At 74.1% G+C, this 57444-nt stretch carries 50 protein-coding genes, 3 tRNA genes and 1 other RNA gene (1 of these 54 only partly in view); 24 read left to right on the top strand and 30 right to left on the bottom strand.

Going from position 1 to position 57444, the window contains the following annotated elements:
* The 4 genes in view from M8316_RS18770 to nth are tightly spaced (each overlapping or abutting the next) and all read right to left on the bottom strand, a layout consistent with a single transcriptional unit that may run on beyond the window.
* Window positions 1–1041 carry the 5' portion of a MarP family serine protease gene (locus M8316_RS18770; RefSeq protein ID WP_250057162.1) on the bottom strand. It extends 132 nt beyond the left edge of the window, so the window shows 1041 of its 1173 coding nt (coding positions 1–1041); its start codon is at window positions 1039–1041; its stop codon lies beyond the left edge, outside the window.
* Entirely contained in the window at window positions 1038–1829 is a 792-nt protein-coding gene (locus M8316_RS18765) for an NUDIX hydrolase (RefSeq protein ID WP_250057160.1), read from the bottom strand. The genes M8316_RS18770 and M8316_RS18765 overlap by 4 nt, the downstream gene beginning before the upstream one ends.
* Window positions 1826–2473 (bottom strand): TlpA family protein disulfide reductase, encoded by a 648-nt coding sequence (locus tag M8316_RS21250; protein ID WP_250057158.1) that lies wholly within the window; start codon window positions 2471–2473, stop codon window positions 1826–1828. Before M8316_RS21250 ends, M8316_RS18765 begins: the two co-directional genes overlap by 4 nt.
* On the bottom strand, window positions 2470–3147 hold the full coding sequence (gene nth / locus M8316_RS18755) for an endonuclease III (RefSeq protein WP_250057204.1): 678 nt from the start codon (window positions 3145–3147) through the stop codon (window positions 2470–2472). Before nth ends, M8316_RS21250 begins: the two co-directional genes overlap by 4 nt.
* Before the next feature lie 353 nt (window positions 3148–3500).
* Between nth and M8316_RS18750 the strand changes: the two genes are divergently transcribed.
* The 4 genes from M8316_RS18750 (at window position 3501) to M8316_RS18735 (ending at window position 8678) form a co-directional block, all read left to right on the top strand.
* Window positions 3501–4178: a Crp/Fnr family transcriptional regulator gene (locus tag M8316_RS18750; RefSeq protein ID WP_136569113.1), complete on the top strand. Its 678-nt coding sequence runs from the start codon at window positions 3501–3503 to the stop codon at window positions 4176–4178.
* A gap of 132 nt (window positions 4179–4310) precedes the next feature.
* Window positions 4311–4829 carry a SigE family RNA polymerase sigma factor gene (locus M8316_RS18745; protein WP_250057156.1) on the top strand — a complete coding sequence of 173 codons (519 nt, stop codon included), beginning with the start codon at window positions 4311–4313 and terminating at the stop codon, window positions 4827–4829.
* Window positions 4826–7207, top strand: coding sequence for a TolB-like translocation protein (locus M8316_RS18740; RefSeq protein WP_250057154.1), 2382 nt, complete (start codon window positions 4826–4828; stop codon window positions 7205–7207). Before M8316_RS18745 ends, M8316_RS18740 begins: the two co-directional genes overlap by 4 nt.
* A gap of 148 nt (window positions 7208–7355) precedes the next feature.
* Window positions 7356–8678, top strand: coding sequence for a calcium:cation antiporter family protein (locus M8316_RS18735; RefSeq protein WP_250057152.1), 1323 nt, complete (start codon window positions 7356–7358; stop codon window positions 8676–8678).
* A gap of 34 nt (window positions 8679–8712) precedes the next feature.
* Here M8316_RS18735 and M8316_RS18730 read toward each other — a convergent pair whose 3' ends face one another.
* From M8316_RS18730 to M8316_RS18710, 5 genes are all read right to left on the bottom strand, one after another.
* Window positions 8713–9528, bottom strand: a complete 816-nt coding sequence (locus tag M8316_RS18730) for an MBL fold metallo-hydrolase (RefSeq protein ID WP_250057151.1) — start codon at window positions 9526–9528, stop codon at window positions 8713–8715.
* Complete coding sequence (locus M8316_RS18725; protein WP_250057149.1) at window positions 9525–10397, bottom strand: NUDIX hydrolase; 873 nt, start codon at window positions 10395–10397, stop codon at window positions 9525–9527. Before M8316_RS18725 ends, M8316_RS18730 begins: the two co-directional genes overlap by 4 nt.
* Before the next feature lie 29 nt (window positions 10398–10426).
* Window positions 10427–10888 carry a RidA family protein gene (locus M8316_RS18720; protein ID WP_250057147.1) on the bottom strand — a complete coding sequence of 154 codons (462 nt, stop codon included), beginning with the start codon at window positions 10886–10888 and terminating at the stop codon, window positions 10427–10429.
* A 5-nt stretch (window positions 10889–10893) separates the two neighbouring features.
* Complete coding sequence (gene sp36, locus M8316_RS18715; protein WP_250057145.1) at window positions 10894–11046, bottom strand: Sp36 family protein; 153 nt, start codon at window positions 11044–11046, stop codon at window positions 10894–10896.
* A gap of 98 nt (window positions 11047–11144) precedes the next feature.
* A complete protein-coding gene (locus tag M8316_RS18710) occupies window positions 11145–12851 on the bottom strand; it encodes a BCCT family transporter (protein WP_250057143.1) in 1707 nt (568 codons plus the stop codon).
* A gap of 370 nt (window positions 12852–13221) precedes the next feature.
* On the opposite strand from M8316_RS18710, the gene bagA reads away from it, so the two are divergent.
* Window positions 13222–14220, top strand: coding sequence for an ATPase BagA (gene bagA / locus M8316_RS18705; RefSeq protein WP_250057141.1), 999 nt, complete (start codon window positions 13222–13224; stop codon window positions 14218–14220).
* Window positions 14217–15389: an ArsA family ATPase gene (gene bagB / locus M8316_RS18700; protein WP_250057139.1), complete on the top strand. Its 1173-nt coding sequence runs from the start codon at window positions 14217–14219 to the stop codon at window positions 15387–15389. The genes bagA and bagB overlap by 4 nt, the downstream gene beginning before the upstream one ends.
* A gap of 223 nt (window positions 15390–15612) precedes the next feature.
* Here the strand turns inward: bagB and M8316_RS18695 are convergent, their stop codons facing one another.
* Window positions 15613–15915: a WhiB family transcriptional regulator gene (locus M8316_RS18695; RefSeq protein WP_250053892.1), complete on the bottom strand. Its 303-nt coding sequence runs from the start codon at window positions 15913–15915 to the stop codon at window positions 15613–15615.
* 559 nt (window positions 15916–16474) lie between these two features.
* Here M8316_RS18695 and M8316_RS18690 point away from each other — a divergent pair.
* Window positions 16475–18904, top strand: coding sequence for a transglycosylase domain-containing protein (locus M8316_RS18690; protein WP_250053891.1), 2430 nt, complete (start codon window positions 16475–16477; stop codon window positions 18902–18904).
* A 95-nt stretch (window positions 18905–18999) separates the two neighbouring features.
* On the opposite strand, the gene M8316_RS18685 is transcribed toward M8316_RS18690, so the two are convergent.
* Window positions 19000–19464 carry a GatB/YqeY domain-containing protein gene (locus tag M8316_RS18685; RefSeq protein WP_250053890.1) on the bottom strand — a complete coding sequence of 155 codons (465 nt, stop codon included), beginning with the start codon at window positions 19462–19464 and terminating at the stop codon, window positions 19000–19002.
* A gap of 26 nt (window positions 19465–19490) precedes the next feature.
* Between M8316_RS18685 and M8316_RS18680 the strand changes: the two genes are divergently transcribed.
* From M8316_RS18680 to M8316_RS18665, 4 genes are all read left to right on the top strand, one after another.
* A complete protein-coding gene (locus M8316_RS18680) occupies window positions 19491–20474 on the top strand; it encodes a metallophosphoesterase (protein WP_308195982.1) in 984 nt (327 codons plus the stop codon).
* A gap of 102 nt (window positions 20475–20576) precedes the next feature.
* A tRNA-Pro gene (locus tag M8316_RS18675) sits at window positions 20577–20650 on the top strand.
* 150 nt (window positions 20651–20800) lie between these two features.
* Window positions 20801–21484 carry a hypothetical protein gene (locus M8316_RS18670; RefSeq protein ID WP_250053889.1) on the top strand — a complete coding sequence of 228 codons (684 nt, stop codon included), beginning with the start codon at window positions 20801–20803 and terminating at the stop codon, window positions 21482–21484.
* A gap of 171 nt (window positions 21485–21655) precedes the next feature.
* Window positions 21656–23593 carry a cadherin-like domain-containing protein gene (locus M8316_RS18665; RefSeq protein ID WP_250053893.1) on the top strand — a complete coding sequence of 646 codons (1938 nt, stop codon included), beginning with the start codon at window positions 21656–21658 and terminating at the stop codon, window positions 23591–23593.
* 67 nt (window positions 23594–23660) lie between these two features.
* On the opposite strand, the gene M8316_RS18660 is transcribed toward M8316_RS18665, so the two are convergent.
* The 7 genes from M8316_RS18660 to ffs form a co-directional block, all read right to left on the bottom strand.
* A complete protein-coding gene (locus tag M8316_RS18660) occupies window positions 23661–24710 on the bottom strand; it encodes an aspartate-semialdehyde dehydrogenase (RefSeq protein ID WP_250053888.1) in 1050 nt (349 codons plus the stop codon).
* The gene (locus M8316_RS18655) at window positions 24707–25984 is read right to left on the bottom strand and encodes an aspartate kinase (protein WP_250053887.1); all 1278 of its coding nucleotides are present in this window, start codon (window positions 25982–25984) and stop codon (window positions 24707–24709) included. Before M8316_RS18655 ends, M8316_RS18660 begins: the two co-directional genes overlap by 4 nt.
* A 121-nt stretch (window positions 25985–26105) precedes the next feature.
* Window positions 26106–26720, bottom strand: coding sequence for a DUF5063 domain-containing protein (locus M8316_RS18650; protein WP_250053876.1), 615 nt, complete (start codon window positions 26718–26720; stop codon window positions 26106–26108).
* Window positions 26717–27313, bottom strand: coding sequence for a recombination mediator RecR (gene recR / locus M8316_RS18645; protein WP_250053874.1), 597 nt, complete (start codon window positions 27311–27313; stop codon window positions 26717–26719). The genes M8316_RS18650 and recR overlap by 4 nt, the downstream gene beginning before the upstream one ends.
* 45 nt (window positions 27314–27358) lie before the next feature.
* Window positions 27359–27766 (bottom strand): YbaB/EbfC family nucleoid-associated protein, encoded by a 408-nt coding sequence (locus M8316_RS18640; protein WP_250053872.1) that lies wholly within the window; start codon window positions 27764–27766, stop codon window positions 27359–27361.
* A 136-nt stretch (window positions 27767–27902) separates the two neighbouring features.
* Window positions 27903–30413, bottom strand: coding sequence for a DNA polymerase III subunit gamma and tau (locus M8316_RS18635; protein WP_250053870.1), 2511 nt, complete (start codon window positions 30411–30413; stop codon window positions 27903–27905).
* 159 nt (window positions 30414–30572) lie between these two features.
* Window positions 30573–30663, bottom strand: an RNA gene (gene ffs, locus M8316_RS18630) — signal recognition particle sRNA small type.
* 118 nt (window positions 30664–30781) lie between these two features.
* On the opposite strand from ffs, the gene M8316_RS18625 reads away from it, so the two are divergent.
* Window positions 30782–30867: transfer RNA gene (locus tag M8316_RS18625), tRNA-Ser, on the top strand.
* A 76-nt stretch (window positions 30868–30943) separates the two neighbouring features.
* On the opposite strand, the gene M8316_RS21245 is transcribed toward M8316_RS18625, so the two are convergent.
* From M8316_RS21245 to M8316_RS18605, 4 genes are all read right to left on the bottom strand, one after another.
* Window positions 30944–32320, bottom strand: coding sequence for a type VII secretion protein EccB (locus M8316_RS21245; RefSeq protein ID WP_250053868.1), 1377 nt, complete (start codon window positions 32318–32320; stop codon window positions 30944–30946).
* The gene (locus M8316_RS18615; RefSeq protein WP_250053866.1) at window positions 32317–33798 is read right to left on the bottom strand and encodes a hypothetical protein; all 1482 of its coding nucleotides are present in this window, start codon (window positions 33796–33798) and stop codon (window positions 32317–32319) included. Before M8316_RS18615 ends, M8316_RS21245 begins: the two co-directional genes overlap by 4 nt.
* Before the next feature lie 92 nt (window positions 33799–33890).
* On the bottom strand, window positions 33891–34190 hold the full coding sequence (locus tag M8316_RS18610; protein ID WP_250053864.1) for a WXG100 family type VII secretion target: 300 nt from the start codon (window positions 34188–34190) through the stop codon (window positions 33891–33893).
* A 70-nt stretch (window positions 34191–34260) separates the two neighbouring features.
* Window positions 34261–34581 (bottom strand): WXG100 family type VII secretion target, encoded by a 321-nt coding sequence (locus M8316_RS18605; protein ID WP_250053862.1) that lies wholly within the window; start codon window positions 34579–34581, stop codon window positions 34261–34263.
* Window positions 34582–34791: 210 nt separating this feature from the next.
* Between M8316_RS18605 and eccCb the strand changes: the two genes are divergently transcribed.
* The 4 genes from eccCb (at window position 34792) to M8316_RS18585 (ending at window position 39744) form a co-directional block, all read left to right on the top strand.
* On the top strand, window positions 34792–38457 hold the full coding sequence (gene eccCb, locus M8316_RS18600; protein ID WP_250053860.1) for a type VII secretion protein EccCb: 3666 nt from the start codon (window positions 34792–34794) through the stop codon (window positions 38455–38457).
* 167 nt (window positions 38458–38624) lie between these two features.
* Window positions 38625–38819 (top strand): hypothetical protein, encoded by a 195-nt coding sequence (locus M8316_RS18595; RefSeq protein ID WP_250053858.1) that lies wholly within the window; start codon window positions 38625–38627, stop codon window positions 38817–38819.
* A gap of 104 nt (window positions 38820–38923) precedes the next feature.
* Window positions 38924–39238: a type II toxin-antitoxin system VapB family antitoxin gene (locus M8316_RS18590; RefSeq protein WP_250053856.1), complete on the top strand. Its 315-nt coding sequence runs from the start codon at window positions 38924–38926 to the stop codon at window positions 39236–39238.
* Window positions 39235–39744, top strand: a complete 510-nt coding sequence (locus M8316_RS18585) for a LytR C-terminal domain-containing protein (protein ID WP_250053854.1) — start codon at window positions 39235–39237, stop codon at window positions 39742–39744. Before M8316_RS18590 ends, M8316_RS18585 begins: the two co-directional genes overlap by 4 nt.
* Before the next feature lie 41 nt (window positions 39745–39785).
* Here the strand turns inward: M8316_RS18585 and M8316_RS18580 are convergent, their stop codons facing one another.
* Complete coding sequence (locus M8316_RS18580; RefSeq protein ID WP_250053852.1) at window positions 39786–41306, bottom strand: potassium/proton antiporter; 1521 nt, start codon at window positions 41304–41306, stop codon at window positions 39786–39788.
* A 93-nt stretch (window positions 41307–41399) separates the two neighbouring features.
* Here M8316_RS18580 and M8316_RS18575 point away from each other — a divergent pair, with 93 nt between their 5' ends.
* The 5 genes from M8316_RS18575 (at window position 41400) to M8316_RS18555 (ending at window position 46438) form a co-directional block, all read left to right on the top strand.
* The gene (locus tag M8316_RS18575) at window positions 41400–42581 is read left to right on the top strand and encodes a pyridoxal phosphate-dependent aminotransferase (protein WP_250053850.1); all 1182 of its coding nucleotides are present in this window, start codon (window positions 41400–41402) and stop codon (window positions 42579–42581) included.
* Between the two features lie 152 nt (window positions 42582–42733).
* The gene (locus tag M8316_RS18570) at window positions 42734–43060 is read left to right on the top strand and encodes a hypothetical protein (RefSeq protein WP_250053848.1); all 327 of its coding nucleotides are present in this window, start codon (window positions 42734–42736) and stop codon (window positions 43058–43060) included.
* A complete protein-coding gene (locus M8316_RS18565; RefSeq protein WP_250053846.1) occupies window positions 43057–44331 on the top strand; it encodes an alpha/beta fold hydrolase in 1275 nt (424 codons plus the stop codon). Before M8316_RS18570 ends, M8316_RS18565 begins: the two co-directional genes overlap by 4 nt.
* Before the next feature lie 107 nt (window positions 44332–44438).
* Complete coding sequence (locus tag M8316_RS18560) at window positions 44439–45488, top strand: NAD(P)-dependent alcohol dehydrogenase (protein WP_250053844.1); 1050 nt, start codon at window positions 44439–44441, stop codon at window positions 45486–45488.
* A 158-nt stretch (window positions 45489–45646) separates the two neighbouring features.
* Window positions 45647–46438: a hypothetical protein gene (locus tag M8316_RS18555; RefSeq protein ID WP_250053840.1), complete on the top strand. Its 792-nt coding sequence runs from the start codon at window positions 45647–45649 to the stop codon at window positions 46436–46438.
* A 24-nt stretch (window positions 46439–46462) separates the two neighbouring features.
* Here the strand turns inward: M8316_RS18555 and M8316_RS18550 are convergent, their stop codons facing one another.
* Both M8316_RS18550 and M8316_RS18545 read right to left on the bottom strand, forming a co-directional pair.
* Complete coding sequence (locus M8316_RS18550; protein WP_250053838.1) at window positions 46463–46657, bottom strand: hypothetical protein; 195 nt, start codon at window positions 46655–46657, stop codon at window positions 46463–46465.
* 148 nt (window positions 46658–46805) lie between these two features.
* Window positions 46806–46890: transfer RNA gene (locus tag M8316_RS18545), tRNA-Ser, on the bottom strand.
* Between the two features lie 195 nt (window positions 46891–47085).
* Here M8316_RS18545 and M8316_RS18540 point away from each other — a divergent pair.
* The 3 genes from M8316_RS18540 to M8316_RS18530 all read left to right on the top strand — a co-directional run bounded on the left by M8316_RS18540 (window position 47086) and on the right by M8316_RS18530 (window position 50560).
* The gene (locus M8316_RS18540) at window positions 47086–48291 is read left to right on the top strand and encodes a GAF domain-containing protein (protein ID WP_250053836.1); all 1206 of its coding nucleotides are present in this window, start codon (window positions 47086–47088) and stop codon (window positions 48289–48291) included.
* Between the two features lie 128 nt (window positions 48292–48419).
* Complete coding sequence (exaC, locus tag M8316_RS18535) at window positions 48420–49943, top strand: acetaldehyde dehydrogenase ExaC (protein WP_250053834.1); 1524 nt, start codon at window positions 48420–48422, stop codon at window positions 49941–49943.
* A gap of 230 nt (window positions 49944–50173) precedes the next feature.
* Window positions 50174–50560 carry a DUF779 domain-containing protein gene (locus M8316_RS18530; protein ID WP_250053832.1) on the top strand — a complete coding sequence of 129 codons (387 nt, stop codon included), beginning with the start codon at window positions 50174–50176 and terminating at the stop codon, window positions 50558–50560.
* Window positions 50561–50700: 140 nt separating this feature from the next.
* Here the strand turns inward: M8316_RS18530 and M8316_RS18525 are convergent, their stop codons facing one another.
* The 5 genes from M8316_RS18525 to M8316_RS18505 all read right to left on the bottom strand — a co-directional run.
* Window positions 50701–52206 carry a malate:quinone oxidoreductase gene (locus M8316_RS18525; RefSeq protein WP_250053830.1) on the bottom strand — a complete coding sequence of 502 codons (1506 nt, stop codon included), beginning with the start codon at window positions 52204–52206 and terminating at the stop codon, window positions 50701–50703.
* A gap of 353 nt (window positions 52207–52559) precedes the next feature.
* Complete coding sequence (locus tag M8316_RS18520; protein ID WP_250053828.1) at window positions 52560–54062, bottom strand: mannitol dehydrogenase family protein; 1503 nt, start codon at window positions 54060–54062, stop codon at window positions 52560–52562.
* Window positions 54059–54958, bottom strand: coding sequence for a carbohydrate ABC transporter permease (locus tag M8316_RS18515; RefSeq protein ID WP_250053826.1), 900 nt, complete (start codon window positions 54956–54958; stop codon window positions 54059–54061). The genes M8316_RS18520 and M8316_RS18515 overlap by 4 nt, the downstream gene beginning before the upstream one ends.
* Window positions 54955–55953, bottom strand: coding sequence for a carbohydrate ABC transporter permease (locus M8316_RS18510; RefSeq protein ID WP_250053824.1), 999 nt, complete (start codon window positions 55951–55953; stop codon window positions 54955–54957). The genes M8316_RS18515 and M8316_RS18510 overlap by 4 nt, the downstream gene beginning before the upstream one ends.
* Before the next feature lie 153 nt (window positions 55954–56106).
* The coding region (locus M8316_RS18505; protein ID WP_308196054.1) for an ABC transporter substrate-binding protein at window positions 56107–57444 on the bottom strand (1338 nt) is incomplete at its 5' end.

The following is a 57444-nucleotide window of genomic DNA, read 5'->3' as shown; positions in this document are numbered from 1 at the left end:
GACCACGTCGCCGGTGTTGTCGAGCACCGGGCCGCCGGAGTTGCCGGGGCGCACGAGCCCGCGCAGCGAGTACACCTCGCGCAGCACCGCGCCGTCCCCGTAGATGTCGGGCGAGCGCAGCCGCTGCTCGGCCCGCACGCGGGCGGCGCGGACGTCGTAGGGGCCGTCCAGCGGGTACCCGGCGATCGCGACGGTGTCGCCGACCGAGGTGTCGGCGAAGGACAGCGGCGTGGTGCCGGTGGTGTCCAGGGCGATGACCGCGACGTCGAGGTCGGGGTCGTAGAGCACCACCGTGCCGGGGCTGGCCTCGCCGTCGATGGCGACGTCGGGGTCGGTGATCCCGGAGACGACGTGGGCGTTGGTCATCACGCGGCCGTCGGCGTAGACGAAGCCCGTGCCCTCCACGCCCTCGCCGCAGCGGTTGACGCCGGTGACGCGGACCACCGACCCGGCCGCCGCGACCACGCCGCGGCGGTTGAGCACGCGGTCGTCGCCGGGGCCGACGGCCACGATGTCCTCGGTCGCGAACGGCTCCAGGTACCGGGGGAAGACGCTGGCGCCGACGAGGGTGTTGAACCCGTCGAGCGCGTTGTCGGCCGAGGTCGGCAGCACGCGGTCGACCTCGGCGAGCACCGCCGAGGAGCGCACCTGGGCGGTGATCCCCGGGATGCGGGTGCCGGAGACCGCGACACCGAGCGCCCACGCCACCAGCAGCACCGCCACGGCCGAGAGCGCCGCTCCACCCACCGCGTCGAGGGCCCGGGCGGGTCGCCAGGTGACGCGACTGCGCACGCGAGCCCCGGTCCACTGGAGCACCGCCTGGCCCACCGAGGCGCAGGCGATGACGATGAACACCGCGGCGATCGAGACCAGCAGCGAGGGGCCGACGTCGCCGAGGGCGACGGGTGCCAGCCACACCCCGGCCAGCCCGCCGAGCAGCAGCCCGGAGGTCGCGAACGCGCCGGTGATGAAGCCCTGCCAGTAGCCCGAGAGCGCGTAGGTGGCCGCGAGCACCACCAGCACCCAGTCGAGCGCGTTCACAGGTCGTCCTCGATGTCGAGCAGCCGGGAGCGCCGGCGCGTGGCCTCGTCCGCGGCCAGCATGTAGTCGGGCAGCCCCGCCTCGCGGGAGGTGTCCCACGGCTCGGCCCAGCCCAGGAAGTCCAGCAGGCGGGCGACGATGCCGCCCGTGAAGCCCCACAGCACCACGTCGTGGTCGTCGCCGATGAGGAACCCGGGCCCGCGGTAGCCGCTGGGGTGGACGACGGTCCGCCGGTGCTCGGGGTCGACCAGCTCGGCCAGGGGCGCCCGGTGGATGGCGTGCACCTCGCCCTCGCTGGCGATCCGCACCCGGCTGGGCACCGCCCACCAGCCCAGCACGGGCGTGACGGCGAAGTTGGACGGCGGCAGCCACAGCTCGGGCAGCCGGCCGAAGACCTGCACGCAGCCGGGGTCGAGCCCGACCTCCTCCTGCGCCTCGCGCAGCGCGGCCTCCTCGACGCCCTCGCCGGGGTCCAGGGAACCGCCGGGGAAGGACACCTGCCCGGGGTGGGAGCGCATGTCGTGGGCCCGCTCCGTCAGCAGCAGCTCGCCGGCCTCGCGCCAGGCGAGCGGGTCGGCGGGGTCGACGTCGGCGCCGGCGCGCTCGCCGAAGAGCATCAGCACCGCGCCGGGCCGGGCGCTGCCGTCCGCGGGCGGGACGTAGCGGGTCAGGTCGGCGGCGGCCATCCGCTCGGTGGCGGTGCGCACCGGCTCCAGCCACGCGGGGAAGGGCTGCGCCGCCTCGTCCGCGCCCCCGGGGCCGACGACGGGGGACTCCACGCCGCTCACAGGTCCACCCCGAGGTGGTCGGCGACGAGCTGCTCGAGCTCGTCGACGGACTCGATCTCGCCGGCCTGCACGTAGCTCACGGTGCCGTCGGCGGCGACGAACGCCGTAGTCGGGAAGCCGACGATCCGCAGGGTGTCGTCGGCGAGCACCGCGCCGTCGGTGTCGGCCACCGAGGGGTAGGTGACGTCGGAGTCGGCGAGCAGCTCCAGCGCGGCCTCGGGCAGCGGGTCGTTGAAGTCCACGCCGAGCAGCGGCACGTCGTCGCCGTGCCGGTCGTGGAACTCGGCCAGCACGGGCAGCTCGGCGCGGCAGGGGCCGCAGGTGGAGTACCAGAAGTTCACGACCAGCGGGCCGCGCAGGTCGGCCAGGTCGACGGCGTCTCCGCCACCGAGGCAGGGCAACGTCAGCGCGGGCAGGCCGCCCTCGACCGCGCCGTCTCCGGTGCCGGGCACGCAGTCCTCCAGGCCGACCTCGGCCCGCTGCGCCCGCAGCGCGCGGGTGTCGACGTCGATGGAGGAGCCGTCGACGACCTGCCCGTCCGCGGCCGTGCCGTCGTCCTCCCCCGTGGAGGAGGGTGCGCAGGCGGCGAGCAGGGGCACCAGCAGGACGACGGCCGCCGCCGCGCCCGCGAGCGAGCGCCTCACGCCCTGCCCTCGGTGCGCACGAGCCTCGCCGCGGCCTCGGGCTCGACCGGGCCCTCGCCGAACGCCGGGCACCAGCGCGAGACCGGGCAGGCGCCGCAGGCCGGCTTCTGGGCGTGGCACCGGCGCCGGCCGTGCCAGATGAGGCGGTGGGAGAGCATCGTCCAGTCACGCTTCTCGAACAGCGCACCGACGGCGTGCTCGACCTTCACGGGGTCGGTCTCCTCGGTCCAGCCGAAGCGCCGGGCCAGGCGGCCGAAGTGCGTGTCGACGGTGATCCCGGGGACGTCGAAGGCGTTGCCCAGCACGACGTTGGCGGTCTTGCGGCCCACGCCGGGCAGCTTGACCAGGTCCTCCAGGCGCGCCGGCACCTGGCCGTCGTGGTCGGCCACGAGCGCGGCGGAGAGCTTGAGCAGCGACTCGGTCTTGGCGCGGAAGAACCCCAGCGGCCCGACGATCCCCTCCAGCGTCTCCCGGTCCGCGGCGGCCATCGCGCGCGGGTCCGGGTAGGCGGCGAACAGGGTCGGGCGGACGGCGTTCACGCGCTTGTCGGTGGTCTGCGCGGAGAGCACGGTGACCACCAGCAGCTGGAACGGGTCCTCGAAGCCGAGCTCGCAGTGCGCGTCGGGGTAGGTCTCGGCCAGCACGCGGTGGATGCGCCGGGCCCGGCGCACCAGGCCGAGCTCGGTCTCGCCGGCGGTGGAGTAGGCCTTGGGGGCGCGCCGGCGGGCCGTCGTCCCCTGCGTGTTCTCCTGCTGCTGCGCCACGCCCCCGAGCGTACGAGACACCGGTGACAGCCCGGCCTTCCCCGCTCCCCGGCGAGGAGCGGCCGACGACACCACGCACCTGACAGACATCTGACATCATGGTGATTGGCACGTTCCAGTCGGCACCGACCGGTTCGCAGTCCGAACGGCTGCGAGGTGGTCTGATCGGCGAGGCGGACGCCTGCGTCCGTGCCGGCACCGATAGGATGCCTGTGGCCCGTCCTGGGACGGGTCCCGGAGAAGAAGCGAGTGGGAGGTCCCTGGTGGACAACGACGTACTGCGTCAAGCGCCCCTGTTCAGTGCGCTGGACGACGAGGCAGCCTCGGCGCTGCGCGCCTCGATGACCGAGAGCCGGCTGCGCCGCGGCGAGGTCCTCTTCCACGAGGGCGACGTCGGCGACAAGCTGTACATCGTGCTCGACGGCAAGGTGAAGCTCGGCCGCACCTCGACCGACGGGCGCGAGAACCTGCTCGCGATCCTCGGCCCCGGCCAGATGTTCGGTGAGCTCTCGCTCTTCGACCCGGGCCCGCGCTCGGCCGCCGTCACCGCGGTGACCGACTGCTCCTTCGCCTCGCTCTCGCACGAGGACCTGCTGCGCTGGCTGGAGGGTCGCCCCGTCGTGGCGCGCGGCCTCCTCGCCCAGCTGGCCGGCCGCCTGCGCAAGGCCAACGACGTCGTGGCGGACCTCGTGTTCTCCGACGTCCCCGGCCGTGTCGCCAAGGCGCTGCTCGACCTCGCCGACCGCTTCGGCCGCACCGCCGACGACGGCGTCCACGTCAACCACGACCTCACCCAGGAGGAGCTCGCCCAGCTGGTCGGCGCCTCCCGCGAGACCGTGAACAAGGCCCTGGCCGACTTCGTCAGCCGCGGCTGGCTGCGCCTCGAGCCGCGCTCCGTGGTCATCCTCGACCTCGAGCGCCTCGCCAAGCGCGCCCGCTGACCCACCGGTCGGCACCCCTGAGCGTGCGGACGTCCCCGACGTCCGCCCCGCTCAGGACATTCGAAGAATTCTCCGCGCGACGACCCCCGTCCGCACCCTCGCCTGCGTAGTGAGGGGTGGAAGGGGGTCGTCGTGACTTCGAAAGCAGACTTCGAGCAGTTCGTGCGGGCACGCACCGCCTCGCTGTCGCGCACCGCGTACCTGCTCACCCAGGACGCCCACGCGGCCGAGGACCTCGTGCAGCACGCCGTGCTCCAGGCCGCCCGCGCCTGGCACCGGATCGAGGGCGATCCCGAGCCCTACGTCCGCCGGATCATGTACACCACCAACATCTCCTGGTGGCGGCGCCGCAAGGGCGTGGTCGAGCACGGCCTGGACGCGGCGGGCGACCGCCCGGCGAGGCCGGAGGCCGACCCCGAGGTGCGGCTGACCCTGGCCGAGGCCCTCGGCCGGCTGACCTCACGCCAGCGCACCGTGCTGGTGCTGCGCTTCTACGAGGACCTCACCGAGGTCGAGACCGCGCGCGTCCTGGGCATCCGGCCCGGCACCGCGAAGTCCCTCACCCGCCAGGCGCTGACCCGCATCCGCGTGGTCGCGCCGGAGCTGGCCGACCTGGTCGGCTCCACCCCCTCCCCCGGAGGTGCCCAGTGAGCCCCACCGACCTGCGCTCCGAGCTGGAGCGCCTCTCCCACGACGCCCCCGACCTGCACCCGGACGTCGAGGCCACCTGGGCGGGCGGTCGCCGGGCGCACCGTCGCGACGTCGCGGTGCGCATCGGCGGGGTCGTGGCCGCCGTCCTGGTGCTGGCCGCCGCCGTCACCGGCCTGCCCCTGCTCTCCCAGCCCGACGAAGTGGACCCCGCGGGGCCCGGTGGCGGGTTCCCCTCCACCGTCCTCGAGGTGCCGGTCGAGAGCCTGGACGCCCTCACCACCGCCGACCTCGCCGTGGGGGTCACCGCCGCGATCGAGCGGGTCGACCACGGCGTCGTCGCGGTCTCCGCCCAGGACGGCTCCTACGCGGTGCTCCAGCCGCCGGGCATGACGTGGCGCAGCGGGCAGGACGTCACGCTCTCGCCCGACGGCACGACGCTGGCGTGGTCCGGGAGGGCCGTCGAGGGCGGCCGCGGCGACGTCCGCCTCGCCTCCCTGGTCACCGGTGACGTGACCGTCGTCAGCACCGACGTCACCGACGGGCTCACCGTCGAGCAGTGGGCGTGGTCCCCGTCCGGGCGCTACCTGGCCCTCGCCGGCTTCACCAGCACCGCCGACGCCACCCGCGCGGCCGAGGTCTCCGGCGTCGTCGACACCGCCACCGGCGAGACCTGGCGGGTGCCGCAGCGCGGCTCCGACCTGACCGACCTCGAGGTCGCGGTGGACGACGACGGCACCGCCGTCACGGCGACGCGCCGCGCGGTCCTGAGCACCACCCGCGACGGGGAGACCACCGCGCTGTCGCTCGCCCCGAACGGCCGGTTCCCCCTGGCCGTCGACCCGACGGCCGGGGTCGTGATGGACACCGTCGCCCGCGGCCGGACCGGAGGCACAGTGCGACACCGGCTGCTGACCACGGCAGCGGCCGTCCCCGTCCCTGGCCTGGACGACCTCGCCCTCACCGTGGTGGGCGGGAGCCTGTCCGACGGCGCCGGCCACGTGCTGGTCCGCGCGCTCGACGCGGCCGACCACGCCGGCCCCGCCACGCTCCTCGACCTGACCCTGGACCCCGGTGACGGCACCGTCCAGGTCACCGAGGTTGCCACGGTGCCCGAGGGGCTCACCGCCGTGGCGGCCGACCTGGCCAGCACCAGCGTGCAGGTCACCGAGCCCACCTGGCCCACGACCGACACCGGCCTGCCCTGGTACTGGGCGGCGCTGGGCCTGGTGGGCGTCTACCTCCTGGCGGGCGTCCTCACGCTCGGGATGCGCCGGGGGCGGCTGCCGCTGCTCGCAGGCGTCCTCGTCGTGGGCATGGCGCTCTGGCTGGCCTCCCTCGGCGTCGACGACCGGCCCGAGCAGGCACGCGCGGGGGTCCCGAGGACGCTCGTCGCGGTGCCCGACTCGCTCCTGTCCGAGCCCGCGAGAACCCTGGCCGTCGGTGTCCAGGGCGCCGCCTGGGCGCAGGAGACCGACGACGCCACCTCGGTGGTCGTGACCGTCGACCCGTGGGGGCGGTACCGCGCCCTCGACCTGCCCGGCTGGGTCGGTGGCGAGCCCACCGCCACCGCGGCCGTGCAGCCGGCACTGGCACTCTCGCCCGACGGGTCGCGGCTCGCCTACGCCTGGTCAGAGCCGCCGGCCCCGTTCGACGCGCAGGCGGACGCCCCGACGACCGTGGCCAGCGGCGTCGCGGTGCTCGACCTGCGCACCGGCGAGGTCACCACCACCGACCTGACCCCCGACCTGCCGACGGGCGTCGCCGCCCTGGCCACCCAGCTCGCGTGGTCGCCCTCGGGGGCCTGGGTCTCCTTCTCCGGTGACGCAGCGCAGGAGTGGACCACCAGCAGCGTGGGCGGCCGCGTCTCGATCGTGGGGCGCGTCCCCGTCGTGGCCGACGGCGCCCCCGACGTCGCGGAGGCGTCCGAGACCCCGCTGCTGGGACTCTCCGTCACCGACGACGGAGCCATCACGTGGGTGAACGCGGAGAAGGGCAGCAGCAGCACGGCGTCGACGCGCGCACTGCGCTCGGCCCAGGCCGGGGGCGGACGGGTCATGACGACCGTGGGCTCCCGGGTCCTCGTGTCCTCCACCTCGGCCGGCGGCGGCACCGTCGCGGCCGTGGGAGGCGGTCAGTACACCCCGCTGATCCGCACCGACCCCGAGCTGAGCGCCACGCTCTCCGTGGCCGGCGGACTCCTCCAGCAGCCGGACCGCCCCCTCAAGGCCTCCACCGTCGCGCCCGGGGCGCTGCCGTGGAGCTGGGTGGGCCACTGGACCCTGCAGCGCTGGCTGGTCGCCGGCACCGGCGGCGTCCTGGTCCTGCTGCTCGGCCTCGGCACCGTCGCCGGCTTCCGCGGGCGCCGTCACCCCGCCTGATCCCCCAAGCCCCCCCAAGCCTCGCCTTCCGCCGAGTCGGCAGTGACGTGCTGCCGACTCGGCGGTGAGTCGGCAGCAGCTTTCTGGCGCGGGCCGCGCGCCGGGCGGGGTGATGCCTCGCGCCGAGCGGACACGACAAGGTGGGCCCATGTCCACGAGCACCGACGCGCCGGTCGCGACCCGACCACCGCTCCCGCTGGCGATCGCGGCGCTGCTGGCGCTGCCCGGCACGTACCTGGGGGCCGCGGCCTACCTGGGCGGGCCGGCACCCGAGATCGCGGCCCCCGTGCAGGTGCTGGTCTACGGCCTGGCGATCGTCGGGGCGGCCTTCCTGCTCTCGTGGGCGGCCGAGGCGGTGCAGGTCGACATCAACGCCGGCCTCGCGCTGGCACTGCTGGCACTGGTGGCCGTGCTGCCGGAGTACGCGGTCGACTTCGTCTTCACCACCCAGTGCGGCGGCGAGTTCGCGGCCGACGGCGGCAGCGCCGAGGTCTGCGGCCTGGCCCTGGCGAACATGACCGGCGCCAACCGGGTGCTCGTCGGCGTCGGGTGGCCCCTGGTCGTGCTCGTGGCGACGCTGGCGCTGTGGCGCAGCCGCAAGGAGGCCAAGCAGGTCGACCACCACGCGGCCGAGGTGCGCCTGGCTCCCGCGATGTCGGTGGAGGTGGTCTTCCTCGGGATCGCCACCCTGTACTCGCTGACCCTGCCCCTGCGCAGCAGCCTCACGCTGATCGACTCGGCCGTCTTCCTGCTCATCTTCGCGGGCTACGCCTGGCGGCTCTCGCGGATGGAGTCCTCCGAGCCCGATCTGCTGGGCACGTCCGCGTGGATGGGCGGCCTCGACACCCGCCCCCGGCGAGCCTGGGTGATCGGCACCTTCGTCGTCGCCGGCCTGATGATCCTCGCGTGCGCCGAGCACTTCGCCGAGTCGCTCACCACCACCGGCGAGGAGCTGGGCGTCTCCCAGTTCCTGCTGGTGCAGTGGATCGCGCCGCTGGCCAGCGAGTCCCCCGAGCTGATCGTCGCCTGCCTCTACGCGTGGCGGCTCAAGGCCGACGACTCCCTCGGCGCGCTGCTCTCCTCCAAGGTCAACCAGTGGACGCTGCTGGTCGGCGGTCTCCCCCTCGTCTTCGCCCTCTCCGCCGGCACCGTCGCGGGGCTGCCGATCGACACCGAGCAGCGCTTCGAGCTGCTCATCACCGCCGCCCAGTCGCTGTTCGCGGTGGCGCTGCTGCTCGACCTCCGCCTCTCGGCGCGGGACGCCGGCGTGCTGCTGGGCCTGTTCACCACCCAGTTCCTGGTCAGCGTCCTGGGCACCGACGCGATGAACACGTACGTGATCGTCGCCCTCTCGATCGTCTACGTCGGCTGGTCGGCCCTGCGGGTCGCCCGGCGCCTCGGCGTCACCCGGCGCCTGGTGCGCGACGGCGTCGTCACCCCCATGTCCGAGCTCTCCACCGAGGCCGCCTGAGCCGCGTCCGGCGACGCGGACGTGGTCGGCGAGCTCAGCCGGCCAGGTAGGCCAGCTGGGCGCGGACGCTGAGCTCCGCAGCGGGCCACAGCACGGGGTCCACGTCCGCGTAGACGACCTCCACCACGTCGCGGGCGTGGTCGAGCAGCGCGGGGTCGTGCAGGGCCAGGCCGAGGGCGTCGGCCGCCTGCTCCACCTGCTCGAGCCGGTCCACGCGGTGGGCGCGGTAGGCATCCAGCACGTCCACGGCGGAGGCCAGCACCGGGCCGTGGCCCGGCCACACCGAGGCCGCCCCCACCTCGGAGGCCAGCGCGTGCAGCCGCTCCAGCGAGCCCAGGTAGGCCCCCAGCTCGCCGTCGGGGTGGGCGACCATCGTGGTGCCGCGGCCCAGCACGGTGTCGCCGGTGAGCAGGGCCCGCTCGGCGGGCAGCCAGAACGACAGCGAGTCGGCGGTGTGCCCCGGGGTGGCCACCACGTGCAGCTCGAGCCCGTCGACGTCGACCACGTCGCCGTCCGCGAGGCCCTCGTCGCCGAGGGTGAGGGCCGGGTCGAGGGCGCGGACGCCGCAGCCGACCCGCTCGGCGAAGGTGCGGGCCGCCTCGGCGTGGTCGGCGTGGTGGTGGGTGAGCAGGACGGCGGCCACCGACCCGGCCATCTCCTCGGCCGCGCCCGCCACGGCGTCCAGGTGCGCCACGAGCTCGGGGCCGGGGTCGACCACGAGCGCACGCCGGGCACCGGGCTCGGCCAGCACCCACGTGTTGGTGCCGTCCAGCGTCATGGGGCTCGCGTTGTCGGCGAGCACGCAGCGGCCTCGCTCGCCGAAGGCCCCGCCCACCCAGGCGCTGCTCACGCGCGACCCCGCGCGACCAGCAGCCGCCGGAGCCGGTCGGGGTAGCGGAACCGCCACTCGCCGTCGGTCTCGACGGGCTGCGGGCAGAACATCTCCAGCCGCCGCCCGGCCCCGTCGGCCAGGACCGCCGCGACGGAGTCGAACACGCCGACCTCGAGGGAGGTCAGGTACGTCGGCGGCATCATGGCCACCTCGCCGGTCTCGGCGCGAGCGGCCTGCGCACCGGCCGGCGCCCACTCCACCGAGGAGGACTCCCCCGAGACGTCCCGGGTCGCGCAGCCCTCCGGCAGGGCCGCGACCAGGAACCAGGTGCGGTAGCGCCGTGGCTCGATCTCGGGCGTGAGCCACGCGTCCCACGGCGCCAGCAGGTCGCTGCGGAGCACGAGGCCGCGGCGGGTCAGCAGCTCCGAGAGCGAGCACGCCCGGGTCTCGCAGGCGGCGCGGTCGGCCTCCCACACGTCACCGAGCGTCGGGACGACGGCCTGCGAGCCCGGCTCGGAGGCCAGCAGGACGCCGGACTCCTCGAACGTCTCGCGCACCGCAGCGGCCACGACGGCGCGGGCCTCGTCCTGCGTGCAGCCCAGCCGCTCGGCCCACCACGAGACGGGCGGGCCGGCCCAGGGCAGGTCCGCCGAGGCGTCCCGCGCGTCGACCCCGCCGCCGGGGTAGACGGCCATGCCCGCGGCGAACGCCATCGAGCGCTGCCGCAGCAGGTAGTAGGTCTCCACGCCGCCGGGCCCGTCGCGCAGCAGCAGCACGGTGGCCGCGTCGCGGGGCTCGGCGGCCTGCCGTCGTCCCGCGGCGTGCTCCCGGACGGCCTCGACGAGACTGTCCGGGAGCGGCGCGGGCGGGATCGGGACGTGCGGCACGGGGTCTCCGGGCGGGTCGGGGGGGGAGGTCAGGCGACCTCGACGACCATCTCCACCTCGACGGGCGAGTCGAGCGGCAGCACCGGCACGCCGACGGCGGAGCGGGCGTGCACGCCGGCCTCGCCGAAGGCCTGGCCGAGCAGCTCGGAGGCGCCGTTGGCCACGCCGGGCTGGCCGGTGAAGTCGGGGGTCGAGGCGATGAACGCGACGACCTTGACGATGCGGACGACCTGGTCGAGGTCACCGATCTCGGCCTTCACCGCGGCGATGGCGTTGAGCACGCACTGCTGCGCGCAGGCGAACGCCTCCTCGGCCGTGACCTCGCCACCGACCTTGCCGGTGGTCATCAGCTCGCCTGCCCGCATCGGCAGCTGGCCGGAGGTGTAGACGTAGGAGCCGGTGCGCACGGCCGGGGTGTAGGCCGCGACGGGCTTCACCACGTCGGGGACGGACAGGCCCAGCTCGGCCAGGCGGCTCTCGACGACGCCCACGGCACTCACTCCGCGGGGCGCTTGAGGAAGGCGATGAGCCCGCCCTGCGCGTTCGTGTGGATGGCGACGAGCTCCCAGCCGTCCTCGCCGAAGTTGTTGAGCATGAGGGCCTCGTTGTGGAGCGGGATCGGCGCCACCTGGTACTGCCACTTGGTCATGCCCGCACCCTACTGGCCCGCCCCGGACGCGACACCGCCCCCGACGCAGGTGCGTCGGGGGCGGTCCGGCCGTGGTGCGGCGAGCGGGGCGAGGAGCGTCAGCGCTTCTCGGTCGTCGTCGCGGAGAGGTTGATCGAGTCGTCCTCGTGGATCTCGTTGGCGACCTCGCGGGCCAGCCAGCGGCGCTTGCGGCGCTCGATGGCCTTGTGCTCGCCCAGGAGGGCCTTGGCCAGCGCGATCATCATCAGGATCATCACGATGCTGAACGGCACCGCCACCAGGATCGACATCGTCTGCAGCGCCCCGAGTCCACCGGCGAGCAGCAGCACGGCGGCGACCAGGCCCTCCATCGTGGCCCAGAAGGCACGGCTCCAGCGCGGCGGGTTGGTGTTGCCGCCCTCGGAGAGCATGTCGACCACGAACGAGCCGGAGTCGGAGCTGGTCACGAAGAAGACCACGATCAGGACGATCGCGACCACGCTGAGCACGGTGCCCGCGGGCAGCTTGTCGAGCATCTCGAACAGCGCGGTGTTGGAGTTGACCGTGCCGTCGGCGCTGATCAGACCGCCCTGGCCGTAGACCTCGCGGTAGAGGGCGGAGCCGCCCAGGACCGAGAACCACAGGAACGTGACCAGGGTCGGCACCAGCAGGACGCCGGCGACGAACTCACGGACGGTGCGACCGCGGGAGATGCGGGCGATGAAGACGCCGACGAAGGGCGCCCAGCTGATCCACCAGCCCCAGTAGTAGGTCGTCCAGGACGACAGGAAGCTCGCGCCCGCGTCACCCGTGAACGGGCGGACGTTGAACGCCATCTGGAAGAAGTTCTGCAGGTACGACCCGATCTGGGTGACGAAGTCGCTGAGCAGGAAGACGGTCGGGCCGAGCACCAGGACGGCCGCGAGCAGCAGGGCCGCGACGACCAGGTTGATGTTCGAGAGCAGCTTGATGCCCTTGTCGACGCCCGAGAGCACCGAGGCGAGGGCGAACGCGGTGATGACCGCGATCAGCACCACGAGGATCGGCGTGGTGGCCTCGTCGAGGACACCGAGGAAGGCCAGGCCGCTGCCGACCTGGCTCACGCCGAGGCCGAGCGAGGTGGCGACGCCGAACAGGGTGCCGACGATGGCGATGACGTCGACGACGTCACCCCAGACGCCCAGGATGCGCTTGCCGAACAGCGGCTCGAGCGCGTAGCGGATCGAGATCGGGCGGCCCTTGCGGTGCACCGCGTAGGCGATGGCGAGGCCGACGACCACGTAGATGGCCCAGGCGTGCAGGCCCCAGTGCAGGAACGTGATGTCCATGGCGGTGCGCGCGGTGGCACCGATGGTGCTGGAGTCGGTGCCGGGCACCGGGCTCGCGAGGTAGTTCAGCGGCTCGGCGACGCCCCAGTAGACGAGGCCGATGCCCATGCCGGCCGCGAACAGCATCGCGAACCAGCTCATGAGGCCGAACTCGGGCTCCTCGTCGTCGGTGCGGCCGAGCACGACCTGACCGACGGGTGCGGCCATCAGCCACAGCGAGAAGAAGACGAAGGAGGAGACCAGGGCGATGTAGTACCACCCGATGTCCTGCACGACGGTGTTGTTCACCTTGGTGATGAAGTCGCCGAAGGGGCCGGGCACGACCAGGGCGACGACGACGAGCGCCAGGATGATGCCGGCGGAGGGCAGGAACACCCGGGGCGCGGCGAGGAGGCCGCGGTGCTCGGGCTCCTGCGGCGGGCGGAGGTCGCCCGAGCCGTCACGCTCGGGCTGGTCGCCCATCTCGGCGACTCGGTCTGTCGGAGGACTGCTGGTCATGGAACCTCTCCATCGGGGGGACAACGGCCGTTGACACTGATTGCCCGAACCGGCTAGGGCCAATCACCCGCGGCGCGACTTTTACTCAGGTCACTCTCAGGACCCGGCGCACACGGCAGGGCGCGGACGGGGCGGACGCCTCACCCGTCAGGGGGCACGAAACCGCCTCCGACCTGGCACGACACCGACTCCGAGAACGTCGGGCAGCGCGGTCGAACAGCCATCCACCCTGCCGGTCCAGACCGCTGGAGTCACATCGGCGACACCTGTCATGCCCGTCCCGACAGGTCCGGTGGCCCGCCTCACGCGGGCCCGGAGCACCCACCCCGAAGGCCACCCGCGCCCGCGGCGGCCGCCCTAGGCTGGGCTCGTGACCTCCCCCTGGCCCCGCGCCCGACTGCACGTGGTGACGGGCAAGGGCGGCACCGGCAAGTCCACCGTGGCCGCGGCGCTGGCGCTGGCGCTGGCCTCCCACGGCAAGCAGGTCCTCCTGTGCGAGGTCGAGGGCCGCCAGGGCATCGCCCGGATGTTCGACGTCGACCCCCTGCCCTACGCCGAGACCCGGATCGCCACCGGGCTGCGCGACGAGCGGGGTCCCGGCAGCGTGCACGCGCTCAACATCGACCCCGAGGCCGCCCTGCTGGAGTACCTGGCCATGTACTACCGCCTCGGCCGGGCGGGCAAGGCGCTGGAGAAGTTCGGCGTGGTCGAGTTCGCCACCACCATCGCCCCCGGCGTGCGCGACGTGCTGCTCACCGGCAAGGTCTACGAGGCCGTGCACCGCAACGCGCGCAACCGTGGGGCGACCGAGTACGACGCCGTCGTCCTCGACGCCCCGCCCACGGGACGGATCTCCCAGTTCCTCGGGGTCTCGGACGAGGTCGCGGGGCTGGCCAAGGTCGGGCCGGTGAAGAAGCAGGCCGACCAGATGATGTCGCTGTTCCGCTCCCCGCGCACCGCCGTCCACCTCGTCACCGTGCTGGAGGAGATGCCCGTGCAGGAGACCGCCGACGGCATCGCCGAGCTGCGCCGCCACGGGCTGCCCGTGGGCGGGGTGGTGGTCAACCAGGTGCGCCCGCACGACGTCTCGGACGACGACCTCGCGCTCGCCCTGGCCGGCCGGCTCGACAAGGAGGCGCTGGGCCGCGAGCTCGAGCACGCCGGCGTGCGGCCCACCAAGGTGCTCCTGGACGGCCTCGCCTCCGAGGCCCGTGACCACGCCGAGCGCCGCGCGCTCGAGGACGCGCAGCGCGAGGTGGTCGCCGACCTCGACGTGCCGGTCGCCGAGCTGGGCCGGCTCCCCGGCGGCGTCGACCTCGGTGCCCTCTACGAGCTGGCCGCCGACCTGCGCGGGCAGGGGTTCGCGTGAGCCGGCAGGAGCGGGTCGGTCCCCAGGGTCGGCGCACCGACCCCGCCGGCGTCCTCGACGTGGACGCGCTGCTGGACGACCGCGCCACCGGGATCATCGTGTGCTGCGGGTCGGGCGGCGTCGGCAAGACGACCACGTCGGCCGCCCTGGCCCTGCGCGCGGCCGAGCGGGGCCGCCGCGTCGTGGTGCTGACCATCGACCCCGCGCGTCGGCTCGCGCAGTCGTTGGGAATCGAGAAGCTCGACAACACCCCGCGCCCCGTCGTCGGGATCGACGAGAGCGCCGGCGGCGGCCTCGACGCGATGATGCTGGACATGAAGCGCACGTTCGACGACGTCGTGCTCGGCCAGGCCGGCCCGGAGCGCGCCCGCGCGATCCTGGAGAACCCGTTCTACGTGGCCCTCTCGAGCTCGTTCGCGGGCACGCAGGAGTACATGGCCATGGAGAAGCTGGGGCAGGTCCGGGCGCAGGCCCGCGCGGAGGGCACCTACGACCTGATCGTCGTGGACACCCCGCCCTCGCGCTCGGCGCTGGACTTCCTCGACGCCCCCGAGCGGCTCTCCAGCTTCCTGGACGGCCGCTTCCTGCGGCTCATGCTCGCGCCGGCCAAGGGCCCGGCGCGGCTGATGACGGCCGGCCTCGGGCTGGTGACGGGCGCGCTGACCAAGATCCTCGGCGCCCAGATCCTCACCGACCTGCAGACCTTCGTGGCCGCGCTCGACACCGTCTTCGGCGGGTTCCGGGCCCGCGCGCAGCAGACCTACTCCCTGCTCCAGGCCGAGGAGACGGCCTTCGTGGTCGTCGCCGCGCCCGAGCCGGACGCGCTGCGCGAGGCCGCCTACTTCGTCGAGCGCCTCGACGGCGACGCGATGCCGCTCGCGGGCATGGTCGTGAACCGCACGACCCCGGAGCCGCGCAGCAAGCTGTCGGCCGAGGAGGCGCGGGCCGCCGTCGAGCGTCTGCGTGGACGACGGCAGGGCGGCCTGGCCGCGGGGCTGCTGCGCCTGCACGCCGACCGGTGGTCGGCCGTGCGCCGCGAGCAGCAGCTGTGCAGCCGCTTCACCGCTGCGCACCCCGACGTGGCCACCACGCAGGTGGCCGCGCTGCCCGGCGACGTGCACGACCTCAAGGGCCTGCGCCGGGTGGGCGCGCTGCTGGCTCGCGCCTGAGCCCGGTGCCGGCGACGTTGCCGGGCACCGGGACGCACGCGTGCCACCCGCCACCGGGAGGCGGCGGGTGGTCCGGGGCGGACCGGCCTGGAGGTGTGTCGGTCGGCCGCGGATCAGCGTGTCAGCGAGCCGGGCCGGTCGCGGGTCGCGACCGGGTGGTGCGGTGCTGCGGTGGTGCTGGTGTTGCGGTGGTGCGCTGGGCCGGCCTGGGGGGCCGGCCGGTTCAGCGACCGACCGGAGCGGCCGTGCGCGTCGGAGCGCTCGGGTTGGTGCGTGCCGTCTCGAGCACCTGGCGCCACGAGGACGCCGGCTTGCGACGGAGCAGGGCACGGCGCTCACGCTCCGTCATGCCGCCCCACACGCCCCACTCGATCTGGTTGTCGAGGGCCTCTGCGAGGCACTCGGTGCGGACGGGGCAACCGCCGCACATCATCTTCGCCTTGTTCTGCTCGGCGCCGCGCACGAACAGTTCGTCCGGCTGCGCCTCTCGGCAGGCCGCCTCAGGCGCCCAGTCTTCAACCCACATGATGTCGTCCCCACATCATTCCAGGGGCCCGCGACCTCCACCCCCATGGCGGTCGTCGGACCCGTTACTTGTCCCTGGTTAAAGTTAAACCGCCGTCGTGCCGACCTTTGCAGGCACGAATTGCCCAAACCTTCTAGTCCGATATGACTAGTCCGAGTGCACCCCCGGAACCCTGGGGGATCACCGCCGGGCGACCGTCGCGTTACGGCAACGTTTCAGAACGCTGCAACACCCGTTGCAACCGTTCCCGACCTGGATTCTGACCAGGTCAGACACCCACCGGGGTTCCGGGCCATGCCGCTCACCCCTGCGGGCTGACCCACAGGGCCACCCAGGCCGGGCGCAGGTTTCACCGGACGCCGGTGCACGGCCGTGGCCACGACGGCCTCGGCCCGCCCGGTCCGGGTGGTACCCCCACCTCCCCGACCGGGCCAGCCCGACCGGGCCGGGGCCCCGCGGAGGCCCCGTGGACGAACCTGTGAGACGCCTGCGCGGGTCCTCCGCCGGGGCGGCCGCGACGACGCGGCCAGGCTGGGGGTGCTCCCGTACCCTTGCGCCCATGTCCGCTTCCCGCACCGCGGCCCGGATCACCTCCCACCTCGGGGTGATGGTCGCCGTCTCCGTCGTGCTCGGCGTCGTCGTCGCCGGTCTCGCCATCCCGTTCGCCGGCCTCGTGGGCCTGAGCGCGCAGGGTGTCGCCGAGACCATGGACGACCTCCCCGAGGAGCTGGAGACCGGCGACCTGGCCCAGCGCACCACCATCCTCGACGTCGACGGCAACACGATCGCGACGCTGTACGACCAGAACCGTGTCGAGGTGCCGCTGCGGCAGGTCTCGCGCACGATGGTCAAGGCGATCCTCTCGATCGAGGACTACCGGTTCTACGAGCACGGCGCGCTGGACGTGAAGGGCACGCTGCGTGCCTTCGTGACCAACCAGGCCTCGGGCGGCACCGTCCAGGGCGGTTCGTCGATCACGCAGCAGCTGGTGAAGCAGACCCTGATCAACCAGGCGGCGACCGAGGAGGAGCAGGCGGCGGCCACGGCGGACACCTACGCGCGCAAGCTCACCGAGCTGCGGTACGCGGTCGCGCTGGAGGAGCAGCACTCCAAGGACTGGATCCTCGAGCGCTACCTCAACATCGTCTACTTCGGCGACGGCGCCTACGGCATCCAGGCGGCGGCCAAGCACTTCTTCAACGTCAACGCCAAGGACCTCAACGTCAAGCAGTCGGCGATGCTCGCCGGCATGGTCAAGAACCCCTACGGGTACGACCCGACCAACGACAAGGCCCGCGCCAAGGACCGTCGTGACGTCGTCATCCAGCGGATGGCGGACCTGTCGGTGATCAGCCAGAAGCGGGCCGCCAAGCTGCGCAAGCAGGGCCTGGGCCTGGACGTGCAGAAGAACCAGAACGGCTGCGTCTCCGCGACCGCCCCGTTCTTCTGCGACTACGTCGTCAACTACCTGGTCGCCGACTCCGACCTGGGGCGCTCCGAGAAGGCGCGTCGTCGCCTGCTCTACACCGGCGGCCTCACCATCCAGACGACGCTGGACATGGACTTCCAGAACGCCGCGGACACCTCCGTCTCCAACGCCGTGCAGCCGACCGACGGGGCCATCGGCGGCCTGGCCATGGTCGAGCCGCTGACCGGTGACGTGAAGGCGCTGGCGCAGTCCCGTCCGATGGGCCGGAAGAAGAAGCAGGGCGAGACCTACCTGAACTTCGTGGTGCCCAAGGAGTACGGCGACTCCAACGGCTTCCAGCCGGGCTCGACGTTCAAGCCGTTCGTCCTGGCCACCGCCATCGAGCAGGGCATCCCGCTGAACACGCAGATCGCCTCGCCGCAGACGATCACCCTGCCGATCAGCTCCTTCCGCGACTGCAGCGGCCCGATCCAGAGCACCCAGGACTACGAGGTCAACAACTCCACGGGCTACGGCACCTACACGCTCTACACGGGCACCCAGCAGTCGGTGAACACGTTCTTCGTGCAGCTCGAGCAGCGCGTCGGCATCTGCAAGCCCTACAACCTCGCGGTGAAGATGGGCATCCAGAACCTCAAGGGCAAGACCGCCCGCAGCCTGTACGAGGTGCCGGCCTTCACCCTGGGCGTCGCCGACACCAGCGTGCTGGAGATGGCCGAGGCCTACGCGACCTTCGCCGGTCGCGGCGTCCACTGCGACTCGCGCCCGGTCACCTCGATCACCGGCCCGAACGGCAACACGGTCAAGGAGTACGACTCCAGCTGCGAGCGGGTCATGCAGGCCACGACCGCCGACGGCGTCGCGGACGTGCTCCGCGGCGTCATCGAGGGCGGCTTCGCCTCCGCCCAGGCGCTCGACCAGCCCGCGGGCGGCAAGACCGGTACCACCCAGAGCGGCCGCGCCGTCTGGTTCGCCGGCTTCACCCGCAACATGGCGGCCGTCTCGATGGTGGCCGGCGTGAACAACCTCGGCCAGCCCGAGTCGCTGGTGGGCAAGTACCTCAACGGCCGCTACGTGGCCTCGGCCTCGGGCTCCACCTACGCCGCGCCGATCTGGGGCGACGCGATGAAGGCGATCGACGACCAGCTGGCGAACGAGAACTTCGTGGCTCCCACCGACGCGGTCGTCAACGGTGTGCAGACGACCGTCCCCTCGGTCTCCGGCATGACCATCGAGACCGCCCGCCAGACGCTGAAGGACGCCGGCTTCGGCGTCTCCGTCGGCAGCTCGGTGAACTCCTCGCTCTCGGCCGGCCTGGTGGCCTACAGCTCCCCGGGCGGCGGCAGCACCGCCGCGGAGAACTCCTTCGTCATCCTCTACCCCTCCAACGGCGTCCCGCCGGTCGTGAACACCCCCAGCACCGGTGGCAACAACGACGGCGGCAACAACAACGGTGGGAACGACGGCGGCGGCAACAGCGGCGGCAGCAACAACGGGAACGGCGGCAACAACGGGAACGGCAACGGCGGGGGCAACAACGGCGGCGGCAACAACGGCTAGCCGCCACCCCGCCTGACGCGACAGGGCCCCGGACCGATCATCGGTCCGGGGCCCTGCTCGTCCTGCGGTCGACGCCCTCGGTCGCCGCCTCGGTCTCAGGAGGCGCCGAGCTGCTTCTTCACCTCGGCGGCCACCGCGCCGCCGTCCGCGCGACCCTTGGTCTGCTTCTGCACCACGCCCATCACCTTGCCCATGGCGCGCATCCCCTCGCCGGCGGCGCCGGTGGACTCCACCGCGGCCGCGACGATCGCGGCGACCTCCTCGTCGGTCAGCTGCTCGGGCAGGTACTCGGCGATGACGCCGGCCTCGGCCTCCTCGCGCTGCGCGGACTCGGCCCGTCCGCCCTCGGCGAAGGCGGACGCGGCCTCGCGGCGCTTCTTCGCCTCGCTGGTCAGCACGGTGACGACCTCGTCGTCGGTGAGCACCTTGGCGCTCTTGCCCGCGACCTCGGCGTTGGTGACGGCGGACAGGACCATCCGCAGGGTGGAGGACCGCAGCTCGTCGCGTGCCTTCATGGCGGCGGTGAGGTCGGTGCGGAGACGGTCCTTGAGAGTGGTCATGGGCGCCATTGTGGCAGCCTGGCCTCGTGCGACACACGTCGATTCCCGCCCCGCCGCGCCTGCTGCGCGACGCGCTGGCCCGACCGCTGCCCACCCCCGGCCCCGCCGTGCTCGCGGGCCTCGGCCTGGCGGCGGCCGGCGGCGCCGCGCTGGCCGCCGGCGCCGCCGAGGCCCGCCGGTACACCCTGCGCCGCCACCGACTGCCGGTGCTGCCCGCCGGGGCGGACCCGATCCGCGTGCTGCACCTCTCCGACATCCACCTCACCCCGGGCCAGGAGCGCAAGCGGGACTGGCTGACGCGGCTCTCCGCGCTGCCCGTGGACCTCGTGGTCAACACCGGCGACAACCTCTCCCACCAGCGTGCGGTCGGCCCGCTGGTCGAGGCCCTCGGCCCGCTCCTGGATGCGCCGGGCGTCTTCGTCCTGGGCTCCAACGACTACTTCGAGCCGCGCGTGCGCAACCCGTTCCAGTACCTGCTGCCCGACACCGGCAAGCGGCGCACCGACGTGCCGGAGCTGCCGTGGCGGCACATGGCCGCCACGTTCACCGGTCGCGGGTGGCTGGACCTCACCAACACCACGGGGCGGTTGAGCGTGAAGGGTGTCGACCTGGCCTTCGCGGGGGTCGACGACCCGCACCTGGCCTACGACGACCTCGCCGCGGTCGACGACGCCGCACCCGTGGACGCCGGCGTGCGGCTCGCCGTCGCGCACGCGCCGTACCTGCGCGTGCTGGACCACTTCGCGCAGCGCGGGTGGGACGCGATCCTGGCCGGCCACACCCACGGCGGCCAGGTCTGCCTGCCGAACGGCCGGGCGCTCACCACCAACTGCGACCTCGACAACGCGCGCGCCCGCGGACTGCACCGGCACCCGGCCGACTCCCGGCCCGGCGACCCCGCCTCGTCCTGGCTGCACGTGTGCGCGGGGCTCGGCACCAGCCCCTTCGCCCGGGTGCGCGTCGCCTGCCGCCCGGAGGCCGTCCTGCTGACCCTGGAGCCGGTGGCCTGAGCGGGCGCGGGCCGACCCGTCCAGGGATGCTCCCCGATTGGGGGCCGACCACGCCGCTGGGCTATGCTCCCGTGCTTGTGAGCCACCGTTGGTGGAGCACATCGGGCTGTGGCGCAGCTTGGTAGCGCGCCTCGTTCGGGACGAGGAGGCCGCAGGTTCAAATCCTGTCAGCCCGACCCTCAGGTGCCCCGGCACCGACAGCAGGGCCCGGACCCACGAGAGTGGGTCCGGGCCCTGCGTGCGTCTGTCCTCCCCCCTCCCCCCGGGCCCACCGCGGGACCCCTGGGCGTATGTCCTCGCACCGTGGCGCGTGCCACACTGCGGGCATGCCTGACTCCGAGCGCGACAAGCTCGCCGCGCCCAGCCTCGGGCGCCTGCTCGGCCGCCGCCGCGGCGCCGACGCCGCGGCCGACGAGGACGCGGCGGACGAGGGCGCCCCGGGCCCCGGGGGGACGTCGGGCCCGGACGCGGCCACGACCGAGCAGCCGACCCTCGTCCAGCCGGCGCCGGAGCGCGAGCCCGTCGCCGAGGCCCGGCCCCAGCCCGTCCCCCAGCCCGACCCCCAGCCCGAGCCTGCGGGCCCCGGGCGCCGCGAGCGTGCGGGAGCGGCGCTGGCGGCGGGCCTGGAGGGCGCCCGAGGCCTGTCCCCGGCCGCCGTGGCTCCGCTCGCAGGGCTCGGCTCCGGGGCGGTCATGGTCGCGCTGGTGGCACTCTCCTCCCAGGGCTGTCGCGCGGCGCTGGGCTCGAGCAGCTGCGGCACGGGCTTGGGAGCCACGCTGCTGGTGCTCGCGCTGGTCGCGGGGGTCGTGGCCGGCGGGCTGCTGCTGCGGCTCGTCTCCGCACCCCAGGCGGTCGCGACGGCCCTGCTGGGCACCGGCGCCACCGCGGTCGTCGCCGTGCTGCTCGCGGACCGGCTGCCCAGCCCCTGGCTGCCCCTGCTGCTGCTCGTCGTCTCGGCCGTGGCCTACGCGGGCGCCCAGCGACTCACCGAGGCCGCGGAGTCCGCCTGAGCCGTCCCGCCTGCCGGGCGGGAGCCCACTCACGCGCGAGACTGGTTCGCATACCTGCACCACGATTTATATTCTGACTATTTCGCCCCCACTGTTCACGTGAGTGAATCCGACCCCTATGCTCCGGTGAGCCCGCCGATGTGACGGGCGTCTCCTGGAGAAGGAACCGTGATGCAGCCTCGTGCCGTCCGCCCACCCCGCTCCGCCGCCCTCGTGGCTCTGGCGGGGCTCCTCGCCGGCCTGCTCGGCGTGGTCCTGCCGCCGCCTGCGGCCGTCGCTGCCGACAGCGACGTGATCGCCTGGGTGGAGGTCGAGGACGGCGCCATCAGCGGCGGTCCGACGTTCAACTCCGGCGACCACGGCAACTTCTCCGGCACGGGCTCCTACACGTTCCGGGAGACCGGGATGACCTCGACCATGAACGTCACCGCGCCGGAGGCGGGCACGTACCCGGTCTACGTCCGCTACGCCGCGGGGCCGCTGGGCCCCGACGAGAACGTCACGCGGTCCATGGGGCTGCTCACCAACGGCGGCGACCGCCAGCAGCTGAGCCTGCCCATGACGAGCTACGAGAACTGGGAGGCCTGGGACTTCGTGGCCGCCGAGGTCAGCCTCCAGGCCGGGGCCAACACGCTCGCCCTCACGTGTGACCGCAGCATCGACTTCTGCCGCCTCAACTTCGACGCGATCCAGGTCGGGGGCACGGCGCCCGACCCGTGTGTGGCCACGGAGGCCTCCCCGGGCTGGACGAGCCTGTTCGACGGCACGTTCACGTCCTTCGACGGCTGGCGCAAGGCCGGGCTCGGAGGCTTCGGCCGGCAGACCGACTGCACGATCCTCAGCGTGCGCGGACGCGGCGCGACCTGGGCCACGCAGCAGCTGACGGCGCCCTACACGCTGCGCCTCGACTGGCTGCGCGAGGGCCTCAACGACGACTCCGCCGTGCACCTCGGCTCCACCAGCCGGGCCGGCGCCGACCCCGTGGGCGGGGTCTCCGTCCTCATCGGCGCCGACGGCGCGGGCATCCGCACCGCGGACGGGACGCTCCACTCCGCCGACGCGGAGGCCGCGACGGCCGAGCACCCCACGGGGCAGTGGAACACCTACACCCTCCGGGTGACCACGACGGGCGTCGAGGTGCTCCTCGACGACGTCGTGGTGAACGCGTGGTCCGGCACCCTGCCCACCACCGGCTTCATCGGCCTGCAGAACCGCGGCTCCACCGACCAGGTGCGCTTCCGCGACGTGCAGGTCCGTCCGGGCGTGGCACCGGTCGGCGTGACCGACTCCTACGCCACCGACGAGGACGTCACCCTCGAGGTCGACGCGCCGGGCGTGCTGTCCAACGACACCGACGCCGACGGCAGCCCGCTCACGGCCGCGGTCGTCGACCAGCCGGCGCACGGCGTCCTGACCCTGGCCGAGGACGGCTCGTTCACCTACGCCCCCGAGACGGGCTTCGTGGGGTCCGACGCGTTCACCTACGCCGCCTCCGACGGTGTGGAGAGCGCGGCCCCGACCACGGTGACGCTCACCGTCGCCGAGGTCGCCGACGCCACCGAGCTGAGCGCCACGGCGGAGGCGTTCGCCTACGGGCGCCGCGGCGCGGTCCGCGTGACCCTCGCCCCGTCGGCGAACGGTGGCGACGTCGAGGTGCTCGAGGGTGGGACGCTGCTGGGCAGCGTGCCCGTGGCGGACGGGGCCGCGGCGGTGCCGCTCCCCCGGAAGGCCCTGCGTCCGGGCCTGCACGCGCTCACCGTCCGGTACACCGGCACGCCCGCCTGGGCGGCGTCGTCCACCGTCGTCGACGTCCGGGTGCGGAAGGCGCGCCCACGAATGACGGTGCGGGCGCCGCAGCGGATCAGCCTCGGCCGGCGCGCCCGCGTGCGGGTCGACCTGGCCGCGGGCCGCGGCGTGCCGGTGGCGGGCCGGGTCCGCCTGGCGGCGCCGGGGCTGGCCGTTCGGACGCAGCGTCTGCGCGGCGGCGAGACCACGTTCCGGCTGCCCCGCGCCCGGCACGTCGGCAGGCTGCGCCTCACCGTCACCTACCTCGGCAGTCGGCTCGTCGCGCGGACGACGCAGCGGGACGTCATCCGGGTCAGGCGCTAGCCGTCCCCCACCCGCGACGACAGCGGCCCCCGTCCTGGTGGACGGGGGCCGCTGTCGTCGGAGGGCGTCAGCGCGAGGCTGCGACCAGCTCGGCGATCTGCACGGTGTTGAGGGCGGCGCCCTTGCGCAGGTTGTCGTTGCTGATGAACAGCGCGAGGCCACGGTCGCCGTCGACGCCCGGGTCGGTGCGCAGGCGACCGACGTAGGACGGGTCCTTGCCGGCGGCGGCGAGCGGGTTGGGGATGTCGGCCAGCTCGACGCCCGGGGCGGCGGCGAGCAGCTCGGCGGCCCGCGCCGGGGTCATCGGACGCTCGAACTCGGCGTTGATCGCGAGCGAGTGACCGGTGAAGACCGGCACGCGCACGCAGATGCCCGAGACCTTGAGGTCCGGGATCCCGAGGATCTTGCGGGACTCGTTGCGGAGCTTCTGCTCCTCGTCGGTCTCGTTGAGGCCGTCGTCCACGAGGTTCCCCGCGAAGGGCAGGACGTTGTAGGCGATGGTCTTCTTGTAGACGCCCGGCTCGCCGAACGCCACGGCCTCGCCGTCGTAGGCGAGCTCCTTGGCCTTCTCGCCGGCGGTCGCGACGCCACCGGCCAGCTCCTCGACGCCGGCGATGCCGGAGCCGGAGACGGCCTGGTAGGTCGAGGCGATCAGGCGGACGAGGCCCGCCTCGGCGTGCAGCGGCTTGAGCACCGGCATCGCGGCCATGGTCGTGCAGTTCGGGTTGGCGATGATGCCCTGGCCCGCCTCGATGACGCCGGCGGCGGCCTCCGGGTTCACCTCGGAGACGACCAGCGGGATCGACGGGTCCTTGCGGAACGCGCTGGAGTTGTCGACCACGATGACGCCGGCCTCGGCGAACTTCGGGGCCAGGGCGCGCGAGGCGGTGGCGCCGGCGGAGAACAGCGCCACGTCCAGGCCCGCGGGGTCGGCCGTGGCGGCGTCCTCGACGACGACCTCCGTGCCCCGGTAGTCCAGGACCTTGCCCGCGGAGCGCGCGGAGGAGAAGAAGCGGATGCTCGCGACCGGGAAGTCCCGCTCGGCGAGGATCTGGCGCATCGCGACACCGACCTGGCCGGTGGCGCCGACGACGCCGATGTGCAGACCGTCGCTCATCGCCCGGTACCTCCGTAGACCACGGCCTCGACCTCGGTGGCGTCCAGGTCGAACGCGGTGTGCGTCGCGCGGACGGCGGTGTCGACCTGCTGCTCGGCGACGATCACCGAGATGCGGATCTCCGAGGTGGAGATCATCTCGATGTTCACCCCGGCGGAGGCCAGCGCGGTGAAGAACTTGGCGGTGATGCCGGGGTGGCTGCGCATGCCGGCGCCGATGAGGGAGACCTTGCCGACGCGGTCGTCGTAGAGCAGCTTGTCGTAGCCGACCTCGTCCTGGATGCGGGCCAGCGTCGACATGGCGCCCTGGCCGTCGTCGCGGGGCAGCGTGAAGGAGATGTCGGTGAGCCCCGTGGAGGCGGCCGACACGTTCTGCACGACCATGTCGATGTTCACCTCGCTGTTGGCGAGGGTCTCGAAGATGCGCGCGGCCTCGCCCACCTTGTCGGGCACGCCGACCACGGTGATCTTGGCCTGGGACCGGTCGTGCGCCACGCCGGAGATGATCGCCTGCTCCACGTCAGAGGCTCCGTCCTGCTCGGATTCGGGGGTGATCCAGGTGCCCTCGACGTAGTCGAAGGAGGTGCGCACGTGGATCGGGACGTTGTACCGGCGCGCGTACTCCACGCAGCGCAGGTGGAGGACCTTCGCGCCGCTGGCCGCCATCTCGAGCATCTCCTCGGTGGAGACGCGGTCGAGCTTGCGGGCCGCGGGGACGATCCGGGGGTCGGCCGAGAAGACGCCGGCCACGTCGGTGTAGATCTCGCAGACCTCGGCACCCAGCGCGGCGGCGAGCGCCACGGCGGTGGTGTCGGAGGCGCCACGGCCCAAGGTCGTGACGTCCTTGGTGTCCTGCGAGACACCCTGGAAGCCGGCCACGATGGCCACGGCCCCCGTCTTCAGCGCGCCCTCGATGCGGCCCGGCGTGATGTCGATGATCTTCGCCCTGCCGTGCACCGAGTCCGTGATGACGCCGGCCTGCGAGCCCGTGAACGACTGTGCCTCGTACCCGAGCTGGGTCACGGCCATCGCCAGCAGCGCCATGGAGATGCGCTCACCGGCGGTGAGCAGCATGTCCAGCTCGCGCGGCGGCGGCAGGGGTGTCACCTGCTGCGCCAGGTCTCGCAGGTCGTCCGTCGTGTCGCCCATCGCGGAGACGACCACGACGACGTCCTTGCCCTGCTTGCGCGTGTTCACGATCCGCTGGGCGACGCGCTTGATGCCGTCCGCGTCGGCCACGGAGGACCCGCCGTACTTCTGCACGACAATGCTCACGAGGAGCTCCTCTTCGGTTCCGCCGGTCCGGGCGAGGGAGACTTTCCCCTGCGCCCGAGGCCGCTCGTCCCCGCCGCGCGTGGGGCGCGCAGGGGCTCGCCGAGCGGGCCAGGGACGAAGTCTACCGAGCGTCGGGGCCGGTGCTCTCCAACATCTCATTCGCGACGGCCACCTGGTCGGCGTCCACCACGACCTCGGCGTCGAGCCGGTCGTGGGCGACGACCGAGAGCAGGGCGTTGAGCGCCGCGCCGGCCAGGTTGCCCCACGAGGAGACGTAGGAGAACTGCCACCACCACAGGGCCTCGGCCACGTTGCCCTGCTGGTAGTGGCGCAGGCCCGTGTCGAGGTCGGTGGCGATGGAGGTGAGGTCGTCGGAGAGCTGGCTCTCCACGACGTCCGGCACGTACGGGTCGAACACGAAGCCGTAGGTGTCCACCCCGCCGAGCATGTCGGCGAGGCTCAGGCGCATGTCGTCGAGGTCCGGCTCGGGGCCGACGTCCGGCTGGTACTCCGAGCGCGGCGTGAAGTCCCGCTGGGCGCCCAGGCGTGCACCGGCGAGGAGCACCTGGCTGATCTCCAGCAGCAACAGCGAGACGGCTCGTCCGCCGTCGCGCTCGGTGGCCATGGCGCGCAGCGCCACGAGGAAGCCGCCGACGGTGTCGGCGATGTCCTGGGCGAGCGCCCGGTCCTGGGCGTCGAGGACCACGGGCCCGGTGCCCGCGCTGTTCTCCGTCATTGTGCTGCCCGCCTCCCAGCAAAGGCTCGTCCGAGGGTGACCTCGTCGGCGTACTCGAGGTCGCCGCCTACCGGCAGTCCACTCGCCAGGCGCGTCACGCGCAAGTCCATCACCGTGAGCATCCGGGTGAGGTACGTCGCCGTGGCCTCGCCCTCGAGGTTCGGGTCCGTGGCGAGGATGACCTCGGTGACCGTGCCGTCGGCCAGGCGCGTCATCAGCTCGCGCACGTGCAGCTGGTCGGGGCCGATGCCGTCGATCGGGCTGATCGCCCCGCCCAGCACGTGGTAGCGGCCCTTGTACTCCCGGGTGCGCTCGATCGCGACGACGTCCTTGTACTCCTCCACCACGCACAGGACGGACGGGTCGCGCCGCGGGTCACGACAGATGCGGCACGTGTCCTCCTCGGTGACGTTGAAGCACACGGTGCAGAACTTCACCTTGGCCTTGACCTCGATCAGGACGTCGGCGAGCCGCCGGACGTCCGTCGGGTCGGCCTGCAGGAGGTGGAAGGCGATCCGCTGAGCGGACTTCGGACCCACGCCCGGCAGTCGGCCGAGCTCGTCGATCAGGTCCTGGACGACGCCCTCGTACAAGCGCGTGCTCCTCTCGGGGCGGCCGGGTCACCCGGCCGGGAAGGGTCAGAAACCGAAGCCGCCGGAGCCGGGCGTGCGCCCGCCGGGGAGTCCGTCGGCGCCGGGCATGCCCGGCATGCCGCCGGCGAGCGGGCCGAGCGCGTCCTGGGCGTTGCGGTCGGCCTGGGCCTTGGCGTCGCGGTAGGCGGCGACCACGAGGTCACCCAGCTCGGAGAGGGAATCCGCGTCCGTGCCCTCCAGGACGCCCTCCTTCAGGTCCACGCCCACCAGGTCGCCGGTGCCGCTCACGGTGACGTTGACGGCCCCGCCGGCCACGCTGCCCGTCACGACGGCCTCGGCCAGCCGCTTCTGGGTCTCCATCAGCTGCTCCTGCATGGCCTGGGCCTGCTGGAGCAGGGCGCCCATGTCGAAGCCGCCCTCGCCGCCCATGCCCTCGAACGGGTTCTGCGTCATCGCACTCTCCGTGGTGTGTCGGTGTCGTTGCCGGCCCCCGGGACCGACCTCTGCGTCCGGCGCGACGGCCGGCCCTGCCGGACCAGTGTGCCCTCCGGGCGGCTGCCCGGTCCGCGACCGGCCCGTGGCGTGCTGCTCACTGGTGCCGGATCTCCTCGATGACCTTGGCCCCCAGCTCGCGGGCCAGCAGCTCGGCGCCGGCCAGGTCGTCGGTCTCGGCGTCCTCGTCGTCCATCGTCACGTCGGCGTCCGGGTCGTGCGTGGGCGCGGCCGGTTCCTCCGCGGCGGCCGGGCCGGATCGGGTCGCCTGGATCGCGCTGCGCGCCGCGGAGATCCCGCCGCTGCCGAGCCGGCGGGCGGTGGGCTGCCCCGCCGCGTCCGGTGCCGGCGCCTCGGGGCGGCCCCGTCCGGACCGCCCGTCGTCGGGCGGCAGGTCCTCGGTCGGCTCGCCGTCGGCCCACGAGGGCGGCTCGGCGTCCGCCCAGGCGGGACGGGACTCCTCCGGTGCGGCCGCGGTCCGCCCCGGCCGCTGGTCCGTCTCGCGGGTCGCCGGCGGCGCGGTGTCGTCGGCCCAGGCGGGGGGACGCTCCGCCGCCGGGGCGGCCTGCTCGGCCGGGCGCTGGTCGGGGCGGGCCCGGCCCTCGGGCTCGCCCCGGCCACGCTGCGAGGAGGCGTCCGGTGCCGACTCCGTCGACGGGGCGGCCGGCCGCGGCGCCGCGGCTGGTGCGGGCTCGGGCGCGCGGGCGGCCGGGCGGGTCACGACCGGACCGTCGGGGCTGGCCCCGGGGTCGACGATGGTCTCGATCCGCCAGTCCATCCCGACGACGTCGATGGCCGCCTGGCGGACGATCTCCGCGCTGCCGCCGGAGTCGAAGGAGGCCCGGGCGCCGGTGTTCGCGAACCCGAGGGTCAGCGTCTTCGCGTCCACGGCGACGACCTGGGCGTTCGTGGTCAGGTGGATCCACGTCACGCGGCGTCGCTGCTTGGTCGCCTCGACGATGTCGGGCCACAGCCGGCGCACCTCGACCAGGCTCAGCCCCGCGGCGGGCTCGGCAGCGGGCTCAGCGGGGTCAGCGACCGGCTCGGCGACCGGCTCGGCCGCCGAAGACTGGGGCACGGCCGGGGCCGGGCGGTCGGGCACGGCCCACGGATCGTCCTGCGGCGCCGGGGGCGCTGCGGTCTCCGGGGCTGCGGGCGCCACGGCTCCCGCGGGTCCGGCAGCGGGGGCACGCGTCTCCTCGGCGGGCTGCCGCTCGACCGGGGTCTGCGGTGCCGGAGCCTGCTGGGCCGGAGCCTGCTGGGCCGCAGCCTGCGGCGCCGGGGCCGGCGGAGCGGCGGGGATGCGCGTCTCCTCCGGCAGCACCGGGGTGATCGACTCGGCCGGCGGCTCAGGAGCGTGGGACTGCGCCGGGACCGGTCGAGGCCGGTCCTGCGCGGGGGCGCTGGGGGCGTGGTGCGCGGGCGCGCTGACCTGACCCGAGACCGACATGCGCCGCTCGACCCGGTCCAGCCGGGCCGCCAGGCCGTCGGTGCCGTGGTCGGCACCGGGCAGCAGCACCCGGGCGCAGATGAGCTCGAGCAGGAGGCGCGGGGCGGTGGCGCCGCGCATCTCGGTCAGACCGGCGGCCACGATGTCCGCGGCGCGGGTGAGGTCGGCGGCACCGAAGCGGGAGGCCTGCCCGACCAGTCGCTCGCCGGCGTCCTCGGAGACGTCGATGAGGCCCGAGGCGGGCGCATCCGGGACGGCGGCCACGATGACGAGGTCCCGCAGGCGACGCAGGAGGTCCTCGGTGAAGCGGCGCGGGTCCTGCCCGGTCTCGATCACCTTGTCCACGACGCCGAAGACCGCGGCTCCGTCGGCGGCGGCGAACGCGTCGACCACCTCGTCGAGCAGCGAGTCGGGCGTGTAGCCGAGCAGGCCGGTGGCCAGCTGGTAGGTCACGCCCTCGGGCCCGGCGCCGCCGAGCAGCTGGTCGAGCACGGAGAGGGTGTCGCGGGCGGAGCCGCCGCCGGCGCGCACGACGAGCGGGATCGCGGCCTGCTCGATGCCGACGCCCTCGAGGTCGCAGAGCTCGGTCAGGTAGCTCGAGAGCAGCCGCGGCGGGATCAGCCGGAACGGGTAGTGGTGGGTGCGCGAGCGGATGGTGCCGAGCACCTTCTCCGGCTCGGTGGTGGCGAAGATGAACCGCAGGTGCGGCGGGGGCTCCTCGACGAGCTTGAGCAGGGCGTTGAAGCCCTGCGTGGTGACCATGTGGGCCTCGTCGATGATGTAGACCTTGTAGCGGCTCTTCACCGGCGCGAAGAACGCCTTCTCGCGCAGGTCACGGGCGTCGTCGACACCACCGTGCGAGGCCGCGTCGATCTCGATGACGTCGATCGAGCCGGGACCCCCGCGGGCCAGGTCGCGGCAGGACTCGCACTGCCCGCACGGCTCGGGGGTCGGCCCCTGCTCGCAGTTGAGCGCGCGGGCGAGGATGCGGGCGGAGGTGGTCTTGCCGCAACCGCGCGGACCCGAGAACAAGTAGGCGTGGTTGACCCGGTTGTTGGCCAGGGCCGCACGCAGCGGACCGGTCACGTGGTCCTGCCCGATGACCTCGGCAAAGGTCTCGGGCCGGTAGCGGCGGTACAGGGCGAGGGGCGACTCCACACGCAGACCCTAACGAGCCCGACCGACAGTCGCCGTGCCGCCGAGGTCAGCGCTGTGGAGGAGGGCGCCGGACCGACGCCGGGCCGACGCCGGGCCGGCCCCTGGGAGCCTCACCGGGAGCGGCGACGGCCGCTCGACCGGGGCCGCGGCCAGGAACGAGAAGGCCCCCCACGCACCCGACAGAGCTCACTTACCCTTGCTGCGTTTCCGCCCTGGGGGAGTTGGGCGAGATGCCGCCACGTGGGGGGTTGCCCCCACTCTAGGCGAGCACCGACGAGCCGCCCAAGACGGGGGCCGTCCTCGGCGGCCCGGGCGGCTCGGTCCGCCGGATTTCGCGACCACAGGCGCTCACCGGTAACTTACGTCTCGGAGGTATCGCCTAGTGGCCTATGGCGCTCGCTTGGAAAGCGGGTTGGGTTAACAGCCCTCGGGGGTTCGAATCCCCCTACCTCCGCCGCAGCCGAAGGCGCCGCACCAGCAGGTGCGGCGCCTTCGTCGTTCCCACGGTGCTGCGCGGTCCGGCCGGCCGGCTACCGCCTGCCCCGCTGCCCACCACGCAGCTCGCCACCACGCAGCACCGCGGCCGCCGAGAGGCGCGGGCCGGCCTCCACCAGGCGCAGCCAGGACGCCGGCACCGTCAGGGGCGTCGCCTCCCCCAGCCCCAGCGCGTCGGCCGCGTCGGGGCCGAGCCGGTGGCGGGTGCCGTCGGAGACCAACCAGGTCCACCCCGTGGCCGCGACCAGCGCCGCCCGGGGTCCGGTGCCCTCGGGCACGAGCCCCCACGCGGGCTCCTCGTCCGTGGACGCTGAGAGGCACAGGTCCGCGTCCCCGCCGACGACGGGGACGGCGGCCGGCCACCCGTCCGGGCGCAGCGCCGGCCCCAGGCCGCCGGCCGAGCCCTGCACCAGTCGGCCCGGCGACGTGGCCCGCGCCGGGAGGTCGCCGGCCAGGGCGGCCCACACGCGGGCGGCGAACCGGTCCAGGGGCCGCAGCGACCCCGCCGCGTCCACCACCCGGGACCCGGAGCGGGTGTGGTCCCCGACCCGGACGCCGGCGGGTCGGCCGGGCGCGGGTCGCCCGAGCCTGCCCCCAGCCACCACGTCGGCGAACGCCGCCGGGCTCAGCGGCGCACCGGTCGGCAGCAGCCCGACCCAGGCAGCGGGCACCGTGCGGGCCCAGCGAGCGGCGGGCTGACCGAGCGCGGCCAGCACCTCGTCGCTGCCCGGGGGCACCCGCAGGCGGACCAGCCCGCCCGCGCGGTCGGGCGTGACCAACCAGGTGACGTCGGTGCCGGCGGCGCGCACCAGCACGGCGCCCGTCGCGCTCCCCGTGCTCGCAGCGGACCCGGTGAGCGTCAGCGTGGCGCTCCCCCGGGCGCCGGCGCAGACCGTCCATCCGGTCGCGAGCTGGTCGGGCTCCGGGAGACGCGTGGGCGCGCCGGCGAGGCCGAGGGGCCTGCCCGTCGGGAGGGAGGCGAGCACGTCGGCGGGCGCGGTCACCGGGGACGCGGCGGCCTCGCCGAGCACGAGCCGCGCCGCGACCGCGTTGCCGACGGGGTGCAGCACGGCCGTCTGGTCCTGAGCGCCGGCCGCCGCGCCAGGAGGCGGGTCGAGCAGGGCGTAGGCCTGCCCGGCGGCGTCCAGCACGAGCGCCGGCGCGTGCAGCTCCTCGACCTCGCGTGCGACGACGGCGCCGTCGCCGTCCGTGGGCCGGCCGCCCGGTGCCGAGAAGCCCATCCCGGCGACGACCCCCGGCACGACCGCCACCAGCACCGCCAGCAGGGTCCCCAGGACGAGGCGGCGCCAGGGCGGCCCCGGCTCGTCGGCGCCCGGCGTGCGACCGACGAGCGCGGCGGCGGTGCGGCGACGGTGCCAGCCCTCCGCCTCGAGGAGGTCGCGACGGCTCACCACGGCCACCACCCGCTCTCGCCGAGCAGCCGGGACAGGTCGGGCCCGAGCCCCGCCGCCAGCACGGCGGTGGGCAGGAGGAGCACGAGGAGCAGGGACTCCACCGCGTCGCCCCACCGGGCCAGCCGCAGGGCGGCCGTGCCGCCCGGCGGGCGGGCGACCACGAGCACGAGGGCCGCCGCGAGCAGGACGGCTGCCGCGGTGGTCGACGACCGGCCGAACAGGGCGGGCGCGAGCACGCAGGCCGCGGCCGCGCCGGCCGCGACGACCAGGCCCGTCATCCGGAGCGGACCGCGGGCGTGCCGGGCGCGCAGCCCCACGAGCAGCGCGGCGAGGACCGGCAGGACCGAGGCGGCAGGACCGCTGGTGACGGAGAGGACCGCTGCGCACGCCGCCGTCACCGGCACGCTCGCGACCGCGGAGCCGAGCAGCAGGTCGTGGGCGGGGCGGGTGCCGCGTCCCGGGCCGTCACCAGGGTCTGCACCGTCGGTCTCGGCGACGAGCGCGGCCGCCCACCAGGGCGCGAGGTTGCTGGCCATCACCGTGAGGGTCAGGACGACGCTCGCCCCCGCGGCCGGGGTGCCGCCGACCAGGACGACGCCCGCGCCCGCGGCCAGGCCTGCGCCGGCCACGAGCCCGGGCAGGCAGAGCCCCCAGCGGCGACCGAGCAGGCCCGCCGCGGTGCCGGCGACGAGCAGTGCGACGAGCCCCGCGATCGCCGGTGCGGCCGGCCCGTGGACCCCGAGACGGTCCGCAGCCGGCAGCGCGGCGAGCCCGGCCAGCGCGGCGGAGCCCGTGCCTACCAGGGCAGCGGTCGGAGCGCTGCGGGCGCGGGTGGGACGCACCAGCAGCAGGAGCGACAGGGCGCCGAGGGCCGCGGCGGTCGTCGGGAGCGCCGCGGACGCGAGGACGCCGGGGGCGAGCCCGGCGCCGGCGACGAGGAGCCAGGCCGTGAGCACCGGCGCCCTGAGGACCGACGCTGTGAGGACCGGCGCCGGGAGCCCCGGGCCGAGGGACCGGTCACCGCCGACGACCTGTGCGACCCGTGCGGCCGGGTCGTCCGCGGGCGTTCCCGGTTCCTCCAGGCCGAGCAGCAGCAGTGCCCCGTCCGGCACCGCAGGGCCCGCCGACGCCGCGAGACCGTCGGCGAGCGGCACCGCGACCGGCACGGGCGTGCCGTCCGCCAGTCGTGCTGCGAGACGGGCGCGCGGCGCGGCCGCCAGCGTCGCCTCGTCCAGGCCGACGAGCCCGGCGAGGTCGGGTCGCTCGGCGAGCACCTCGACGAGGCAGAGGGAGTCGGGGACGGCGACGTCCACCGCTCCCCCGGGGCCCCGGAGCGTCAGCCGCAGCAGGGCGCCGGGGCGGACGGGCGGGGAGGCGACCGACTCGACGGCGCGACGGCGACCGCCGACGGGGTGGCGCGGCGCCGCCCCCGGCTCGGGGTCCGGGGGCGGCAGGAAGCCGGGCGGGTGGGTCATCACGGTTCCCTCCTGGTCGGCCCCGCCGGGCCGGTGGTCGGTCGGTCGGCTCGGGCAGGCGGTCGGGTCAGGCGGCAGGTCAGGCGGTCGGGTCAGGCACCGAAGAGCGCCGCGCCCCGCAGGTCGGCGGCGCGGTAGTCCTCGTTGGCCTGCGCCACGGCGCCGGAGGTGCGGGCGAGGAGGTCGTGCATGCCGGCCACCTGCTCGTCCCACCCGGCCTTGGCCGTGTCGTAGGCGGTGCGGGCCGAGCCGACCCAGGCGCCCCGCAGGGCGGCGAGGTCGCCGTCGAGCTGGGCGAGGCGGGACTGGATGTCGCGGACCGCGCGGGCGAGGTCCTGGCTACCGCCCTCGAGCCGGGCGTGGTCGACGCGGATGCCGTCGAGGTCGTTCATGGGTGCTCCTTCTGTCAGTGGGGTGCGGGGGTGTGGTGGGTGCGGGTGGTGGCCGTGGCGCGGCCAGGCCTCACGGCAGCGCGCCGAGCGCGGACTGGAGCCGTGCCATGGCGCCCTGCTGCGCGTCGTCGGTGGCGGTGTTGTCCTGCTCGGTGGTGCGCAGGTCGGCCTCGAAGCGGTCGAGCACCGCCACCACCTGCCGCTGCCGGGCGTCCCACGCGGCGGCCAGGGCGGAGAACGCGGCCGCGCCCTGCCCGCCCCAGCCGGCGCGCAGGTTCGCGACGTCGCCCTCGAGTCGACGGCCCACCTGGTCGAGGTCGGTGCGGGCCTGGGACACCAGCGACGCGGCGCGTCCGAGTGCGCCGGCTCCCTGTCCGTAGTCAGCTGCCATGAGCGTGCTCCCTTCTCTCGGTGCCGGCCGGCCCGAGCGGCCCGCCGACGCCCCGACGGCGTGCCGGGACGTCCGTCTGGCTACCCCCGGGGACCCGCGGAAAACGGCTCGCGGAGTTCTCCACAGGCCGGCGTCCGGCACGGTCCCGCGGTTGTCCACAGATCGCCGGGCGGGCGTTTCTCCGGCTCGGGCAGGGGCATCCGGTACGGCATGTCCACGACCGACCTGCGCCGCGATCGAGGCCCTGCTACCACCAGCGCCGACGTCGCCCTGCTCCCCGTGCCGAGCCTGCCGCGCGCCGAGTCCGGCGCGGCGGCCACCGCCCTGGTCCCGCTCGTCGGCAGCCTCGGCTCGGTGGCGGTGATGATGGCGCTGAGCCCCACCGGCGGTGCCCGCGCCCTCCTGGCCGGTGGCGCGCTCCTCGTGGCGTCCCTGACCTACGGGGTCGTCGCCCTCGAGCGGCAGCGGGGGCAGCGGCGCGAGGCGTTGCGTCGCAGCCGCGCCTCCTACCTGCGGCACCTCGAGGAGGTACGGGCGGCACTCGTGGCCCGCGGCCCGCACCCGGACGAGGCGGCGCACCCGCCCGCGGAGCTGCTCGCCCTGCGGCCACCGCGGGCCCGCCTCGTCCCGGAGGGGGCGCCGTTGCTGGTGCGACTCGGCGCGACGACGCTGGCCGAGCCCGCACTGGCCCCTCCGGGCGCCGAGGAGGAGGCCGACCCGGCACTCGCCCGGGCGGCCGAGCGCCTGGTCGCGGCGTGGTCGCAGCGGCCGGGGCCCGCCCTGGTGGACCTGCGCGCGCACGCGCGGCTGACGCTGCCCGCTCCGGTGGCCCGCGCCCTGGTCTGCCAGGCCGCCTGGCAGCTGGCGCCCGCGAGCCTGTCGGTCGCCGTGCACGGTGCCCCGGCCGCGCGGCGCTCGTGGTCGTGGGTCCCCTGGCTCCCCCACCACGTCACCGCGCCGGCGGTGGCCGAGGACGACGGGGGCGAGGCGCACCGCCTGCTCGTCGTGCCGGCCGGAGAAGCCGTCCCGACTGGTGACGGCGACGGGCGCACCACCGTCCTGGTCGTCGACGACGACGCCGCCCCGCCCCCGGAGGCCGGACGCCCCGACGTGCTCCCGCGCGACCTGGCCGCCACCACGGCACGCCGGCTGGCCCGGTACGGCGGCGCTGCGCCGACGGGTGGCGACGCCGCGCTGCTGGGGCTGACGCCGCTCGGAGCGGGCGAGGGGGCGGACGACGGAGCAGAGGACAGAGCAGAGGACGGAGCAGAGGTCCCGGCGGGCTGGGCCCCCCGCCCGGCGGCCGAGCGCCTGCGCGTGCCGCTGGGCCGCGACCTCGCCGGCGAGCCCGTGCTGCTCGACCTCAAGGAGTCCGCGCTGGGCGGCTCCGGCCCGCACGGCCTGGTGGTCGGTGCCACCGGCTCCGGCAAGTCCGAGCTGCTGCGCAGCCTGGCCCTGGCGCTGGTGGCGGGGCACTCCCCGCGCGACCTCCAGCTGGTGCTGGTCGACTTCAAGGGCGGCGCCACCTTCGCCGGCATCGAGCACCTGCCCCACGTGGCCGCCCACGTCACCAACCTCGCCGGCGAGCTGGCGCTGGTGGACCGGATGGCCGACGCCCTCGCCGGCGAGCTCACCCACCGGCAGGAGGTGCTGCGCGCCTCCGGGCACGACTCCCGCGAGGCCTACGAGCAGGCGCGGGCACGCCAGGACGACCCGACCACCGAGCCGCTGCCCAGCCTGCTCGTGGTCGTGGACGAGTTCTCCGAGCTGCTCGGCGCCCGCCCGGAGATGGTGGAGACGTTCGGGGCGATCGGGCGGCTCGGCCGCTCCCTGGGCGTCCACCTCCTGCTGGCCTCCCAGCGGCTGGAGGAGGGTCGGCTGCGGGGGCTCGAGGCGCACCTGTCCTACCGGGTCGCGCTGCGCACCTTCACCGAGGCCGAGTCGCGCACCGTGCTCGGGGTCCCGGACGCCGGCCGGCTGCCCCGCCGTCCCGGCGAGGGCCTGCTCCAGGCGAACGCCGGCCCGCCGCTGCGCTTCCGCGCCGCCCACGTCTCGGGGCCGGCCCCCGCCGCCCCCCGGCAGGAGCAGGGCCCGGTGGACGACCGCGTCCGCGGCCTGGAGGAGACCCCGTCGCAGGCCGCGGTGACCCACGACGGCCCCTCCCTGCTCAGCACCACCGCGCAGCGGCTGGCCCGCCCCGTCCCGGGGCACGAGCGGCCCGCGCACCGGGTCTGGCTGCCGCCGCTGGAGGAACCGCCCACACTGCGTGACCTGCAGCCCCACCGCACCGCGGACGCCTGGGACCTGCCGCTCGGCCTGGTCGACCTGCCTCGCGAGCAGCGCCACGACGTGCTCCGGGTCCGGCTCGGCCTGGGCCACCTCGCGGTGGTCGGCGCGCCGCGGACTGGCCGCAGCACGGCGCTGGCGAGCACCGTGCTCACGCTGGCCGACCGGCTCGGGCCCGACCGGCTGCACGTCCACCTGCTCGACCCCACCGGCGCGCTGGCGCCGCTGGCGGGGCTGCCCCACGTCGCCTCCCGGCTCGACGGGCAGGACCCCACTCTGGTGCGGCGGCTCCTGGACGACCTCGAGCGCACCATCGAGCGGCGCGAGCAGGGCCTGGACGCCCCCGCGGACCCGCACGGCGCCCACACCCTGCTCGTGGTCGACGACGCTGCCGCCCTCCTGGCCGCCCACGACGACGCCGGCGCCCGGCTGGCCCGGCTGGCCGCGCGCGGGCTGCCCGCCGGCCTGCACCTCGCGCTGGGCGCGACCCGGTGGGCGCAGCTGCGGCCCGGCCTGCGCGAGCTGTTCGCCGAGCGGGTCGAGCTGCGCCTGGGAGACCCGGTCGAGTCCGAGGTCGACCGTCGGACCGCCGCGCGGGTGCCCCGGCACCGGCCCGGTCACGGCACTGCCCCCGGGCAGGTCGCGCCGGGGCGTCCCGTGGGCGGCCACGCCCTCCTGACCGCCGTGCCCGACGACCCGGCCCGCCCCCTGGGCGGTGCGGAGGCGGAGGTCGCACGGCTGACCGCGGCGGCGCACGCGCGCTGGCCCGGGCGCGTCGCTCCGCCGCTGCGGGTGCTCCCCGCCCGCGTCGACCTCGCCGACCTGCGTGCCCGGCACGGCACCCCGGCGGGGACCGGCGGCGCCGTCGTCCTGGCGCTGGAGGAGCGCGAGGACGAGGTGGTCGCGCTGGACCCGGTGACGGAGCCGCACCTGCTGGTGCTCGGTGAGCAGGGCTCGGGCCGCACGACGGTGCTGCGGTCCCTGGCCACCTCCGCGCTGGCCACGTCCGCACTGGCCGCCTCCACGCCGGGCGACGCTCCCGAGGGCGGGCTGAAGGTGCTGGCGCTGGACCCGCGCCGCAGCCTGCTGGGCGACCTGCCGCGCGAGCACCTCCTGGACCACGTGAGCACGCCGGACCGCGCCCGGGCCGCCGTCGCCGACCTCGCCACGTACCTGGCCCGCCGGGTGCCGGGGCCGGACGTCGACCCCGCCCGGCTGCGGGCCCGGGACTGGTGGCGCGGCGCGGAGGTGCTGGTGCTCGTCGACGACCACGACCTGCTGGAGGCCGGCGGGTCGCCGCTCACCCCGCTGCTGCCGCTGCTGCCGCAGGCCCGCGACGTGGGGCTGCGGGTCGCGGTCGCCCGCCGCTCCGGTGGGGCCGCCCGCGCCCTGGGCGGCCCGGTGCTGGCGACGCTGCGCGACCTGGCCTCCCCCGGCCTGCTGCTCTCCGCCGACCCGGCCGAGGGTCCCCTGCTCGGCAGCACCCGCCCCGAGCGGGGCGTGCCGGGGCGGGGCCGCCTCGTCACCCGGGACGCCGGGGTGCGGACCGTCCAGGTCGGCTGGTCACCCCCGGGCACGACGGCCGGCTGAAACGCCGGAGACAGTCGTTTCTCCTGCCGGGCCGGACCGACCCGGGACAGAAGACTGCAGCGAGCGTCACAGACCGGACAACCTCGCTGTAACACCGCGTCAACGCCACGCTTACACGCGGCTCGCACAGTGGACCTGACTCCACCCCCCACCTCGAGGAGCCCGTCATGACCGCGACCGCCGAGACGCGTCCACTGCTCACCACCGACGACGCCCGGCTCGACCGGCTCGCCGACCAGCGCGAGAACCTCCGCCTGCGGCACTCCCAGCGACTGGCCGAGCTGCTGGAGCAGCGGGAGGACCTGCGCGGCGTCAACGCGCTCGCCGACTTCGTCAGCGCTTCCGTCCGCTGGAGCGCCTGAGCGCCGCGGCCACGGCCCCCGGCGGCGTGCGCCCAGGTCACGGTCCGGTGACACCGGGGCGCCACCACCCCGACGGTCGCGCCGGGACTGCCTAGACTCACCCCGTGATCTTCAAGCGCGTGGGGGACGGTCGTCCCTACCCCGAGCACGGGCTCGCCACCCGTGACTGGGCGGCGCTGCCCCCGCGGCAGGTGCGGCTGGACCAGCTCGTCACCACGAAGGACACCCTGCAGCTGGCTGCCCTCCTCGACGAGGACTCCACCTTCTACGGCGACCTGTTCGCCCACGTGGTGCTGTGGCGCGGCGACATGTACCTCGAGGACGGCCTGCACCGCGCTCTGCGGGCCGCGCTCCAGCAACGGTCGGTGCTGCACGCGCGGGTGCACGCCATCGGCGAGGAGACGACGATCCCCGCATGATCCACGTGCCGCAGGCCCTCAAGACCACGCTCACGCTGCTCGTGCTGGCAGGCGTCCTCGCCGTCGGCGCGTGGTGGGGCTGGTCCTCGCTGACCACCCCGTTCGACGAGGACGCGTCGGCCGACGAGGGCACCTGCGCGCCCCTGGAGATCGCCCGCGGCGACCGGGTCACCCCCGACATGGTCGAGGTGGTCGTGCTCAACAGCGGCAACCGCGCCAACCTCGCCTCGACCGTGATGGAGCAGCTCACCTCGCGCGGCTTCGTCGGGGTCGAGACCGGCAACAGCGAGACCGAGGTCAACCGCGTCCAGGTGTGGGCCCCGACCCGCCGCGGCCCGGGCATCCAGATGCTGATGAGCTCGATGCCGAAGGGCACGAAGGTGCGCAAGCGCGACGTCGACACGCTCACCGTCGTCCTGGGTGACGGCTTCACCGACCTGGCGACCGGCCGCGAGGCGGTCAAGGCCACCCGCGCCGGCACGCTCTGCCAGCCGGCCGCCTCCTGATCAGTCGCGCTCCTCGGTAGCACTGCCTGGGTAGCGCTGCCTCAGTCGCGTTCGGGCGTCCGCCGCGCGTCCTCCCGCAGCCAGCGCGCCAGGCGACCGCCGCGGCTGACCTGCCGCAGCCGGCGCTCCACGTCCTCGCGCACCGCGCGCGGGGTGACCAGCAGCAGGTGGTCGCCGTGCCGCAGCACGGTCCGCGGCTCGGGGACGACCATCTGGTCCCCCCGGATGATGAGCGAGACCGAGGCCCCCACGGGCAGCCGCAGCTCGGCCACCTCCACGCCGTGCATCCGCGAGGTGTCCGCGATGGTCACCTGCAGCAGGTCCGCGGCCAGCCGCTCCAGCGGCGCCGCCTCCAGCTCCAGGTCGCGGTGCCGCTCCGTGAGCGCGACGCCGAGCACCCGGGCCACGAACGGGAGCGTCGGGCCGGTCAGTGCCGTGTAGACGACCACCATCACGAAGACGAGGTCGAAGAGCCGCTCCGAGCCACCCACCCCCTCGGCCAGCGGGATGGTGGTGAGGACGACGGGCACGGCACCGCGCAGCCCGGCCCAGGACAGGAAGGCCAGGTCGCGGGGGCGCATCGGTTGCGCCAGCGAGCTGACCGCCACGGAGACCGGCCTGGCCACCAGCGTGAGGATCAGCCCGGCCGCCAGCCCCAGCAGCACCTCGTTGAGGGTGACCCGGCTCGGCGAGAGCAGCAGGCCGAGCATCACGAACAGCCCGATCTGGGAGAGCCAGGCGATGCCCTCGGCGAACGAGCGGGTGGCGCCGCGGTGCGGCAGCTCGGAGTTGCCGAGCACCAGCGCGGCCACGTAGATCGCCGCGAACCCGCTGGTGTGGACGCCGGCGGCCAGCCCGTAGGCCAGGAAGGTCAGCGTGATCACGGCCAGCGGGTACAGGCCGGCCGTGGGCAGGGCGACGCGGCGCATGAGCAGCGCCCCGCCACGTCCGACGAGGAAGCCGACGAGCCCGCCACCGACGAGCTCGGCGAGGATGATCAGCCCCACCACCAGCGGGTGGTGGTCACCCACGGCGCCGGTGGAGACGAGCGTGACCAGCACGACCGTGGGGGCGTCGTTGAGGCCGGACTCGGCCTCCAGCGCACCGGTCAGGCGGCGCGGCAGCGGCACGACGCGCAGCACCGAGAACACCGCGGCGGCGTCGGTCGGCGAGCAGACCGCGCCCAGCAGGATCGCCACGGGCCACGACAGCCCCAGCACGTAGTGCCCGGCCAGCGCCATGATCGTCACCGAGACACCGATGCCGACGGTGGCCAGCGAGACGCCGATCCGCAGCGAGCCGCGCAGGTCGCGCCAGCCGGTGGTGAGACCGCCCTCGGCCAGGATCACCGCCAGCGCGGCGAAGCCGAGGGCGTGGGCCGCGGAGGCGTCCTCGAACTGGATGCCCAGCCCGGACTCGCCCAGGGCGACGCCCATGAGCAGGTAGAGCAGCAGCGAGGGCAGCCCGACGCGGGAGGAGACCCGCACCGCGAGGATGGCCAGGAGCGTCACGGCCGACCCGACGAGCAGGAAGCTGTCGAGCTGGTGGACGTCGAGGCTCACGGGGCACCCCTGGCGGTCTCGGCTACGGGGTCCGATCCTAGCCAGCGCGGGTGCGGCACCGACGGGGGTGTCCACCGGTCGTAGCCTGCGGGCGTGAGCCGCTTCGAGGTCGCCTCCCGCGCCAACGTCCCGCCCTTCCACGTCATGGACGTGCTCGAGGCCGTCGCCGCCCGCCGCCGGGCCGGTCTCGAGGTGGTCGACATGGTGGCGGGGCAGCCCGGCACGGGCGCACCCCGGGCGGTGGCGGACGAGGCGGTCCGGCTGCTGCGGTCGGGCGACCCGCTCGGCTACACCCCGGCCGTGGGCGTCCTGGAGCTGCGCGAGGCCATCGCGGCCCACCACGCCCGGGTGCACGGCATCGAGGTCTCCCCCGACGACGTGGTGGCGACCACCGGCTCCTCCGGCGGCTTCCTGCTCGCCTTCCTCGCCGCCTTCGAGGCCGGCGACCGCGTCGCGATGGCCAGCCCCGGCTACCCCTGCTACCGCAACGTCCTCCAGGCGCTGGGCTGCGAGGTCGTCGATCTCCCGACCGGGCCGGAGACCCGCTTCCAGCCGACCGTCGAGATGCTCGAGGCGGCCGGCCCGGTGCAGGGCCTCGTGGTGGCGAGCCCCGCGAACCCGACCGGCACGATGCTGCTGCCCTCGGAGCTCGCGGCGCTGGCCACCTGGTGCGAGGAGCACGGCGTGCGGCTGATCTCGGACGAGATCTACCACGGCATCGAGTACGCCCCGCTGGACGGCGGAGCGCCGTTGGCTCGCACGGCCTGGGAGACCTCCCGCGAGGCCGTGGTCTTCTCCTCCTTCTCCAAGTACTTCTCGATGACGGGCTGGCGCATCGGCTGGATGCTCGTGCCCGCCGGCCTGCGTCGCGCCGTCGACGTGCTCACCGGCAACTTCACGATCTGCCCGCCGGTGCTGGCCCAGCGGGCGAGCCTGGCCGCGTTCACCGACGACGCCTACGCGGAGCTGGACGGGCACGTGCACCGCTACGCCGAGAACCGGCACCTGCTGCTCGAGGGCCTCACCGACCTCGGCCTCGGCGACCGGCTGGCGCCCGCCGACGGCGCCTTCTACGTCTACGCCGACGTCTCCCACCGCACCGACGACTCCCTGGCCTACGCCCGGCACCTGCTCGAGACCACCGGCGTCGCAGTGGCGCCCGGCGTCGACTTCGACCCGGTGCACGGCAACCGCTTCCTGCGGTTCAGCTTCGCCGGCACCCGTGCCGACGTCGAGGAGGGGCTGCGGCGGCTCGCGCCGCACCTGCGCGCCTGAGCCACCCGTCGTCCACAGGCGCCCCCCGCAGCAGGGTTCTCCCCCGCACTGCCCCGACCCCTGCCGCCACGAGGCGTGGCGGCGGAGCCTGGAGGCACGACCCGAGCGACGGGCCGGGCCCGTGACGCCGGGCGGAGGAGACGAGGTGCCCCGTGGCCGGACCCCTGGACCTGCCCCTGCCGGACCTGCCCGGCGACCTGTCGGCGGTCGCCGCGACGCTGCGCTCGCGCGCCGCGGTGCTCGACCTCGAGGGCGAGCACGTGCGCGACGGGCTGGCCGCCCCCGGGTGGGCGGGCGAGGCCGAGCGCGCCTGGTCGGCGCGTGCCCGGGACCGGCTGGACGAGCTGGAGCGGTGCGCGGCGCTGCACCGGGCCGCGGCCGTGGTGCTCGACCGGCACGTGGAGGACCTGCGCCGGCTGCGGGCGAGCCTGCTCGCCGCCCGCGAGCTGGTGGAGCGCGCCGTGCGGGGTGTGGCGTGAGCGAGCCGCACGTCACCGGCGGCGTCGCCGGCCTCGAGGCCACCTGGGACCGGCTGGAGGACCTGGCCGCCACCGAGCGCGGGCTGGCCGCCGCCCTGGCCGGCCTGGCCGACGCGACCCTGGCGGATGCTGCCCACCCGGCCCTGCTGGGCAGCCTCGCCGTCAGCCCCGTCTCGGGGGCCAGGGCGGAGGCGGCACTCGCGGAGGCGGCCCTGGCCACCCGGTCGTGCGCGGCCGGCTACGACGCCGACGCCGAGGCCCTCGAGCGGGTGCTCCTGCTGCTGCGCACGGCGGACGCCGGCGCCCGGCTGCTCCAGGAGTCGCTGCTCGCCCGGCTCGGCTGGTGCGTGGTGCCGGCCGCGGGCGCGCTGGGCGTGGCCACGGCACTGGGCGACCCGGACGCGCTGACGCGACACCCGGGCCTCGTGCAGGACGCCTTCGCCACCGCCCCCGGACCGCTGGGCACGGCCGCCGCCGCCCGAGCGCTGGGACTCGCCTACGCGGACCCGCCCGTGACGGTCCACCGCCGGCCCGACCTCGAGCGCGAGGGCTCGCGCGACGCGGGCGACCTGCGCGACGTCGTGGCGCGCCTCGGGGAGCTGAGCGCCCTCTCCGACCCCGCGCACCCCGAGAACGACGGCACCCTCGAGGTGCAGACCTTCACCGCCACCGACGGGACGGTGCGGCACGTGGCCTACCTGCCCGGCACCGACGACATGACCACGCTGCCGTGGACGGCCGACGCCGACGTCCGGGACATGGGCACGAACCTGCGGCTCGTCGGCGGCCTGCCCAACGGCTACGCCGACGGCGTCGTCCAGGCCCTGCGACAGGCCGGCGTGCGGCCGGGCGAGCCGGTGCTGCTCGCCGGGCACTCCCAGGGTGGGCTGGTGGCCGCGCAACTGGTGGCGCACGCCGAGGAGACCGGGCTCGCGCTCGACCGTGCCGTGACCCTGGGCGCCCCGGTGGCCGGCACCGACGTGCCACCGGGCAGCCTCGTGCTCAGCCTCGAGAACGCCGGTGACGTGGTGCCGCAGACCGACGGCGGCGCCAACCCGGCGGGCCCGGGGCACGTCACCGTCGTCGCGGACGGCGGCGGCGCCGGCGTCACGGGCCACCACGGCTTCGAGGCCTACGGGCGGGTCGCGGGCGCGGCCGACGCCTCGACGCACCCGTCGGTGACGCAGGCGCTGACGCAGCTGCGCGAGGCCGGGTTCCTCACCGGCACGGCCGCGACACGCACCCGGGTCCTGCAGGTGGAGCGCCGGTGAGCACGCACGTCCGGCCGATCCGGGACAGAGGCCTCTACCTCTTTTTCTCCGACAGATGTAGTTTGATGTCGAGATACTTTCCCGACATCACACCGAGGTGACCCACGATGAAGGCTGTCGTCTTCGACCAGTTCAAGACCTTCCCGACGCTCAAGGACGTCGAGAAGCCGACCCCCGGCCCGGGCGAGGTGCTCCTCAAGGTCGCCGGCGCGGGCGCCTGCCACTCCGACGTCGCGATCTTCAGCGAGTTCACCGAGGACTTCGGGCCGGCCCAGATGAAGCCGTCCTTCACGCTCGGCCACGAGAACTCCGGCTGGATCGAGGAGATGGGCCCGGGCGTCGAGGGCTTCGAGAAGGGCGACGCCTTCCTGGTCTACGGCCCGATCGGCTGCGGCCACTGCAAGGCCTGCTCCCGCGGCCAGGACACCTACTGCGAGAACGCCGCCGGCATGCGCTACCTGGGCACCGGCCTGGGCCGCGACGGCGGCATGGCCGAGTACATGGTCGTCCCGGCCCGCAACCTGGTGCCGCTGGGCGAGGCCGACCCGGTGGCCGCCGCGCCCCTCTCGGACGCCGGCCTCACGCCGTACCACGCGATCAAGAAGTCGCTGCACCTGCTGGGCGGCGGTGACAAGTTCGCGCTGGTCATCGGCCTGGGCGGCCTCGGTCAGCTCGCCGTGCAGATCCTCACGGCGCTGACCGGCGCCACCGTCATCGCCACGGACACCAAGGAGGAGGCGATGAAGGCCGCCGAGGCCCGCGGCGCCGTCATCGTGCCCGGGGGCGAGGGCCAGGCCGAGAAGATCCGCGAGATCACCGGCGGCAAGGGCGTCGACGCCGTCTTCGACCTCGTCGGCGTCGGCCCGACCATCGAGCTCGGCATGACGGTGGCCGCCTCGCAGGGCCGCGTGACCGTCGTCGGCATCGCCGGCGGCAACTACCAGTGGAACTTCTACACCACGCCCTACGAGACCGAGCTGGCCAACACCTACTGGGGCACCATCGAGGAGCTCCACGAGGTGGTCGCCCTCTACCGCGCCGGCAAGATCGAGCCGGACGTCCAGGTCTACGCCATGGACGAGGCGCTGCAGGCCTACCACGACCTGCACGACGGCAAGCTCTCCGCGCGTGCCGTGGTGGCACCGCACGGTCGCTGAGCACCGGTAGCCGCAGGCCGTCGTCCGGGGCGGGGGCGCGCGACGCGTCCCCGCCCCGGCGGCCGTCCGGGCTCGCGAGCCGGAGCACCCGACCGTCCGGCCACCCTGACGCGCGTGCGAGGATCGGGGACCCACCGTCTCGGACAGGACCCGCTGCCATGACCTCGCACCTCTCCCCGGACGACCACACCGGGCAGCGCCCCACCGCGAAGCGCCTGCTCGGCTCGCTGGCCCTGGTCGGTGTCCTGGTCCTCAGCAGTGCCTGCAGCGGCGACGGCACGGCCGACGGCGACCCGGGCGGCACGACGGCCGCGTCCCCCTCGACTCCCTCGACTTCCTCGTCGGGCTCGTCGGGCTCGTCGGGCTCATCGGGCTCGTCGGGCTCATCGGGCTCGTCGGGCTCGTCCCCGAGCAGCGCGACGGCGGACCCCGCAGAGGGCACCGCCGAGGGCACCGCGTTCTCCTGGTCGGAGCCCGCCGAAAGGTCCCAGTGCCTGTCCGGCGGCGACCGACCGTTCGACCTCGGCTTCTACGAGATCACCACCGAGCTGACCGAGCCGGCGACCGACGTGCGGGTCTCGCTGGCGGACGCCACCGGCGTCGCGAGCCCCGACAGCCGCTGGATGCCGGCCACGGAGTTCTCCTTCCCCGTCACGGGCGCGGTCCGGTGGGCCACTCGGGAGCGGGTCCTGACCAGGCAGGACGTGCGGTACCCGTTCGACTACGCGGCAGGCACCGACCTGTCCGCGGGTCAGCTGGACCTCGAGGCCGGCGAGGAGGGCACGTTCCTCGTCCAGGTGCGGCGCATCCCCGGCGGCGCCGTCGTGGACGGCCTCACCGGCGCGTTCACCGGGTTCGAGGTCAGCTACACGGACGAGGCGGGCGAGCGGGTCCAGCAGGTCTTCCGCTCACCCACGTCCTTCGCCGTCCGCTCCCCTAGCTGTCCCTGACCCCGGGAGCCCCGACGCCGAGCCTCAGCTGCGGGCGGGCACGCTGGCGCGGGCGGCCCACACGAGGGCGCCCATCGCGACGGTGCGCGCCTGGCCGACTCCACGGGCGAGCAGGTAGCCCGTCACGCCACCGGTGACGACGCCGCCGACGAGCGCACGCCCCAGGGGCGGGCGGTGCGAGGTGCGGCGCTGACGGACGGGGGCGACGGGCGGGCGCATCGGGGGCTCCTCCGGGGGATCGAGGTCGGGTCGGCTCAGCGACCGGTACCCCGGCACAACGCCGGTGAACCACCAGATGTTGCGAGACCCGGCTCACCCGGGAACGGCAGGAGCCCCGGACCGAGGTCGGTCCGGGGCTCCTGTGCTGCGGTGGCGGTGGGATTTGAACCCACGGTGGGTTTCCCCACACATCATTTCGAGTGATGCACCTTCGGCCTCTCGGACACGCCACCGCGGAGAACATTACGGGAGAGCCCAGGTCGGGCGAAATCGGGCCCGGGCGCCACAGGCCCTCCCCGGGCGACGCCCTGCGACCCCGGGCTGCAACGTCGGTGCAACCACGCGGCCCGCACCCTCGGCCCAGGAACGTGAGACCACGGTCACACGCAACCATGGCGGGGAGGCGCGTCCTGATGTTCACTGTGACCATGACGGAGCAGTCGGGCGGCGAGAGCATGCGCGCCGACGTGGCCGAGTCCTGGCAGCGCTCCGCCGCCGCCGGCGTCCGCTCGGACGCGGTGGAGGCACCCGTCCTCATCACCGACTCCGACCTGCGCGACATGCGCGAGGCGCACCCCCTCGCGCGGGTCTTCCCGCTGCTCGACGACGTGCTCGGCCAGGCGGTCCGCGACTGCGACGCGGTGATGGCCGTCGGCGACGCCAGCGGCAACCTGCTGTGGCTGTGCGGCGGCACGAGCACGCTGCGCAAGGCCGAGTCGATCGGCTTCGTGGAGGGCAGCAACTGGGACGAGCGGCTCGCCGGCACCAACGCGCCCGGCCTGGCCCTGGCCACCGGGGCCCCGGCCACCGTCACGCGGCGCGAGCACTTCCGCTCGGCGGTGCAGCCGTGGTCGTGCGTGGCCACCCCGATCCACGACCCGGCCACCTCGCAGCTGCTGGGCGTCCTCGACATCACCGGCGGCGACCAGGTGGTCGTGCCGCAGACGATGGCGATGGTCCGCGCCGCCGCCCGCCTCGCCGAGGCCGAGCTCGCCCGCGAGCAGGCCGCCGCGCCGCGTCCGGTCTCGCAGCACGGGTTGCGGCTGATGATCGAGGCCCTCGGCCGTGCCGAGGCCCTCGTCACCGTGGACGACGGACGCGGCTCGGTCTCCACGCTGCGGCTCAGCCCCCGGCACAGCGAGATCCTCACGCTGCTGGCCGCGGCACCTCAGGGCATGTCCGGCGACGAGCTCTCCGTCCTGCTCTACGAGGACGACGGCGCCTCCTCCACGCTGCGCGCGGAGCTGAACCGGCTTCGCGGCCTCCTGGGCGACGAGCTGCTGGCCTCCCGCCCCTACCGGCTCGCGGCCGGCGTGAGCAGCGACTGGCTGGCGGTCGAGGCGCAGCTGGCGGCCGGCGACCTGCGCGGGGCGATGCGCTCCTACCGCGGGCCGATGCTGCTGCGCTCGACGGCGCCGGGCGTCGTCCGCCTGCGCGAGTCCCTCCAGCACTCGCTGCGGCACGCGCTGCTGCGCAGCCACGAGCCCGACCTGATGTCCACGTGGACCCGCTCGGCCTGGGGGCGCGACGACTACGAGATGTGGATCGCCCAGCGGGCCGCCGTCGGGCGCACCTCGCCGGTGCTCCCGCTCATCGAGGGCCAGATCGCGCGCCTCGACGCCGAGCTCGGCTGACTCCCCCACGCATACCGGGCGCCTCTGACCTGGGCGGATCGCCGGCAACGTCCGCGCAACCTGACCGGTCGTAGTGTGTGACCGTCGTCACAGCCGACGACGCGTCCACTCGTACGAGGAGCATGAAGATGACCGTCTACGCAGCGCCCGGAGCCCCCGACTCCCTCGTGTCCGTCAAGAGCCGCTACGACCACTACATCGGCGGCGAGTGGGTGGCCCCGGTCAAGGGTCAGTACTTCGAGAACATCTCGCCGGTCAACGGCAAGCCGTTCACGGAGATCGCCCGCGGCACGGCCGAGGACATCGAGGCCGCGCTCGACGCCGCCCACGCCGCCGCCGAGAAGTGGGGCAAGACCTCCACCACCGACCGCGCGAACGTCCTGCTCAAGATCGCCGACATCATGGAGGCGAACCTCGAGACGATCGCCGTCGCCGAGTGCTGGGAGAACGGCAAGCCGGTCCGCGAGACCCTCGCCGCCGACATCCCGCTCGCGGTCGACCACTTCCGCTACTTCGCCAGCGTGCTGCGCGCCCAGGAGGGCAGCATCGGCGAGATCGACGCCGACACGGTGGCCTACCACTTCCACGAGCCCCTCGGCGTCGTCGGTCAGATCATCCCGTGGAACTTCCCGATCCTCATGGCCACCTGGAAGCTCGCGCCGGCCCTGGCCGCCGGCAACTGCGTGGTGCTCAAGCCCGCCGAGCAGACCCCGTGGTCGATCCTGAAGGTCATCGAGCTGATCGCCGACGTGCTGCCGGCCGGCGTCGTCAACGTCGTCAACGGCTTCGGCGTCGAGGCCGGCAAGCCGCTGGCCTCCAGCTCGCGCATCGCCAAGATCGCGTTCACCGGCGAGACCACCACCGGCCGCCTGATCATGCAGTACGCCTCGCAGAACATCATCCCGGTGACGCTTGAGCTGGGCGGCAAGAGCCCGAACATCTTCTTCGACTCGGTCGCCTCCTCCAACGACGCCTTCTACGACAAGGCGCAGGAGGGTTTCGCGATGTTCGCCCTCAACCAGGGCGAGGTCTGCACCTGCCCGTCGCGGGCGCTCGTGCAGCAGTCGATGTACGCGGACTTCATGTCCGACGCCGTCACCCGCGTCGAGAAGATCATCCAGGGCAACCCGCTGGACACGAACACGATGATCGGCGCCCAGGCCTCCAACGACCAGCTCGAGAAGATCCTCTCCTACATCCAGATCGGCAAGGACGAGGGCGCCAAGGTCCTCACCGGTGGCGAGCGCAACGTGCTCGACGGGGACCTGGCGGAGGGCTACTACGTCACCCCGACCATCTTCGAGGGCGACAACTCGATGCGGATCTTCCAGGAGGAGATCTTCGGCCCGGTCGTGTCGGTGACCTCCTTCAACGACGAGGCGGACGCCCTCAAGATCGCCAACGACACCCTCTACGGCCTCGGCGCCGGCGTGTGGTCGCGTGACGGAGCCCAGGCCTTCCGCGCCGGCAAGGAGATCAAGGCCGGCCGCGTCTGGACCAACTGCTACCACGCCTACCCGGCGCACGCCGCGTTCGGCGGCTACAAGCAGTCGGGCATCGGCCGCGAGAACCACAAGATGATGCTCGACCACTACCAGCAGACCAAGAACCTGCTCGTCAGCTACTCCCCCGACGCCCTCGGGTTCTTCTGACAGGTACTGAGCGGAGCGAAGTACCTGTGATGGTGGTCGAGCGAGGCGCGCGACCGAGGAACGAGGTCGCGACCGCCGTGTCGAGACCCAGGTACTGAGCGGAGCGAAGTACCTGTGATGGTGGTCGAGCGAGGCGCGCGACCGAGGAACGAGGTCGCGACCGCCGTGTCGAGACCCAGGTACGGAGCGCGGCGAACCACCTGTGGTGGTGGTCGAGCGAGGAGGAACCGATGACTGACCGGAGCACGCTGGACATGGTCGACGTGACGGACGCGGCCGCGGAGCTGGTCCGCACGCTGACCGAGGCCAACGGGCCGGTGATGTTCCACCAGTCCGGTGGCTGCTGCGACGGCTCGGCACCGATGTGCTACCCGGACGGGGACTTCATGCTCGGCGACTCCGACGTGCACATCGGCGACCTGGACGTCGGGCTCGAGCGAGCCGTGCCGGTGTGGATGTCGAAGGCCCAGTACCAGTACTGGTCGCACACCCACCTCACCATCGACGTCGTGAAGGGCCGGGGTGCCGGCTTCTCTCTGGAGGCCCCGCACGGGGTCCGGTTCCTCATCCGCTCACGACTCATGACCGACGAGGAGGCGCTGCGCGTGCACGGCTGAGCACGCGCGGCGTCCGTCGGCCCCGCCGGGCACCAGGGGTACCGGCCCCGGCACGCACGAGACCCCCGGGAGCAGCTGCTCCCGGGGGTCTCGGCGCGTTCGGGCCCGGCGGATCAGGCCCGGCGGATCAGGCAGGCGGATCAGGCAGGCACCGCGTCTCGCACGCGCTCCGGCGGGAGCGCCAGGCCGAGGCTCTCGGCAGTGCGGGTCATGATCTCGTGGGCGCGGGCCGGGTCCTCGGAGAGACGCTCGCCGTGGCTGGGCACCATGGCCTCCAGCGCGGGCTTCCAGCCGGTCCACTGCTCGGGGAAGCAGCGCTCGAGCACGGTCAGCATGATCGGGGCGGCGGTCGAGGCACCCGGCGAGGCGCCGAGCAGGCCGGCGATCGACCCGTCGGCGGAGGTGATGACCTCGGTGCCGAACTGCAGGACGGCGCCCTTGCCCGGGACGTTCTTGACGACCTGGACGCGCTGGCCGGCCGTGATCAGCTCCCAGTCGTCGGCCTGCGCGGCCGGGACGAAGTTGCGCAGCTCGGAGAGCTTCTTGCGGCGCCCGGCCAGCACCTCCTTGACCAGGTAGACCAGCAGCGACAGGTTGCGCAGGCCCACCTGCACCATCGGCCACATGTTGTGCGGCCGCACGGAGCGGATCAGGTCCAGGTTGGAGCCGGACTTGAGGAAGCGGGGCGACCAGCCGGCGTAGGGGCCGAACATGACCGACGGCTCGCCGTCGACGACGCGGGTGTCCAGGTGCGGCACCGACATCGGCGGGGCGCCGACGGCGGCCTTGCCGTAGACCTTGGCGTGGTGCTGGGCGACCAGCTCGGGGTTCGTGGTGCGGAGGAACTGGCCGGAGACGGGGAAGCCGCCGAAGCCCTTGATCTCGGGGATGCCGGAGCCCTGGAGCAGCTGGAGCGCGTAGCCGCCGGCCCCGACGAAGACGAAGCGGGCGCGGTGGACGACGGTCTCGCCACCGTCGGTGGGGCGGCAGGCGACCTCCCAGAGCCCGTCGTCGCCGCGGGTGACGGAGCGGACCTCGGTGCCGAGGTCGAGCGTGGCGCCACCGTCGACCATGGCCGAGGTGAGGTGGCGGGTGAGGGAGCCGAAGTCGACGTCGGTGCCGGCCGCGGTCCACGTGGCGGCGATGGGCTCGGACGGGTCGCGCTGCTCGACGAGGGCGGGCGCCCAGGCGGCGATGGTGGCGCGGTCCTCGCTGTACTCCATGCCGACGAACAGCGGGTGCTCGCGCAGCGCCTCGTAGCGGCGGCGCAGGTACTCCACGTTCTCGGCGCCCCACACGAAGCTCATGTGCGGGGTGGGGTGGATGAAGGAGGAGGGCTCGGGCAGCTTGCCGGACTCCACGAGGAAGGACCACAGCTGGCGCGAGACCTGGAACTGCTCGTTGACGTCGACGGCCTTGGCGATCTCGACCGAGCCGTCCGCGTTCTGCGGCGTGTAGTTGAGCTCGCAGAGGGCGGCGTGGCCGGTGCCCGCGTTGTTCCACGCGTCCGAGCTCTCGAGGGCGACAGCGTCCAGCCGCTCGACGACACGGATCTCCCACTCCGGCTCGAGCTGCCGCAGCAGCGTGCCCAGGGTGGCGCTCATGATGCCACCGCCGATCAGGACGACGTCCGATACCTCAGCCATGCCTTCCATTACCGGACCCCGGGACTCTCGGCCTGTCGCCGGGGGCCCTGCGACCCCCACTTTCTGTGACCCACCTCTCACCTGGGAGTTTCCACTGGTAGCACGTGCCAGTACCGAGGGGCCCCCTTGTCCCGACAGTCGTTCACCGACGTCCGACCACCGGACGAACGGGGCCTCCCGCGGGCCCTACGACCACCGATCTGGACCACCACTGGATCGGCACGGAAATGCAGTGAAATTCATGCCCCCCGGACGCGACGACGCCCCGCACGGACCCGCTCCCGGGGCCCGTGCGGGGCGTCCTCCGACCGCTGACCTGCCCGGATGCAGGGTCGGGCGCCAGCGGCCGCTCCTCAGCGCCGGGCCCACTCCTCCAGGGTCGTCCGGGCGCCGTGCTCGTGCAGGCTGCGCAGGGCCTCGAGGTAGGGGCCGGTGAACCGCTCGTCCTCGGCGAGGTCGCCGAAGAGCGCCGGGTCGCGCAGGAAGGCCAGCTCGTCGGCGTCGGGCCCGGTCTGCCGGGCGGCGCGCGCCATCACCTGCTCCTTGCGACGGTCGACCACGTCGATCGACTGCCCCGCCTCGTCCACGCCCTCGGCGTAGCGGGCCCACGAGGCGACGACGAGCGCCGCCTCGTCCACGGCCCCACCGGCGGCGAGCCGCGCGGTGATCACCGGGACGAGCCACTTCGGGATCCGGTCGGAGGACTCCGCGCACAGGCGGGCGAGGGTGTCGCGCACCTCGGGGTTGGCGAAGCGCTCGATCAGCTGCCGGCGGTAGGCCGCCAGGTCGACCCCGGGGACCTCCGCGAGCGTGGGCGTGCCCTCGTTCGTCATGTAGCGCAGCAGGAAGTCCACGAACAGCGGGTCGGTGCAGACCTCGTGGGCGTAGCGGTAGCCGGCCAGGTAGCCGACGTAGGTCAGCGCCTGGTGGGAGGCGTTGAGCAGCCGCAGCTTCATCAGCTCGTAGGGCACGACGTCCTCCACGACCTGCACGCCGACCTCCTCGAAGGCCGGGCGACCCAGGGGGAAGTGGTCCTCCAGCGCCCACTGCGTGAACGGCTCGCAGACCACCGGCCACCCGTCCTCGACCCCGAAGCGCTCGGCCAGGGCCCCGCGGTCCGCGTCGGTGGTGACCGGGGTGATCCGGTCGACCATGGAGTTCGGGAAGGCCACCTCGGCCTCGATCCAGTCCGCCAGGTCGGCGTCGCGGAGCCGGGCGAAGGCGGCGATCATCTTGTGCGCGACCTCGCCGTTGCCCTGGATGTTGTCGCAGCTCATCACGGTGAACGGCGGCACGCCCGCGGCGCGGCGACGCGCGAGCGCCTCCACCACGAAGCCGAACGCGGTCACCGGCAGGGTCGCGTCCCCGACGGGCACCGCGAGGTCGTGCTGGAGACCGTCGTCCTCGGCGTCGAGCTCACCGGTGACCTGGTTGACGTGGTAGCCGCCCTCGGTGACGGTCAGCGACACGATCCGCGTGCTCGGCGCGGCCATGAGGTCGACGACCTCCTGGCCCCGGGACGGGGCGTGCAGGTAGTCCACGATCGAGCCGATCACGCGGGGCTCCAGGGAGCCGTCCGGGTGCTTGACCACGAGCGTGTAGAGGCCGTCCTGGGCCGCCATGACCTCGGCCATCCGGGCGTCGCCGGGCAGCACCCCGACGCCGGTGATGCCCCAGTCCTGCGCGCCGCCGGCCTGCATCAGCCGGTCGACGTACATGGCCTGGTGGGCGCGGTGGAAGCCACCCACGCCGACGTGGACGATGCCGGTGGTCACCGCGGAGCGGTCGTAGCCGGGCACGGGGACGCCGAGCCCGGCGACCTCGTCGAGGGTCTGGTGCGAGAGGTGGGTGGTCACTTGACGGCTCCCAGGGACAGACCGCGGACCAGCTTGTCCTGGGCCGCGAAGCCGGCGATGAGGACGGGCAGGGACACGAGCGTCGCGGCGGCGCAGAGCTTGGCCAGGAACAGGCCCTGGCTGGAGATGAAGCCGACCAGGAAGACCGGAGCCGTCGCCGAGACGGTGGCGGTGAGGTTCACCGCGAACATGAACTCGTTCCAGCTGAAGATGAAGCAGATCAGCGCGGTGGCCGCGAGGCCGGGGCTGATCATCGGCGTGACGATGCTCCACATCGTCCGCAGGAAGCCGGCACCGTCGACCTGCGCGGCCTCCAGCACCTCCTTCGGGATCTCCGCCAGGAAGCTCTGCATCATCCACACGGCGATGGGCATGTTCATCGCCGTGTAGAGGATGACCAGCGTGTAGATGTTGTCGAGCATCCCGACCTGCTTGACGATCAGGTAGATCGGCAGCAGCGCCGCGATCGGCGGCAGGAACTTGGTCGAGAGGAAGAAGAACATCGCGTCCGTCCACTTCTCGATCGGCCGGATCGAGAGGGCGTAGGCCGCCGGCACCGCCAGGGCCAGCACCAGGACGGTGGAGATCACGCTCGCCATCAGCGAGTTGAGCAGGTAGACGCCCGCACCCCGGTCGAAGACCGCGAGGTAGTTGTCGAGGCTCACCGGCGCGAAGAGGGACGGCGGGTTGGTGGCCGCGTCGACCTCGCGGTGCAGCGAGGTGAGCACCATCCAGCCGACCGGGGCGAAGAACAGCAGCGTGAGGACCCAGGCCAGGGTCGCCCAGCGCCAGCCGGCACGCTCGGGGTCGGCGCCCTTGCGGGGCTTGCGACCGCCGGGGGTGGCGGCCTTGGTGTCGGGCAGGGTCGGGCTCGTGGAGGGAGTCAGGGTGCTCATCGGCTGTGCTCCTCGGTGAACAGGGACGAGATCGTGCGCAGCGCGAAGGTCGCGACGATGATCGTGCCGATGACGACCACGACGCCGGCCGCGGCGGCCTCGCCGTACTCGTACTTGCGGAACATCGTCAGGTAGATCTCGTAGGGCAGGTTGGTCGTCGCCGAGCCGGGCCCGCCCTGGGTGATGGTGAAGATGGCGTCGAACGTCTGGAGCACGTAGATGGAGCCCAGCAGCGTCGACAGCTCGATGTAGCGCCGCAGGTGCGGCAGCGTGATGAAGCGGAAGATCTGCATGCCGGAGGCGCGGTCGAGGCGGGCCGCCTCGAGCACGTCGGTGGGCTGCGACTGCAGGCCGGCGAGCAGGATCAGCATCATGAACGGCGTCCACTGCCACACCAGGGCGGCGACGACCGCGATCATCGGGGTGCCCGACACGTAGTCGATCACCGGGCCCTCCTCGGCCCCGAAGAGCTGCCAGACCCAGTTGAGGACGCCGTTGAACAGGCCGTAGTCCGGGTTGTAGAGCGCGTGCTTCCAGATCAGCGCGGAGGCCACCGGCATCACCAGGAACGGGGCGATGAGCAGGGTGCGGGCCACGCCGCGGCCCGGGAACTTCCGGTCCAGCAGGACGGCGAGCAGCAGGCCCAGCAGCATCGAGACGACGACCACGGAGACGGTCAGCACGATCGTGTTGATCACCGCGTCGCGCAGGCGGGAGTCGGTGAAGACGGTGGCGTAGTTGCCGAGGCCCGCGAACGACTCGAAGTTCCCCATCCCGAGGAAGTTCTTGTCGCCCGGGCGCAGGACGTTCCAGTTCAGCGTGGAGATGGCGATCGTCAGCAGGAACGGCAGCTGCGTGACGACGATGGTGAAGATCAGGGCCGGCATCAGCGGGCCGCGGCGGGTCCAGCGCTCACGGCTGGAGAGCTGGCGCGCGGGCGGTGCCGGCGGCTGGTCGGGCGTGGGTTCGACCTCGCGGTCGAGGGTGCTGGTCATGGGTGCTTCCTCCCGGGGAGCGCGGGCGGTGGAACTGCGGGTTCAGCCGGAGTCAGCCGGGGTCGGCTGGGACGGCCCGGGTGCGGCGGGGGTCTCCCACCGCACCCGGGCCGGGTCGGGGCGTCAGCGCGTCAGGGACGTCACGCGGTCGCGTCAGCGGTAGTTCGCGGCGACTTCCTCGGCGAGGGCCTGGCCGTCGGCCAGCGCGTCCTCGACGGTGCCGTCGCCCGCGATCACCGCGGAGATCTCCTGGCTGACCTTGGTGCCGAGGTCCGCGAACTCCGGGATGCCGACGAACTGCACGCCGACGGTCGGACGGGGCTGCACGCCCGGGTCGATCGGGTCGGCCTCCTCGATGGACTGCAGCGTGATCGGGCCGAAGTCACCGGCCGCCTCCTCGTACTCCGGGATGGAGTAGGTGGACTCGCGCTTGCCGGCGGGGACGCGGGACCAGCCGAGCTGCTCACCGACGATCTGCTCGTACTCCGAGGACGTCGCCCACTTCATGAACTCGGCGGCGGCGTCCGCGTTCTGGGTGGTCTCGGGCATCGCCCACGACCAGGTCCACAGCCAGCCCGAGGAATCGGTCTCCATGGTCGGGGCGAAGGCGTAGCCCACGTTGCCGGCGATGCCGGAGACGCTCGGGTCCTCCAGGGAGCCGGCGGCCGAGGTGGCGTCGTACCACATGGCGACCTTGCCCTGGCTCATGGCGTTGAGGCACTCGGTGAAGCCGGCCTGCGAGGCGCCCGCCTCGCCGTGCTTCTTGACCAGGTCCACGTAGAAGTTCACGGCCTCGGTGAACTCGGGGCTGTCGACCTGCGCCTCCCAGTCCTCGGTGAACCAGGTGCCGCCGAAGGTGTTGACCACCGTGGTCAGCGGCGCGAACATCTCGCCCCAGCCCGGGAGGCCGCGCAGGCAGATGCCCTTCATGCCCTTCTCGGCACCGTCGACCTTCGCCGCGACGTCCGCGACCTCGTCCCAGGTGGGACGCTCCGGCATCGTCAGGCCCTCCTTCTCCAGGACGTCCTTGCGGTACATCAGGAAGGAGGACTCGCCGTAGAACGGCAGGGCGTAGAGCGCGTCGTCGTAGGACAGCGACTCCACCATCGGCTCGAGCAGGTCGTCGGCGTCGTAGTCGCTGTCGTCGGCGACGTAGGAGTCGAGCGGCTTGAGCCAGCCGTTCTGGGCCCAGATCGGCACCTCGTAGGCGCCGACGGAGACGACGTCGTACTGCCCGGCCTGGGTGGCGACGTCCTGGGTGACCTTGTCGCGCAGCTCGTTCTCCGGGAGGATCGTGTAGTTCACGGAGATGCCGGTGTCGGCGGTGAACGTGTCCTCGGTCAGCTGCTCGATGTCCTGCATCTGCGGGTTGCCGACCATGATCACGGTGATCTCGTCGGCACCGTCGGTGCCGGCCGAGCCGCCGCCGCCCGCGCCGGCGCAGGCCGTCAGCGTCATCCCGGCGGCCAGGCCGGCCACGGCCAGGGTGGC

Source organism: Nocardioides bruguierae, from assembly GCF_023554635.1.
Lineage (GTDB): Bacteria > Actinomycetota > Actinomycetes > Propionibacteriales > Nocardioidaceae > Nocardioides > Nocardioides bruguierae.
The sequence above is the reverse complement of the archived record's forward strand: the minus strand, read 5'-3'. Positions and strand labels throughout refer to the sequence as shown.

Bases quoted from the DNA above. Each gene is read 5' to 3' on its own strand.
- M8316_RS18735 (WP_250057152.1), top strand. From the start codon at position 7,356: ATGTCCACGAGCACCGACGCGCCGGTCGCGACCCGACCACCGCTCCCG.
- sp36 (WP_250057145.1), bottom strand. From the start codon at position 11,046: ATGACCAAGTGGCAGTACCAGGTGGCGCCGATCCCGCTCCACAACGAG.
- M8316_RS18710 (WP_250057143.1), bottom strand. From the start codon at position 12,851: ATGACCAGCAGTCCTCCGACAGACCGAGTCGCCGAGATGGGCGACCAG.
- M8316_RS18695 (WP_250053892.1), bottom strand. From the start codon at position 15,915: ATGTGGGTTGAAGACTGGGCGCCTGAGGCGGCCTGCCGAGAGGCGCAG.
- M8316_RS18690 (WP_250053891.1), top strand. From the start codon at position 16,475: ATGTCCGCTTCCCGCACCGCGGCCCGGATCACCTCCCACCTCGGGGTG.
- M8316_RS18685 (WP_250053890.1), bottom strand. From the start codon at position 19,464: ATGACCACTCTCAAGGACCGTCTCCGCACCGACCTCACCGCCGCCATG.
- M8316_RS18670 (WP_250053889.1), top strand. From the start codon at position 20,801: ATGCCTGACTCCGAGCGCGACAAGCTCGCCGCGCCCAGCCTCGGGCGC.
- M8316_RS18665 (WP_250053893.1), top strand. From the start codon at position 21,656: ATGCAGCCTCGTGCCGTCCGCCCACCCCGCTCCGCCGCCCTCGTGGCT.
- M8316_RS18660 (WP_250053888.1), bottom strand. From the start codon at position 24,710: ATGAGCGACGGTCTGCACATCGGCGTCGTCGGCGCCACCGGCCAGGTC.
- M8316_RS18650 (WP_250053876.1), bottom strand. From the start codon at position 26,720: ATGACGGAGAACAGCGCGGGCACCGGGCCCGTGGTCCTCGACGCCCAG.
- M8316_RS18640 (WP_250053872.1), bottom strand. From the start codon at position 27,766: ATGACGCAGAACCCGTTCGAGGGCATGGGCGGCGAGGGCGGCTTCGAC.
- M8316_RS18615 (WP_250053866.1), bottom strand. From the start codon at position 33,798: ATGACCCACCCGCCCGGCTTCCTGCCGCCCCCGGACCCCGAGCCGGGG.
- M8316_RS18610 (WP_250053864.1), bottom strand. From the start codon at position 34,190: ATGAACGACCTCGACGGCATCCGCGTCGACCACGCCCGGCTCGAGGGC.
- M8316_RS18605 (WP_250053862.1), bottom strand. From the start codon at position 34,581: ATGGCAGCTGACTACGGACAGGGAGCCGGCGCACTCGGACGCGCCGCG.
- eccCb (WP_250053860.1), top strand. From the start codon at position 34,792: ATGTCCACGACCGACCTGCGCCGCGATCGAGGCCCTGCTACCACCAGC.
- M8316_RS18595 (WP_250053858.1), top strand. From the start codon at position 38,625: ATGACCGCGACCGCCGAGACGCGTCCACTGCTCACCACCGACGACGCC.
- M8316_RS18585 (WP_250053854.1), top strand. From the start codon at position 39,235: ATGATCCACGTGCCGCAGGCCCTCAAGACCACGCTCACGCTGCTCGTG.
- M8316_RS18560 (WP_250053844.1), top strand. From the start codon at position 44,439: ATGAAGGCTGTCGTCTTCGACCAGTTCAAGACCTTCCCGACGCTCAAG.
- M8316_RS18555 (WP_250053840.1), top strand. From the start codon at position 45,647: ATGACCTCGCACCTCTCCCCGGACGACCACACCGGGCAGCGCCCCACC.
- M8316_RS18550 (WP_250053838.1), bottom strand. From the start codon at position 46,657: ATGCGCCCGCCCGTCGCCCCCGTCCGTCAGCGCCGCACCTCGCACCGC.
- M8316_RS18540 (WP_250053836.1), top strand. From the start codon at position 47,086: ATGACGGAGCAGTCGGGCGGCGAGAGCATGCGCGCCGACGTGGCCGAG.
- exaC (WP_250053834.1), top strand. From the start codon at position 48,420: ATGACCGTCTACGCAGCGCCCGGAGCCCCCGACTCCCTCGTGTCCGTC.
- M8316_RS18530 (WP_250053832.1), top strand. From the start codon at position 50,174: ATGACTGACCGGAGCACGCTGGACATGGTCGACGTGACGGACGCGGCC.
- M8316_RS18525 (WP_250053830.1), bottom strand. From the start codon at position 52,206: ATGGCTGAGGTATCGGACGTCGTCCTGATCGGCGGTGGCATCATGAGC.
- M8316_RS18515 (WP_250053826.1), bottom strand. From the start codon at position 54,958: ATGAGCACCCTGACTCCCTCCACGAGCCCGACCCTGCCCGACACCAAG.
- M8316_RS18510 (WP_250053824.1), bottom strand. From the start codon at position 55,953: ATGACCAGCACCCTCGACCGCGAGGTCGAACCCACGCCCGACCAGCCG.